Raw genomic sequence first — 57,671 nt, forward strand, 5'->3', positions numbered from 1 at the left:
TAGAAAGTGGCAGTCTTCCACCCTGGTACGATGGGACCTTTGGCTCACCTCCAGTGGCAAGGGATGTAGTCACCGTCGTATTCCGGATCCCTTGGAACTTCAATACGTTTCCGCCAAACATAAAAGTATCACCGGGTAGCAATCCAAGAACAAAGTTTTCCTCGATTTTTCCAAGTATTTTTTGTTTGCCAACCCGAACTTGCAACATTTGTGAATCCACAATTGTTCCAATATTCATTCGCACGCGTCTTGCTACTTTTTGCGAAGCAATTTTATACGTCTGGTTTTCGATGTTTTTCAAGCGCCGCCATTGCTCGTATGTCCGAAGTGCATAACCTCCATGGTCTATGAAAGCTAAGATATCGTTAAAAATATCACGTGATAAGCGAGCGTAAGGTGTGGCGGTAGTGATTTCGCTATACATTTTTTGAGCTTCAAAACTGCGGGAACATGCCATTGCTAGCATATGTTGGGCCAACACATCATAACTGCCTGGCCGAGGAGTCTCGTCGTCTAGCGTCCCCTCAATCGCGGCTTCCAAAGCCGCCGTGCATTCAAGAACTTCAAATCGATTTGTTGGCACTAAAAAAGCGCGACTTGGTGTATTAAGACTGTGGCCTGCTCGACCAATACGCTGGATTAAGCGGCTAACACCCTTTGGTGCACCAATCTGGATCACAAGATCGACAGCTGCCCAATCAACCCCAAGGTCTAGTGACGATGTGGCAACTACTGCTTTTAGACCGCCCAACGCCATTTCCTTTTCTACTCGAAGTCGTAATGTCTTTGCTAAGCTCCCATGATGCAGCGCTATCGGGAGGCACTTTTTATTTGCCCTCCATAATGCTTGAAATGTAATTTCTGCTTGGGCTCTTGTATTGACGAAAATTAGAGTAGTTTGCGCTTTTTCTACTTCTTGGTAAATCTCTTCCATCGTGTGGAGTGCCGAATGACTATACCAAGGTAGCTTTTGTTTGCTCTTAAGGAGATTAATCTTCAATTTCGCGCGAGACGAGCCATCCAAGCGGTTAACCAAGTTGGCCTGCCCTTGTGGCGCTAACCATGCTGATAACGCAATAGGATGAGCGATTGTAGCAGATAGCCCAATTCTCTGACATTTAGGCGCTAGCTGTTGTATCCTAGAAAGGCCAAGCGCTAATTGGTCACCCCTTTTCGTGCCCGCTAATACATGAATTTCATCAATTACTACTCTTTTTAAAGTTTTGAATAATATTGGAGCGTCATGATACGAAAGAAGTAGAGTAAGGCTTTCAGGAGTGGTGAGGAGTATGTTTGGCGGTTTTTTCCGTTGATGTTGGCGAACGATCTGTTTTGTATCTCCTGTCCTTACGGATACCGAGATAGGAAGGCTCATTTCTGATATCGGCACATCCAAGTTCCGTTGGATATCGACTGTCAGAGACTTTAACGGCGATACATAAAGAGTGTGCAAACTATCTTGGGGGTCATTTGATAACTCTATTAATGTAGGTAAAAAACCCGCAAGCGTTTTGCCGCCGCCGGTTGGTGCTGTAATTAATGCATGAGGCGACTGTTGAGCAATTTCGAGTATTTTCAATTGGTGAGGGTAGGGGCTCCAGCCATGGGATGCAAACCAATTCTGAAAAATCGCTGGCAATAGAGCAAGTTTTTGTACACGACAGTATCGTGCCTTCTGGTGGTTGGAAGCAAGGTGGACCATTTAATGATTCTGTGTATAACTGGTCTACTTTTCAAGTCGAGAGCAAAATATAGTTAAAACAGGTATTACAAAGCTTTTGGAAATTGCTGTGTGCATAATGCAAGCCCCCACGGCTGAGACTTCTACTCGAGCCCAAGAAGCAGTTTCCAATTCAGGCGATTAGGGTTAATTACGCTAGGGCGCATATAGCCCAGCTGATAAAGGAAAAATGATTGCTGCATGAAACTTAAGAGGTTATTCGGCAGCCTAAACAAATGTATTTAATGCTGGAGTGTTACTATGCGTGTTATGGCACTTTTGCCTCAACAGAATCTGGGTGCCGCTAAAGCAAGTGCTCTTTATTATGAGGAATTAGGCGTAGATGGACTGAAAACCTCTGAGTTATCACATGATCCCTTTTTGCCGTTAGCAGCTGTAGCAAATGCAACAAACCGCGTAGAGCTAGCAACTGGTATAGCGGTTGCATTTGCGAGAAGCCCGATGGTTACGGCGATGATGGCAAATGATCTGCAATCCAGCTCGAATGGCCGTTTTGTGCTTGGGCTCGGTAGCCAAGTTAAAGGACATAATGAACGCCGATTTAGTGTACCTTGGAGTGCTCCAGCCCCTCGAATGAGAGAATATGTTGCGTCATTACGCGCTATCTGGCGTTGTTGGGAGAAAGGGGAGAAGCTTAATTTTCAGGGCGACCATTACCAGTTTGATTTGATGACACCTGTTTTCTCACCAAACCCTTCTGGCAATTCAATGGTTCCTGTTACATTGGCGGCGGTGGGACCGGCGATGATACGGCTTGCCGCCAGCATTGCTGACGGTGTGCGGCTGCATTCTTTTTGTACAGGTAAATACATGCGAGATGTTTTGTTGCCAGAGCTTGAGGCGGGCTGGAAAGCGAGCGGAATGGCTCGAAAGAACTTCGAAGTAGTGGGAGGGGGTTATGTAATTACTGGCCCGGACGAGAAAACGGTTGCGCAGCAGTTTGAATGGGTGCGTGAACGTTTAGCATTCTATGGGTCGACCAGAACATATCTACCAGTTTGGGCAGCCCATGGTGAACAGGAATTGGGATTGAAGCTGCATAGCATGTCAAAGAAAGGGAGATGGGGGGAAATGGCCCGAGAACTTTCTGATGAGCATGTAAATCTTTTTGTTGCTGCTGCGACACACAAGGATATTGTTGGATCTATTAGAGAGCGCTACGATGGTGTTTCAGATACGATATATATAAATCAAATACCAGGCGTGGACCCCAAAATTCCCCCAGACTTACTCCAAGAAATGAAGAATATTCCTGTCGCGTTTAAAGGATTTAGAAATCGATATAATGATTAATTTTATGACCACCTGCGCCCAGAATATTTTATTCAAACAGCACTTGAATTGCCAAGAATTACAGTGCATTGGCTTGATAAGACACCGCCATTGCCGTGAGCCAGCGCGACATCAACGTCTTTAACCTGACGTTCACCGCACTGGCCGCGTACTTGGCGCGTAGCTTCAATGAGTAGAAATAATCCATACATACCTGGATGACAGTATGAAAGGCCACCGCCAGATGTATTAACGGGCAGATCTCCACCGGGGGCAATTCGTCCATTCTCAACAAATGACCCACCCTCTCCCTTTTTACAAAAGCCCAGATCTTCCAGAAAAAGAAGTGTTGTAATAGTAAATGCATCGTAAAGTGCTAATACATCTATATCCCCTTTAGAGACACCAGCCGCTTCAAAGGCTTTTTTGCCTGACTCAACTGCAGCAGTGGTTGTCATATCATCCATACTGCTGATGTTTGCATGCCCAATTTGTTCGCCCGTTCCCAAAACAAATACTGGGGGCTGTTTTAAGTCTTTAGCGCGGTCAGCAGATGTTAAAACAATTGCTCCGCCACCGTCTGTAACGAGGCAGCAGTCGCGAATGGTGAATGGATAACTTATCATGGGGGCGTTTAAAACATCGTCAATGGTAAGTGGATCACGATTGTAGGCAACAGGGTTCATCATGGCCCACTTCCGCGCAGCGACGGCGATCTCGGCTAGTTGCTCGCGAGTGGTGCCAAATTCATGCATATGGCGTGCTGCCGACATTGCATACGCTGATGGTGGCATCATCGGCTTAAAAGGGTCCTCATACCAAGCTAACTCCCGTTGGCTAGTCGCAGCTCTGCTCATAGAACGTTGGGTAGAGCCGTAAACAATCAGAGCCACCTTACATTTTCCGGTTGTTATGGCGGCAACTGCATGGCTCACATGAGACATGAATGATGAACCGCCGATTTGTGTGGAGTCAATGAAATTAGGTTTGATGCCGAGGTATTCGCAAGTGCCCAAACCAACCATACGTGATTGACTGGTGGCTGCGAAGACACCATCAACATCTTGCAATGTTAGCCCCGCATCATCAAGGGCACGGATTGCTGCTTGTCCAATCAAGTCCAAGTGGCTTGTGTTTTCTGCTACTTTACCCAAGTCGGACTCAGCCGCTCCCACCACACAAACTTTTCCTTTTAAATCCATTTTCTATTACTCCACAGGCTGGAAGACTGGGTAGGGATCGCTATCATTATCATCTTGATGCACCTTAACCTTCACCCGCATGCCAATTTTGACATCCATAGGATCCACGGTTTCAATGCGGCTCATAAGTCGAAATCCTTCATCCATGTCTATCAGCGAAACATCGTAGGGCTCTTTGCCACGAGGACACACCGTTGTTGTTGAATAGACTGTTCCGAGACCTTTACTTACTTTCCATTCCAGATCTGTATTGCCGCTTATCGGCGCGACAACGCGAGGATAAAAAACCACCTGACCGCTCTCACTACAAATCTGATATGCAAGTTCGCCTTTTTTAAGGTAATCCAAGTACTGTTGGCGTGGTGAAATGCCAGTTAAATCAACCATTCACAGACTCCCATTCGTCTATTTATCTTTACTTTAGCCGCGGGTTTGTATTGAAGCAAGGCGATGTGATCGTTTAAAAAATTTAGGTGCACTGACAAAATCACCAAACCCCTATGTTGTCCATTGAAGACCATGGTTCTTGTTTTGGCAAACTTTCACCTTTTTGCAATAATTCTATAGAAATGCCATCTGGTGATCGGATGAAAGCCATTTTTCCATCTCTTGGTGGTCGATTGATTGTGACTCCATTGTCTAGAAGCTTTTGGCAAGTCAAATAAATGTCATCTACCGAATATGCAAGGTGTCCAAAATTGCGACCACCATCATATTCTTCAGGATCCCAATTCCAAGTGAGCTCGAGTACGGGAGAATCATTTAATTTTGCATTTCCAAGATCTTCGGAAGCCGCCAAAAAAACTAATGTAAATCGGCCGGTCTCACTCTCAATACGACGGGTTTCGGTCATGCCCAAGTTCGAGGTAAAAAAATTTATGGAATCCTCAAGGTTCGTAACTCTTATCATGGTGTGAAGATATTTCATTTACCATTCTCCAGAGTTTTGCATTGACGCCCAAGGTTCTTGTTTAGGTAAACTTTCCCCTTTTTGTAGCAATTCTATGGATACTCCGTCAGGAGTTCTCACGAAAGCCATATGACCGTCACGAGGTGGACGATTGATAACCACGCCTATTTCTATGAGTGTTTTACATATGGCATAAATATCTTCAACCTCGAAGGCAAGGTGTCCAAAATTTCGACCACCCCTATATTCCTCGGGGTCCCAATTATACGTGAGTTCCAAAGTGGGGGATCGAACAGCCTCTGCCGATGCAATGTCATCTTTTGCAGCTAAATGCACATTTGTGTATCTACCTTTCTCGCTATCACGTCGCCTTATTTCCTTGAGTCCAAGTGTCTGAAAAAAAATCAGTGACTCCTCAAGGTTTGAAACCCTTATCATTGTGTGCAAATAGCGCAATTTTTTCTCACTGGTGTTAAAGATATTATATTACTTAGGCTGTGAAAAAGTGACTATGGTACGCCGCCAATGCAGCAAAGAACGGTAAAGAATTTGATAGGTAAAATTTTTATATATTAGTATTTTCAGGCTAACAAATTGGGCATGGTGATACAAAGAACTCCTCACTGCTTTCCCCGCAGTAACCTGAGCCATGAATTTGCCTGAATTAATCAGACATGACAAGTTGATTGATCTACGATCGTGGGGCAAATATGGTCGATTCAGCTTACATTAGACGCTGGAATGCATGATCGCAAACAACTATTATGGGGTGGCTGTGTGAAACCAAATAGGTACCCCTAAGCCAATCTTAGAATGAGGTCCATGGAAATGTTTTTCTCATGAAAGTTTGCATTTTTGGAGCTGGCGCTATAGGGAGCCACTTTGCCGCTCGTCTTTCGGCAATTGGTGTCGATGTTTCTTGCATTGCACGTGGCAAACAACTCGATGCAATACGTGATAACGGCATTACGTTGCACAGAGTTAATCAAGAAACGTTGCACGCAAAGGTAAATGCAAGCGATGACCCGGCTTCACTTGGATTGCAAGACCTTATTATTGTCACGGTCAAAAGTTATTCATTAAGTGATATTGTAGACCAAATGAAGGAACTTTTGGGCCCTGAGACACCGATTATTTATGCGCAAAACGGCATTCCGTGGTGGTATTTTTATGGCCTTGATAAACCTTCAAAGGAGCGTAGGGTCGAGAGCTTAGATCCAGGAGGCCGCCTTTGGGACGAACTTGGTGTTCACCGTGCTATTGGCGGCGTAGTATATTCTGCCAATACTTTAGAAAGCCCAGGTGTTGTAAGAAATACAAGCCCGGGCCGCAATTGGCTACAAATTGGTGAGCCAACAGGTTCAAAATCAGTTCGTCTAAAAAAAATTCATGATGTCTTTCATGAAGCCGATATGGGCCCGCTTTCTAACGACATTCGCTATACTGTGTGGGACAAGTTGATGAGTAATATGGCCACTGGTTCTATTAGTTGTTTAACACATAGTACTACTGATGAATTACAGCAAAACGATGAAACGCATGCCCTTGCTATTGGAATAATGAAGGAGGCAATGGCAATCGCGAATAGCCTAGGTACATCAATCGACATAGACCCAGTCGAACGTTTTAAGTTGACCAAGGGGGGATCGCATAAGGTTTCAATGCTGCAGGATCTTGAACGGCTTCATCACATGGAAATAGACTCAATGGTTGGTGTCCCTCTCGAGCTAGCTCAGAAAGCTAATATTAAAGTGCCTATTTTGAGCGTGGTCGTGGCTCTTTTAAAGCACAGGGCACACCTTTTAGGGCTCTATAATACCTAGTGGATTCTATCAGCACTCGTGATTGCCTTTCCTACACGGTACCCAGTTGGCTGCTCGTGATGAGGCCTCGTCAATCTGTTTTTGTGTCATGTGCGACTTCAACTGAGCATCCGTGGCCTGTGCCTCGATATTACCTCTAAAAGCAGATAGTGTATGCCATTTGTAGCTCTCAATGATGTCAAGCGTCACACCTCGGCCCTCAAAGTAAAGTTTTGCTAATCTTAACTGTGCCTCCGCATGGCCAGTTTCTGCCAACGCTTTTATTATTTGAGCGGCCTTTCTATCGTCACCCAATCCCGTCCGATCATCTGCAACTAGGTCAGCGAGTTTTAAGCGAGCCTCGGCAACTTGAGGGGGGGGCATTTGCCACCATACTTTATCACGTTCTATTCCTGCCTTTTTACGTCCATGTAACACAGCCAAGGATAGCCATACGTATGCGCGAATTAGGTCTTTATCAACGCCTTGCCCGTTATAGTAGAGCATTCCAAAAACATGTTGAGCAGGTGCGTAACCATTAATTGCCGCCATTTCGATATAGCGAGCTCCAGAATTGGGATCGGACTCAGTCCCTTGCCCATTAATTTGCATTACTCCTACGTAATATTGTGCTTTTGTCATGCCATGGTTAGCGAGATCGACCCACTGAGTAAACGCAGTTTTGTAATCACCCTTCTTGTAAGCAACAAGAGCCTCCATGGGGCCTGCGGATGCCGGCCCTAAGATGCCTAGGATCAGCATTAAGAACATAAAGTATCGCATTCCGCGCTCCTAGGTACTGTAATTTATAAGTTAACCATTTTTCTGTTGGTCCCAGTCCTCTTGCAACTTCGCCCAAGTTTTTTCAGCTTTCGCAAGATCTTTTTCGATTCGGCCAAGTTGTTTTTGCAATAGAATTGATCGATCTAAGCTATCATCATAAAGAGCAGGGTCAGCCATGCTCATCTGAAGTTTCTTTTTTTCACTGTCTAAAGTTTCAACCATATTTTCTGCATGGGCCAGCGCTTTTTTAAGTGGTGCTAAATTAGCTCTCGTTGAGGCAGCTGCACGGCGTTGTTCTTTGCGGATATGACGTGAGCTATCTGGCCTATTAATAAAAACCTTACCACTTTGTCGGTTCAGTAACAGTTGACGGTAATCTTGTACATCACCATTAAAATTCTTCACAGCGCCGCCTTGTACTATCCAGAAATGGTCTACCGTTAGCTCAATAACATGGGGGTCGTGGCTGACAATAATTACAGCTCCCTCAAAGCAGTTTATTGCTTGGATTAGAGCTTGACGGTAATCCACATCAAGATGGTTAGTCGGCTCGTCAAGTAAGAGTATATGTGGTTTATTGCAGCTCATGAGGGCGAAAAGAAGGCGCGCTTTTTCTCCACCAGACAGAGCTAAAACTTGTGTTTCTGCGCGGTCTTGATCAAAGCCAAATCTTCCAAGATGGCTTCGCAATTGAGTATCGGTATCTCTGGGCCTGTTACGGGCAATTTCAGATATGGGTGTTCCCTTAATATTGAGTTCATCAGTTTGATGTTGCGCAAAGTATCCAATGCGAAGTTTACTAGATATTGTTTTTTTTCCGGTAATGGGTTTGAGGTGTCCGGCTAGCAGTTTGATTAGTGTAGACTTGCCATTTCCATTGGCACCTAAAATCGCGATTCTGTCATCGCTATCCAGTCGAACGTTGATATCACGCAAGACAGGCTCAGTGGTATAGCCAACATCTACTTTTTCCAAGGTTAATAAGGGAGGCGAAAGAGGGGATGGTGTTGGGAATATAAATTTTCGGTTCTGATCAGTTTGTAGATCGGCAATGGGTTGCAATCGCTTTAATTTTTTCAATCGAGATTGTGCCTGTTTTGCCTTGCTTGCCTTGTAACGGAAACGATCGATGAAGTTTTGAATATGGGCGCGCTCTTTTTCCTGTTTTTTGCGTTGTTGAATATTCTGCTCCAAGCGCATGCGGCGTGCATTTTCAAATTTGTCATAGCCACCTGAATAAAGGGTCAATTTACGCTTTTCAAGGTGGAGAATTTCTTGAACCACCAGATTTAATAAATGACGATCATGGCTCACAACTATGAATGTCCCGCGGTATTGCTTCAAAAAATCCTCTAACCATAACGTAGCCTCAAGATCCAAGTGGTTGGTTGGTTCGTCCAAGAGCAGCAAGTCAGGTTTAACAAAGAGAAGAGAAGCGAGAGCAACGCGCATGCGCCAACCACCAGAAAATTCGTGGCATGGGCGATGTTGGGCAGCATCATCAAAGCCAAGCCCTGCTAGAATCCTTGCTGCCCTCGCCTCTGCACTATGGGCCTCTAGATCCCACAGTCGATCATGGACTTGAGCCAGACGTTCAGGATTACTTATATCTTCAGCATCTTTTTTTAGCTTAGTTAGTTCTCTGTTTGCTGCGAGCACAGTATCTAGTAACGAAAGGCAACCTTCTGGTGCGTTTTGGGTTGTCATACCTAATTCCCATTTTTGTGGGAAAACAATGTCACCTCCAGATGGGCTTAATTGACGCATGATTAGCTTTAGCAACGTTGTTTTGCCGGTGCCATTTTGGCCAACAAGACCAACTTTATGACCAGCAGGTATGCTCACATTAACTTCGTCAAGCAATACTCTGTCGCCTACACGATACGTTAGATTTTTTAAATTTAACATGAAGTGTTATTTATCACGGTGAAGAGTGAGCAGGAAAGAATGCATCTTGGCTTTATACTCAAAATCTGTCGTCTTTACTAAATTTCTGACAAAGTGAACGATAATATTTATGAGTTTGGGTTTGCGATTGAAAATGAGCGGGCTGACATTACTGCTCAAAGCAATCAATCCTAAGCAAAATATAAGCGTGCAAGTTTTGACCAACAAAGTGTAGGCAGACTTTCGCGAATGTATACTGTCCAATTACAAGCAATGGCCAAAACCCTCTACATTAAGCGCCAAAAAAGGTGTATGGAATTAAATGTAATGCTCTATCGCATTGAGCGAAGAATGTACGGTATTTGCGATGGATAAGTGGAGAATATCCCGGAAAAAAATACCAGAGCAACCCCGCTACATGAAAATGCATTCAGTGTATCGTGTGAATTTCATTAAGTATGGATTAGAGTTTTCGAGCGGTTACCTAAGCCAACGTATTATCGCAAGGTACAATAAATGATCGGTTTTTTTAGGAGTCCGGGGCCAATGCTTTTATCCAACGATCTTCAGCAATGAATTGAGGAAACTCATCCCAATAACCATGGAAGTGTTCTACTCGTCCTTTTACAAAACGACCGTTCTTGATTTGCACTAAGATGTGGCGCAATTGATATGTTTCATCGTAACGATTGCAAATATACCAGACGCCGATTCCCTCAAAATTAAAATTCACATCTATGTCAAGCGAAGCATGTTTGTCACTGCATTCATACGTTATAAAATCGATGGGCCCCTCGTTTGGCATGCGAGCATCATATATTGCAAAAATACAATTATCCGCGCTTGCGGTTAAGTGCTTAATTTCATCTGCAAGCAATATTTCCAGTGAACACTTTGTTTCCAAACTTTTTATCGATGGATTTTGTTCAGAGACTATTTGATGATTTGCGAGCATATAAAAACACCAATTTAGTAATGAACCTGATATTACATGAATATTGGTTGTAATTCAATAAAAATTTGTACAAAATTCAAACAAAATCAAATAAAAAAAGGTAATTTACATATCTATTATTTCAATAAATATAAAATAAGAAGTTTTTTACATTTATTATATGTTCCATCCGGGTATTGTTTTGCATGTCATATGAAAGATTATGGGTCATGGATATATAAAATCACCCATTTAGACTGTGATGCTAGTTCCTCGGCTATTGGTGAATATTTAATCCCAACAACCTGCTCTCTCTCCATTATTTCTGTTATTGCTGAGGAGCAGATATATCTCTACTTCAGGTGTCGAACTATGCTAGGGCATTCTCGCTAAATAGACTGTTTGGGTCTCAGTGGTGCCGATCAGCGAATTTTCAAAAGTTATTGGTATGGCATCAGCTTTACCAACTGCTAATGCAAGCCGATTGGTAAAGGTTACATCAGGAGCATCATTGGACCAGAGCCCAAATACGCCGCCTGACAGGGGATGTTGGTTGATCGCTGTGAGGCCATTTTTCTGATAAAAAAAATAGTTAGCCGGGGCTAACCATTGTTTAGGTGAGTGATCGATGTCAACTAATATAGCGTGAAAACGCCGGCATGCATTATTAGGATCAAATCCGGTCTTTGATAGAATAAGTTCGAAAAAACTCCCGCCACAAAGCGACATCTTTGATCTAATGTTATGTGATTATTACTCGGAATAATGTGAGCACGGTGCCAATCGATGACTGCAGGTTGTTTCTCTATTACAAGAAGGTCATGTATCTTTTAATTTTTTAGAACGGTAGCTACTGTAAAACCGAGGCCTAACCCTCCAATAACAACATTGAGACTATCTGATTTAAGTTTTTGTCGACTGAGATCCGCAAGCGCTTCTTCTGATTTATGAAAAAGACTAGTCATTAAAAAGTCATCACCGAGTTTAACTTCATAAACATCAGAATTAAGGCGTAATTCATGTCTGCGTTGCAAGATTAAATCGCCCAATAGACTTTTGCTATGACCTAATTCCTCAAAAAGCATAGCCATCATTCTCTCCGAAATACATTCAAATGAAGATTTCACATTACAGAATGCGACTTTCAAGCTTTATTTAAACGGGCTAGTGGCCTTTCATCTATTGGTAAATGAATAATCGCACTTGCGGCAGCCAAAGCAACAGCAGTCCACCATACAATCGCATAGCTACCAGTGCTGTCAAAAATATAGCCGCCAAGCCATATCCCCACAAATGCACCTAACTGATGGCTCAGGAAAACAATCCCGTAGAGCATCCCCATGTATCGTAGTCCAAAAATCTGGCTTACTAGGCCAGATGTGGGCGGAACCGTGCTTAACCAGAGAAGACCAATAAAACAGGAGAAAACGATTACAGTTAAAGGAGTGACAGGGAATAGAAGAAAACAACACATGACCAAAGCCCGGCCACTGTAGATTGCAGATAATAAATATTTTTTTGAGTAGCGTCCGCCCAGCCAACCCGATGTTGCAGCTCCAATCATATTACAAAATGCTATCAGCATTAATGCCGTAGCACCAAGACCTGGCGCTGCGCAACGGTCATGGACAAAAGCTGGCAAATGAATAGCAACGAAAGCTACATGGAAACCACACACAAAAAATCCGGATGTAAGAAAACGATAGCTTCTATGATAGAAAGCTTCCCGAAGTGCCTCGCGTATATTAATATTATTATCTTTGGCAGTATCCTTGGTAATTGCAGATGATGTGGTCAATGCTATCGGCACAATCAGCATTGCTATTATAGACAGCATGAGCAAGCTAGTAGGCCAATCAAGTTCGCTAATGGCTAGTCTACTTGCTGGGACCAATAGGAGCTGTCCCCCCGTGCCACATGTTGTGATGATACCTATCCAGAGGCTGCGTTTTTGTTCGGGGGCCACTTTGCTCACAGTTGCAAGTACTAAGGGCATCCCACATGCGCCAAGCCCGATACCCATCATAACGCCGGCGCTCACAAACATAAGGAAAGGGGTTGATGCAAGGCTCATGAGTAGCAGCCCCAATGAGAATAACAACCCTCCAACTGCTAAAGTTTTTGGCGGACCCCAACGGTCTGCTATTGCACCAAAAAATGGGGCGGCAAAACCGATGAGAAGATTTTGTGTTGCGAGAGCAAGCGAGAGAATCTCTCGCCCCCATCCCAATCCATCAGAGATAGGGCGCAAAAAAAGGCCCATGCTTTGGCGAATACCGAAGGCAGCAAAAATTATGCATGCAGCTGCAACCAGTACGAAAATGGGTCGGCGCACAAACTTTGAGTTGAACACTTGAGGTTCCTTCTCCTAGAACTCTCTCTGACGAGTACACCTGTCGGTTTTTACTGGCAAGTCGTTACATTTCGATGTTGGAAGGTAAGTAATGTACTAATAGATGGCTAGGCTGCTAGGATATGGGTATGACAAGAATACTTCACTGGACAGACATGCATATGCGCCTCCAATTACCTGGTACGGCAAAAGATCCGTCTCGGCTTTCGCGAAAAGTTCCGGCTCTTTTAGAGCGTCTGAAGGACAGGATTTTAACTCACGCGCCCGATGTTTTGGTGCTGTCTGGTGATTTGCTCGATGTCCCGGCATCAGTAATTAATGGCAAAACACCAGATGAACGGTCTCTTAGTGACTGGCTCAACGATGTGAGATCGGACCTGATTTTTATAAAAGAATGGTTGTTGGCAGTTGGGATACCATTCGTTGTGGTGCCTGGAAATAATGATGATGAAAAATCTTTTGCAGAAGTTTTTAACGGTTACGGGTCTCCTAACGATATTGCTGGATTACGTTTCTATTGTTTTTGGGACAGGTTATCTACTGAACAGCAACCAACTCGTGATAAATTCAATGCAGCTCTTTTCCATGAAGCAATTTCAGGTGACGAGCATGAGTGTGCACAAGTGCATGTGCAGCATTACATGATACATCCGCCGGTTTTTGCAAAGAACAAGCACTATCAGTATACGACTGCTGTTGATTTAAAAAAATCAATAGATCAATCGGGTAGGGTGCTTGCCGTTCTATCGGGCCACTATCATCCTGGGACACTGGTCGAGGGAAAAGTTCTACATTCTGGCGCCCCCGCATTTTGCGAGAAGCCTTTTTCATACCGTGTGTATGATCTGGACAAACAATTGCCTGCCAGGGTTGAAACCTGCATCTTAGACAACTGAGGTCAAAATAATTGAGCTGCTATGTCTATGTTATTGGAACTTTAGAGCGCCGCGCTCAAAGTACAAAAAGGGTATGCCGTACTTATGTCGGATGGACAAATGATATTGATGCACGTCTGGCTGCCCACAATGCAGGAGTTGGTGCGCGTGCGACTCGCGGTCGTAAATGGAAGTTACTCTACGCTGAGAGTTACCAAAGTAAGAGCGAAGCAATGAGCCGAGAATGGCATTTGAAACGTAACCGCAAACTTCGCCGAGACATCGCTAGTGTGATGACACAGGGAGAGTAATATATGTGTGAGTGCGATATTATATTCCGTCGGGCCGTTCAGGCTGATCTCTGTGCAATTGTCAAAATGCTCTCAGACGATCCCATAGGCGTAGCGCGTGAGGTTCCAGCAGAGCCTCTCCCAAAGGTTTATTTGGATGCATTCCGAGCAATTTCAGTTGATGATAACCAGCTATTAGTAGTTGCGGTAAATAGCAAGACCATAGTGGGCACTATGCAGCTAAGCTTTATCCCGGGCATAGCTCGCACTGGAATGTGGCGAGGTCAGATAGAGGCAGTGCGGGTTTTGAAGAAATACAGAAACACAGGACTTGGCCGCAGAATGCTCTGTTGGGGTATAGAACGCTTTAAGGAAAAGGGGTGCGGCATAGTACAGTTAACAACTGACAAAAAACGCACAAACGCCCATCGATTTTATAACAGTATGGGTTTTGTTGCGAGCCATGAGGGTTACAAGTTAGTTTTGGGTTAGATGGGATAAATAATAAAACAAGCTCCTTTGCACTAAAATGTGTTTTAGCACTCTTTGTTATGACTGCAATTACGGTCATATTTAGGCACTCTATCAATGGCAAGTTTGATATTTGGGAGTATACACTCAAATGATGTAAGGCTCGTCGCATTGCATCGTGATGACTTCGCCAAAGAAATCATAAGGTTGCCACAAATTTTTCGATTATCGGGTTTACAGTCGAAGGAGCCTCGGTCGTTGGAAAATGCCCAGCATTTTTCAATTCTATGTATTGGGATCCTGGGACTTGCTTGTGAATTTCGGCTTCGTAGTTTGGTGGGTTGCCGTGATCATTGAGACCACGAATAAGTAAAAGCTTTGGCCGTAAGGATTCAATGCGGTCGCGCACGTCAAAACAGTCAATAGCTTTCAGGTCATGATATTGTGAGACTGGTCCTACCTGCTTATGGCGCTGCAGTAGTTTTCTTCTCAACGCCTTTGGCACGGCATGCATAGCTCTAACTTGGAAATCAATCCATTCTTGATAGCTTTTTTTATTCTCCACAGCATTAAGACGCATCTGGTAGGTGTTTTTTTCTCGGACTTTTGGTCTCATAGCAACAGTCATCAATATCAGGCCAGCAACTTCATCTGGATAGTCCAGGCCATATTGCAGCGAAATTGATGCGCCGAGCGTATATCCACATAGGACAAGGTTGGATTTTGCCCCGTGGGCCCAGATCCAACCGCGAACCCAATCAGTATAACGTTCTATATTAAAGCATCGGGTTCCTTCTAAATGTCCAGGCAAGTCGGGTGCCAAAGCATCGGGGAAATAATCTAACTGGTTGACGAATGCATCAGAGCACCCACCCGCACCCGGGCCATGGATAAAAACTAGCTTTGGCATCTTACTATCCTTTCAGACGGGGAATATTATGACGAACCAATGCATCTATAATGGAAAAAGACTCCTAATAACGAGCTTAATATTTATACTCCTTCAAAATTTGAGCATAGGCTGCCTGATCGAAAAGTTTACCGAAATGCCACCTGGTGCTAACGTTATAATCTTTTGGAGAATAATATGGGTGTGAATTTTGCCTGTCATAGGATCGATTGTGTGCCAAGACGTTGGAAGGATGCTGCAGGCTCGATCGTCACTGATGGAGTTGAAAGAATACAAAAAGCAGGTGGATCCTTGTACGGCGTATGGCGCAGCCAGATTGGCTTGCCGCGCGACACAGTAATTGCGATTACAATTTGGCCTGACATCGAATCTGCATCTGAACATGCGAGCTTGCTTGACAGAGGATTGGCTACAGTGCGGGCGTCGGGGTATGAAATTTTACATCCAACCTCTCGTCCAAAAAATGATGAACCGCCAGAACGCCAAGGTAACTACGCATTTCGCTGGTTTGAGACGCCGACAGATAAATATGATGAATTTATGGAGCTGTGCATTGCGGCTTGGCCGGATTTCGAAAGTTCTTATGACTCGCAAGTCATTGGGTTGTGGAAGGTTAATGGAGAAGGACCAACGGTGCGCAGCTTGCTTTTGACGCGCAGGCCCGATCTCGCGATGTGGGAACGTTCTAAGATACCTGCTAACGAGATTGAATTTGAAATGCGCGAAAAGCTTAACCGCCGCTATGACTTATGCGATTGGACAGTTGTAAACACAATGACACTAATCACTGCGACGGATAGTCAGGATAAGGTGCGTTGGGCTTGAACTAGTCATGTCTAAAAAAATAAGGAAAGGCGGCTTAGGCTTTGAATACTCGTTAATCAAAAAGCCAATCCTTTATTTGGGCGGCACTCAGATTGGAGCTTAAGGAAATGCGACAATACTGAGTGCCAAGGTCGTAAAGGTGCGGGCCGGGATCTGGGTATTCAGTTAATTTTGCAAAATGTAATAGTCACGTAGGCTCATCTCATCTCGGCGATAACACAATCGAGCACACAAGTCTTAAGTAGATGGCTTAACTAATTATTCGAGGCCCTTGATATGGTGATTTTAAAAAAAGGAACTTCTTTACGCGTCTCCTCAGATAACCTTCGTGCTTTAGCTGAGACAATATTTCAAAAACGCGGTGTGCCAAAGAAAGACGCGGTTTTAGTAGCAGATATATTGATAGAGGCTAACTTACGTGGGCATGACTCCCATGGCGTTATTCGTATACCAAACTGGATTAAAGGATTGGACTGTGGTGCTCTTAAACCAGCATGTCAGCCCTCAGTTGTTCGAGACAAAGGTGCAACCGCTTTGCTACATGGTGATAGTGGTCTTGGGCCTGTGGTTGCAAAAAAAGCAACAGATCTCGTACTTCAAAAGGCTAAAAACTTTGGTGTTGGGTTAGTAAGTGTGCGTAAAGCATCGCATATTGGCATTTTGCAATATTACTCTCAGTGGCTTGCCGAAAATGGCGTGATAGGAATAGTGCTAACAAACACGGAGCCTGGTGTAGCCCCTTTTGGGAGCCGACAACAAATACTCGGCACCAATCCTTTAACTATTTCTGTACCCTCGGCAGGTACTCCGTACCTGGTAGATATGTCAACAAGTGTTGCGGCTCGTGGCAAGATTGTTAACGCTCTCGAGCGTGGTGAGAGTATTCCAGATGGGTGGGCTATTGATGAAAAGGGTAATCCAACCACAAATCCAACAGACGCATTGAAAGGAGCCTTATTACCCGCGGGTGGGGCAAAAGGGTCGGCCTTAGCGATAATGATCGATTTTTTAGCAGGAGGGTTGGCCGGTGGTTCCGTAGGTACGAAAGTAAGCGGAACTATGAATACTGATCAAGAAATTACAAAAGGAGATATGTTTCTTGCTATCGATCCTGGCTCGATCGGCTCTAAACGTAGGTTTATCGGCTGCGTAGAAGAATTAGCATCCGAAATACATCACAGTCAGCCTTTGCCAGGTGCAGAAATGGTTTTAATGCCCGGCGAGTTCGAACAAATACAAAAAAAGAAGAACTTAAGATGCGGGATCGACATTACAAAAAAACTGCTGGCTGAAATACAAAAGCTTGCAGAGTGACATGTTTATTTTCCCACTTTTAAAAGGATAATAGGCTATGCAGTCTGACTATCGATTTTAGAAATCCCTAAAAGCCGGCGCTGCAGGTTTTCCAAGCAACATATCCGCTGCTTTTTCAGCGATCATGATTGTTGGCGCATTCGTATTTCCACCAATCTGTAGAGGCATAACAGAGGCGTCGACTACACGCAGACCTCTTATTCCATTAACGCGAAGCTGCGTATCGACCACCGCCATTGGATCATCGTCAGGTCCCATAGCGCACGTGCGAACAGGATGGTAAACTGTAGCACAATTATTTCGGACATACTGTTTTAACTCGTTGTCCATTACAATTTCCTTCCCTGGCCGTAATTCAGGGCCGCGCACCGCGTCGAAAGCGTGAGATGCAAGTATGCGACGCGTTACTTTTATACCGGCAACCAAAGCATCTAGATCTCGTTCATCGCTCAGAAAATTTGGATCTATAAGCGGTGATGATTTTGGATCAGTATCGGCTATAGACACAGACCCCAAGCTTTTTGGATGCATTAATGATACATTGCAGCTGTAACCATGCCCGTAGGTTAGTTTGCGCCCACCACGGGCCCTAACGGCGGGCGCAAAACCAATTTGTATATTTGGCCGGTCTAAGTTAGGCTTTGTTTTAATATAGCCTGTTGCTTCATTGATATTACTAGCAATCATCCCAGACCGGTTGAGAAGATAATCAATTCCGTGATAGACTAGTTTAGGTAAAGCTTTAAACGAAATACCATAACCCGCGATGCTCGCTGTTTGTGTAACCACACTTACAGCAATATGGTCTTGCAGGTTCTTACCAACCCCTGGGACCGACGAATTAATTGCTATGCCGTGTTTCTTCAGTTCCTCAGGATCACCAATTCCAGAACGCATAAGCACTGTGGGCGACACTATTGAGCCGCATGAAATCAGCACCTCGCGATTGGCGTAAATGATTTGTTGCTCTCCATGCTGCAAAAATTCAACGCCTGTCGCCTTGCCATCTTGAATTAAAACCTTATTCACGTGTGCCTGAGTGAGGATTTTGAGGTTCTGTCTTCTCCGTACGGGGTCCAGGTAGGCCTTCGCCGCAGACCATCGTTTACCATTTTTTATCGTTACTTGCCTTTCACCGAAGCCCTCCTGATCGCCATCGTTAAAGTCAAGACGGCGAGGAAATTGCATAGAATCAGTTGCTTCGAAGAGCAGATTGAGCATCTTGTTTGGCTTCTTGACCCTACTTACATGTAGGGGCCCTGAGGTTCCATGTAGTGGATCATTTCGGAAAATTTCATTATTTTCTGAACGGATGAAGTAAGGGAGCACTTCACGATATGACCAACCAACGCAGCCCGCCTTATTAGCCCAATCATCATAATCGCGTTTATTGCCACGGGCATACACCATACCATTGATTGAGCTGGACCCGCCGATAACCCGACCTCGTGGGATTGATATTTTTCGGTTCGATGCGTTGGCTTGACCCGCAGTTTTGTAATTCCAATTCCATTTTTTATGATCGATCAGAAACATCACGCCTAAAGGTATATGAATTAGCGGTGAACTATCGCTAGCGCCCGCTTCAATTAGGCAGACGCTAGTCTTTGGGTTCTCGGAGAGCCGATTAGCAAGAACGCAGCCGGCAGAGCCACCCCCTACAATAACGAAGTCGAAGTTTTCAATAGAATCCGCCATCAAAGAGTCCTTTATTTCATTGGTCTATCAATTAAATTGATAGCGTTGTTGACATACCCAAAGTCTGGATTTTGACTAATAACCGGTTACCCAATCTATTTTATTAAGCATGGGTTCTCCTGCTATAAATGCTTTAAGATTTTTGCAAAAGACTTCAGTATGGCGTTTGTGATCTATATCGGACTTCCCAGAACAGTGAGGTGTTATAACAATCTTTGGGTGATTCCATAAAATAGGCGGTGGTGGATTCTCAAATTCACCAACATAGCAATCAAGGGCAGCCCCTCGGAGGTGCTCACAATTAAGTGCTTTAACCATGGCATCCTCATCAATAATTTCCCCACGTGCTATATTGACTATAACACCCCCAGGTTTGATGGCATTAAATGCATCCTCGTTTAACAGGTGATAGGTTTCTTTTGTCAATTGACAACAAACAGCGACGAAGTGACTTTCCGCGAGAAGCTCTAAAAGGCCTGACGGATTTTTTATTTTAGAGAATCCAGTTGGAAGGGCGCCCGACGTTGATCGTTTTGTGCCAACTACTCTCATTCCAAGTCTGTCAGCGAGTCGACCTAGTTGTGAACCTATACCACCAGCGCCGACAACACATAACGTTTTGCCTTCAATTAACAAGGATTGATATTTCGATTTGTTGAAGTTTTGTTGTGCACAATCCTGTTTAGCGATATGAAAATTTTTTGAAAAGTGAAGCAAGCCAGCCAATGCAAACTCAGCAATGGCAAGGGTGTTTCCGTAACCCCGTGACGTGGTAACGATTACGTCACTCTCCCACAGGTCGCTTTTAAGAAGATTGTTTGCGCCAGCTGGTTGCTGATGGAACCATTTCAGCTTAGGCGACCGGCGGCGCATATCCAACGGGTATGGCCATCCGCCGAAAATTACATCAGCATCTGCCAAAAGAGCATCCCGTTCTGACCGTGTGGCGCAGCCTGATGCTTGAGGTGCAAGGTAGTTATCACAGCAGAACGCTGGCCACGTATCCCGGATTTCTCCATCAAAGTAACCAGGTGCCATAATAAGTTCAACAGCTGGATGAGTGGAGAGGATATTTTGTTGTTCTGCCTCCGACAGATTCAGTAATGCGAGGATCTTCATAAATTTAACAGGGCAAACTGGTTGTGTTTCTAATTGCGTGCCTTGACTTCAGTCATAAAACGATCGCGAATGGAAACGGGGTGAGTCAGGATATTAGGAACAGGAACATTTCCACTCTCACATTTACAAACAATTATGGTCATTTGCTTTCCCTTAAGAGCCTTGCCAACCTCTTCCGCAGCCTCCTCTCCTTGGCATTCTACAACGTTTGCGCAGCCGCAAGCTTTCGCGACCTTGGATAAAGATGTCTTCTTTCCTGCATAGGTTGGTTGATCACCCGTCGACCCATAGGAACCATTGTCTATGATTAATAGAGTGAAGTTGTCTGCTGGATTATTTGCTATAGTGGCTAGTGTGCCAAAATTTGTAAGTACAGAGCCATCACCATCAATTGCTAGCACGGGTGCACTTTGGTTGAGAGCTAGGCCAAGGCCTATGGATGAACAAAGGCCCATCGTTCCAAGCATATAGAAGTTGGACGGCTGATCATCGTGCATAAATAATTCCTGAGAAGGTAGGCCAATGTTGCATATAACAAGTTCGTCGGTAATAACCGGTATTAGGGATTTGGTAACTTCGCTCCGTATCATTATGCTGCACTCCAAAAGCTTGCGTCGGCCAAAATGGCAGTGGGCTTGCTTGCCATAAATGTGTGATTTAGAATTGCACTTAATTCTTCAATGTCACTAGCCTTATGAAAATGATATGACGGAATATTCATTTGTTGAAGAATTGGTTTAGTGTGCATCGCCATTTCCACTTGACATGCCACCTTTTCACCGACCTCTCCACGGTAGCTAATCAGCATAGGCAGAGGCATCTGGTAATATTGTATTAAGGCAGCAAGTGAATTAACTGTAACTCCTAGGGCTGTGTTTTGCATAATTATGCATGGCCTGGTGCCTCCTAGAAAAGCTCCTGCACAAAGTCCCATCCCTTCTGCCTCATGATTGCATGGAACGTGATGAATTTGATCATGCTTCTCAACTGCCTCGATCACGCCGGACAGTTGTTTGCATGGCACAGTCGTTACAAATCCAATCTCGTTATCAATAAAATCATTAACGATACGTTCGCTTATATCCATTTCTGCCCCAGCCAGTTTTTCTATTTTTAGTAATAAGTTCTCCTCTACAACCTTTTGTATACACGGGCAATAACAAGCTCGCAAATATCGTTTCAACGAACTGTTGGATGCTTAACAATCTTAAATGCTACTAAGTATGTAAAAGTTTAGTTGGTGGTCGCAGATTCAGTGTTTAGGCTCTGTCATGTAGATGTGCGACATTCTATTAAACAGCCGTTGATATGAATGGTAAAAATGGGCTGCCATTTTTTATAGAAAGCAAAGCGCCTAATGCTCTAGTCCAAATGCGCTAGAACCCGATAATGTAAAAAACCCGCGAAGTGCAAGCTTCGCGGGTTTTCAATGCTTTTTACTATTTTGTATTGTACAAAAGGTTTTCAAACACTGTAGTACATTTCAAATTCGATTGGATGCGGCGCTTGCTCGAACGCCAATGTCTCTTCTTCCCTTAGGCTTATGTACGCATCAATTTGGTCGTTGGTCATTACATCACCAGAGGTAAGGAAGTCACGATCGTTGTCCAACGCTGCTAACGCCTCTCTAAGTGAAGCGCACACAGTTGGAACACCCTCCAGTTCTTCGGGAGGCAGATCGTAAAGATCTTTATCCATGGGATCACCTGGGTCGATCTTATTCTGAATGCCATCAATCCCAGCCATGAGCATTGCGGAGAAAGCTAAATATGGATTAGCGGAGGGGTCGGGAAAGCGCACTTCTATGCGTTTACCCTTTGGACTTTCAACGTATGGAATACGGCAAGATGCAGATCTATTTCTTGATGAGTATGCCAGCAGTACAGGCGCCTCAAAACCTGGAATTAACCTTTTGTAACTGTTAGTTGTGGGGTTAGTAAAGGCGTTGATAGCACGGGCATGTTTTATAATGCCGCCTATGTAGTGCAGCGCTGTTTCGGATAGATCTGCATACCCTGTGCCGGCGAAGGTAGTATCCCCATCTTTCCAAATCGACTGATGGCAGTGCATGCCAGAACCATTATCGTTGTATACCGGCTTTGGCATAAAGGTAGCAGTCTTACCGGACTCATGCGCTACCATGTGGACGCACCACTTGTATAATTGCATGTTATCGGCAGTCCGTAAAAGTGTACCAAACAACATACCAAGCTCATGCTGTGAGGGGGCAACTTCATGATGATGTTTCTCCATTGGCACGCCCATCTCATGGAGGGTTGATACCATTCGTGCCCTTAGATCAGTGTTATTGTCGACTGGTGGTACAGGAAAATATCCACCCTTCGCCTTTGGACGGTGACCAATATTCCCTTCAAACATTTCTGTGCCGTTATTATAGGGTCCTTCATTCTCATCTATCATGTAGAATGAATGGTTTTGATCAGTTTGAAAGCGAACGTCATCAAAGCAAAAAAATTCTGCCTCTGGTCCAAAATAGGTCGTATCGCCAATTCCAGTAGATTTAAGATAAGCTTCCGCTTTTTCGGCAGTGGAGCGAGGGCAACGATCATATGCTTGACCGGTTGTAGGTTCCTTAACAGAGCAAAAGAGTATCAGCTGTGGTTGTTCTGTAAACGGATCCATGACTGCAGTCGATAGATCCGGCTTTAAATTCATGTCTGATTCATTTATCGCTTTCCAACCCGCAATTGATGATCCGTCGAACATGATGCCCTCGGATAAAAGGTCCCCATCAACTGTTGAAACATGCTGTGCGGTATGCTGCCATTTTCCACGCGGATCAGTAAATCGAAAATCAACATATTGAACATCGTTTTCTTTAATTAATTTAAGTACATTTTCTATTTCGGACATGGTGTTTTAAACTCTCTCTTAGGTTTTGTTTTGCTGAAGACCATTTTAAATTTAGGTATAGATCATACTAGAAGGTTAAACACACAGGGCGCACTTTGGCTTTGACAAAAAATCAGATCGCATCTGCCCCTATCTCGCCTGTTCTTATTCTAATAACATCGTTTACCGTTGAAATAAAAATCTTTCCATCGCCAATACGACCTGTTTCAGCGGCAGCCTTGATTGCTTCAACCGCCCTTTCAACGTCATTATCTTCCAGCACCACTTCTAATTTTACCTTGGGTAAAAAATCTACAACATACTCAGCTCCTCGGTATAATTCGGTATGCCCCTTCTGACGGCCAAATCCTTTTGCTTCTAAAACGGTAATACCTTGAATGCCGACATCTTGAAGAGCTTCCTTAACTTCATCCAACTTAAAAGGCTTTATGATTGCTTCAATCTTTTTCATAAAAACTTCTATCTTTCATTCCTGTTTACGCACCATAAATTTATGGCGCTTGGTAGCTGGACACTAGCTATATGAAGCATCTTGCGTGCCAACTCATAAGAGATTGTTTCTAAACAAAAAAAATTGGCCTATGCGAGATGGTGAAAAAAAAGTGACTAAATAATTATCAATTGTCTAAATTTTATTCAATAGGAGGTCTTTTGAAGATAGTTACGCCCGGCGCTGTACCGACAAACTTTTCTACCTGTACTAGCGTTGAATGAGCCGTTGGTCCTTGAGCGAGTTTCGATGTTCCGCGGTCAGGCGTAAGCACATTGGGGTTTCCATGAACCTCGAGACTGCCCGGCTGACCCGGTATTAGTGGATCATACCATGCTCCAGTAGATAGTTCTACAACGCTCGGACGTATGGAGGTACAGATCAGTGCGCCAGCAAGTATCGCGCCACGATTGTTGAATACTTTCACTACATCTCCGGTTTGGATAGATCGAAATGCTGCATCTTGGGGGTTGATACGTAACGGCTCGCGGCCCGCAATTTTTGTTTCTTGACTGATTTTCGAATAATCTAATTGTGCATGTAGCCTATCACGAGGTTGATTAGAAACCATATGGAGTGGAAATTCTTCAGCTAGTTTACTACCAAGCCACTCCGTTGGCTCTAGCCACGTAGGGTGCCCTGGGCAATCATCATATCCAAAGCTATCTATGGTTTCAGAAAAGATTTCAATTTTGCCAGATGGTGTTTTGCGTTTGAATTTTGAGGGGTTTAAACGAAAATCTTCCATGGCCACAAACGGCTTATTCGGGGCCGGTATTTCCACAAAACCTCGAGACCAAAACTCATCAAAGGTAGGCAAAATTATATCTTTTTTAACAGCATTATGGCAAGCAATGTCATATATTTTTTTGATCCAATCTTGCTCGCTTCTCCCTTCAGTAAAATTATCTCTCAGTCCCAAGCCCTCAGCAATATCAGAAAATATATCAAAATCATTCCGAGCTTGATGCAAAGGTTCAACTAGTTTTTGCATCGCTATCCAAAATCGATCACGGCCGCTAGCGCCGATATCATTGCGCTCCATTGTGGAGGTCGCAGGAAGTACGATATCAGCGTGCCGCGCAGTCGAAGTCCACCAGGGTTCGTGAACGATTATCGTCTCAGGCTTGCGCCATGCTTGTAGTAAACGGTTAAGGTCTTGGTGATGATGGAAGGGATTACCACCGCACCAATACACTAACCGTATGTGGGGATATTTGCGTTGAGTTCCATTAAAATTATAGCGTGTGCCAGGATTGAGTAACATATCGGCGATCCTCGCGACCGGGATATAGCTTTTGGTGGGATTATCTCCCATACTCATGGTGGGTGCTGACAAGGTTAAATGAGGGTTACCATAACCGTTCATGCTCCCGTATCCGCATCCAAATCCATTCCCTGGAAGTCCGATGCGGCCCAACATTGCGGCCAAAGTGATTGTCATCCAATAGGCTTGTTCGCCGTGATCTGTCCTTTGTAAAGCATAGGCACATCCGAGCATGGTATTTTTTTTCGCCATCTCAATGGCTAATGCACGAATTTTTTGAGCGGGAATCTCTGAGATTTTAGCTGCCCATTCAGCGGTTTTAGGTACGTTATCTGTATATCCCATAAGATAGGAACTGAATTTATCAAAGCCGACACAATATTTGTTAAGGAACGCTCTGTTGTGAAGACGATTTTCAACTAATGTGTGCGCGAGTCCTAACATAATTGCCACGTCAGAGTTTGGGCGTGCCGGCCACCACTCGGCATTTAAGTAATCTGCGGTGTCATCTTGACAAGGCGCAACACTTACAAAACGCACCCCATTTTTCCGGAGCATCGGCAACCATTTATGTGTAGCGTGTTCACCTGCCCCTCCGGGCTCAACCTGTGTGTTCTTAAGTCCAACGCCCCCAAATGCAACAAAAAGTTCGCAATGCTGAGCGATGCCATCCCAAGAACTGAAAGGGCCGTAACCCCCCTGACCAATAACGCGAGGAAGGATTGCATGACCCGCGGCATTCGAGTAACTGTATACTTGGTCAGTGAAACCACCAAAGATATTGAGGAACCGTTTCAGTTGCGTTTTTGCATGATGAAAACGGCCAGCGCTCGACCAGCCATATGATCCACCAAAAATAGCTTCGTTCCCAAAGCATTTCTGCACACGACTTAATTCTGCCACAACTAAATCGATTGCTTGGTCCCACCCAATGGCAATAAATGAATCAGCACCACGATTTTCAGTGTTAGCGCCAAAACCGTTATCAAGCCAACTTTTACGAACCATGGGCTGGTGTATTCGGCATTCAGAATATAGTGCATCCTTTATTGATCCGATAATAGGCGATGGGTACGCATCTTTACAGAACGGTTGGACGTCGACTAATTTACCGTCACGCGTAGTTCCTTGAAAAGCCCCCCAATGGGAAGAATGCATCCTTGTACCATTTTTCAAGACGATAAACTCCTCAAAGCTAGTTTCATGTCCTTAGAAAATCAAAAACCGTTTTTTCCCTCCGCCGCAATATGGGGCTACCGTAGACAATTAAACGAGTTCTCGATTCCTCGTGCTACGAAAAAACTCCTACCATTATTCTTCTTTGGAGCGGTATATTTGCGAAAGTTTTCTATATTGTTGGAATGTTAAACGCACTGGAGCCTACACATAAGGCGGCATGGACCAGCCCTTTGGACTTTCAGTAAAAATCTCGAATCCTTCTGACGTGACAGCAACCGTATGTTCGAATTGTGCTGAGAGCTGGCGATCTTTGGTGACTGCAGTCCAACCATCTTGCAATATTTTTATATTAAATTTACCGGCATTTACCATTGGCTCGATAGTGAAAAACATACCCTCCTTAAGGATTACGCCCGTGCCGGACTGGCCGTAGTGTAAAATGCTGGGCGGTGCGTGAAATGTTTTTCCAATACCGTGACCGCAGAAGTCACGGACCAACGAAAATCGATGATCTTCCCCATGCTTTTGTATCGCTTGACCAACATCTCCTAATGTGGCTCCTGGTCTCACAACGTGAATGCCTTTCATCATTGCTTCATAGGTCACTTGGATTAGCTTCTTTGCGCGAACACCAACTCTCTCGCCGACGCAAAACATGCGGCTGGTATCCCCATGCCATCCATCGAGAATTACAGTTACGTCTATGTTAAGGGTATCACCATCTTTGAGGATTTTCTGAGGGTCCGGAATTCCATGACAGACAACATGGTTGACGGATGTGCAAATTGATTTTGGAAAACCTTTGTAATTAAGAGGGGCAGGAATTGCACCGTGGTCGATAATGAAATTATGGCACATGGTATCGAGTTTTTCCGTAGACACGCCCGGTAGAACATGCGGAGTAATAAAATCAAGAACTTCTGCGGCCAGTCTGCCAGCCTTACGCATGGCTTCATAATCTTCTGAAGTATGGATTAGTACTCCAATGGACTCTGGCTCTATTTTTAAATCCGTTTTGGTCATCTGATCTTATGCAACCTTATTACTGATCCCTCACGAATTTCCATGATGCACTTACAAAAACTCAACAATCAATGGGTATTTGACGCACAATTCTTATACTGGTAGGTGAGATATCACAGGCATAGCACACGGCCTCGACGCCAGCGTCTCGTGCTTCAAAAAAAGCCCTTGTGTAGGCGGGGTCGAGATCAGCAGCGAGCCTGAAAGAATTACAATCACCCCGTTGTACCAAGTAAAACATCAATGCTCGATTCCCATCCGCCCTCATGCATGCCAATTCACGAAGATGCTTCTCTCCACGTTTTGTTACTGCATCAGGAAATTCTGCATGATCTTTGCGTTTTAATGTAACATTTTTTACCTCGACGAAGCATGGTTTTTTGTCTGGTGCTTCAAGAAGAAGATCTATTCGACTATTAACGCCATACCTGACCTCACGGCGGATGTTTTTGTAGCCTCTTAATTGAGCTATTTCGTCCCCCTCAATCGCGGCTTCTACTATGCGGTTAGGATGAGAGGTATTTATACCAACAAGGTGTCCATCAGCTCGGACAAGTTCCCAGCGCCAATCGAGTTTAGCTTTTGGATTGGTGTTAGGTGACAACCATACTTCACTGCCTGGCTGCGTGAGGCCCAACATAGACCCCGAATTTGCACAATGTGCTACTACGTTTGTCCCATTCGGCAACAACATATCGCTTAGGAAACGTTTGTAACGTCTTACGAGCGTAGCTTTTTGTAGTGGTACTTTGAATTCCATAAAATCAAAACTTTTATATTAAAAGTTGGCCCTGTTTTGTTAAACGTGTTTCATTAGTTGGGAGTCTTATTCCTCAAATTAATACAGTATTTGAGACCGATGTACGTAACCACGGCCTTTTTAAAAAATCATAAGATCATTTGCTATTCATCCTCTCTAAGCCAAGAAAGTGCCGGGTAAAACTGGGATTTTCGCAAATATGTTTATATTAAATCACCTTTTTTTGCCGGAGTAGTTCTAAATCAGCCTCTTTTAAACCTAATATTTCTCCGTAAACCTCAGCATTATGCTGACCAAGAGCAGGCCCTAGCCATCTTATTGAACCGGGTGTCTCAGACAGTCGAGGCACGATATTTGGAACCGCCAATTTGTCTGCTCTTTCATCTTTCGGACGAGCGATATTTCCGCGGGCGGCATAGTGCTCATTTTCAAAGATTTCGTCGATCGATGCTACTATACCGCAGGGAACTTCGGCCGAATCGCAAAGTTTGATCAATTCTTTCTGACTATGTTGCAGAGTCCATTCGGTGACAATTTTATCAACATTTTCACGGTCATTCTCTCGTTGATTTATCGAGCCATATTTCCCTTGGTTTGCCAGTTCGCTGCTGCCCATTGCCTTTGCAAGGCGGGCAAAAATTTTGTCATTTGTGCATGCGATGGCAATCCATCGCCTATCTTTAGTCGGATAATGACTATGCGGACACACGTTCACCGTGGCTGCTCCCATGCGTTGACGGATATAACCATGTTTATCATATGCAGGCGCTATTTCATCAAGGATACGAAAGATTGGTTCATAGAGGCCGATATCAATAAATTGTCCGATGCCCGTTGCATCAGCGTGTTTTAACGCTGCCATAACTCCGAAGCCACCGAATATACCAGCAAGGTAATCAGCGAGGGTTGCAGATCCCGGGGTTGCTGGCGCCCCATTTGGCTCGCCAGCGAGAAAAGAAATTCCACCGAATGCATTCCCAATCCGACCAAATCCTGGCTTGCTGCTATAGGGGCCGGTTTGGCCGTAACCCGAGACACGCAGCATTACCATTTTAGGATTTATTTTATGCAAGGTTTTCCAACCCAATCCCCATTTTTCGAGTGTGCCGGGTTGAAAATTTTCTGTGATAACATCACACGTGCTAGCTAGCCGCTTGAATAAATTCGCACCCTCTTTTTTCTTTAAGTCGAGCGTAATTGATTTCTTATTTCTAGCCTCCGATAACCAAACCAAGGTATCCCCACAGTCATCGACGGTGCCTAATTTACGACAGGGGTCCCCCACGTCTGGCAACTCCACCTTTATTACCTCGGCTCCAAACTCAGCCATTAATGTCGCGCAAAAGGGTGAAGCAACGTATGTGGCTATATCCAATACGCGAAGACCTTGCAGAGGCCCATTTAGCGAGTAAGTGTTTGTCTTTGGCATAATACCCTCCAGCCTCTATATGTAGCGTATAGAATGGATCATGCCGAGGGTTTAAGCTATTTAGAAACAAATTCGAGTTCGCTAAGAAAATTAAAGTTGCTTTATCAAAAATGGGAAGCAGAGATATTTTCCATTTGCCCACACAATGAATATTGCTGTCGATATATTCTGTAGGTGTTTATGTATTGCAATTAATAGGCGATTTAAGTTCTAGGGGGAAACATGGGTGATATCGATACCGACATTAACGGCTATTTCGAATATGAGCGCTTGAAGGCGCCCACGCGTCAGGGCAAACCGAGGAAAACTGGGCTAACAGCAATGATTGATGTTGGGCCTAGTGATTTTGGTTGGACAGGCCCGAGAGGACTTCGGGACCTACTCGATTATGGGGCTGAGTTCGTCGATTACGCAAAAATATTTGCCATAAACGCTTTGGATTACCCCCCATCCTTAGTAAAGAAAATTGTGTACACTTACAGAGATTATGGTGTCATTCCCTTTGCTGGCGGGATTCTATTTGAAACAGCCTATCATCAGAATGCAGTTGATGAATTGATTACTCATCTTCGACGATTGGACATCGATATGCTTGAGTTGTCAGAAAATTATATAGAGTTAGAGAACGATGTTAGAAAGCAGCAAATTAATTTGTTGCAGGGTGCGGGTCTTACCGTAGTCTATGAGTTTGGCAGAAAAATACCTACGTCACCTCTCAGTATCGATTTTCTAGGATCAATGGTAGAGAGTATGATGGATTTGGGTGTAGATCATATCATTATAGAGCAAAGTGAGATTGACATGTTGGCATCCGAGAACCCCAAGGCTCTGCAGACACTTCCCAAACAATCTTGGTTTAAACACTGCGTGCTTGAGCCTGACCCATATTCTTTTCCGCAGCAACACATACAAATGATTAATGATTTTGGCCCAGATGTTAGCTTATGTAATGTGACTCCGGAACAGGTATTGAAATTGGAGGGCTTTCGTCGCGGGATCGGACGCCCCGTCCAATATTCTTTTCTCTCAGACAACCTAAAGTAATGATATGGTTGAAATGATTAGAGTGCCGGTTGAGGAATGTCGGACTATCTGCATTGAAGCTTACGAACGTAACGGCGTTGCACCCGAAATAGCCTCACTAGCAACGGACCAATTTATTTTATGTGATTTGCTTGGCATTCAGACACATGGAATACTGAGGTTGAGCCACTATATTGGACGGCTTCAGGCAGGAGGGATTGAACCAGCAACGGGTATAACTGTTGATCGAAAAACACCAGCAATGGCCATAGTAGATGGTGGAAATACCCTAGGAACGGCAGTTGCAGGTCGAGCTACTGAAGTTGCGATTGAAATTGCACAAGAAGTCGGTATTGCGTTTATAAGCGTCAAAAATAGTAACCACTTTGGAGCTAACGCCAGCTTTGGTTGGGGTGCTTGCGAAGCCGGAACGATCTTGTTGTCTGGCACTAATGGTTCACTAACGATGCCGGCAACTGGGGGAATGGCACAGGTCGTCGGCAACAATCCGATTGGTTATGCTGCCCCTCGAAAAGGTGGTAAACACTTTATCCTCGATTTTGCGCTAAGTGTCCAATCACGCGGCAAAATAAGACGTGCTGCAGAATTGGGCGAGCCTATTCCCGAAGGCTGGGGGCTTGACTCAAATGGCATGGATACGAAGGATGCGGCGAAGGTGTTGCAAGGATTTGTCCTGCCCGTTGGTGGACATAAAGGATATGGGCTTGCTTTGGCAGTAGATATGTTGACTGGTGTTTTGAGCGGAGGGAATTATGCACCATTAATCAAATCCCAGTTTTATGAACCGGATAAACCTTCGGGCATCTGCCACTATTTTATTTGTATTGATCCGGATAAACTAATCGGTCGTGACACGTTTCAAGCTCGTCTAGAGGACTACTGTTCGTGGATAAAGGAACAACCCTCAATCGATCCAAAAGTGCCCGTCCGAGTTCCTGGAGAAAGGGCTGCTGAGGCATATGCAGAGAATCTTCGCAAGGGTATATTGGTTGACTCTGATCACCATAAGCGCAATCAAGGCCTTGCCAAAGGCACTGTGAAAGGGGTTATTCCGGAGGGTTAATCGTCACACGGCAACAGTGGCTGAGGTGGGGGTCATGGGGTGTGTGAATCCTGCAAACTCCCCTGAAGGCTCAATTAATGCGATGTTAGGGCAGGCATATAATGTTGGGAAAACTGAATTTTCGCCAACTACGACAGGCATTCGTTTTTCTATCGCATCACGTATTTCTATCCCTAATTCTGGATCTACAGTGCATCGACCCTCTCCACTTACGTCAATGCGCGGTTGGTGGGCAGCGGCATCCAATTCCATTTCCAAAATTCCTATCATTGATATTAGCTGAAATACAGCCGGCATAATTCGCCGTCCACCAGATGCACCTATTGCGAAATAAGGTTTCCCATTCTTTTCTACGATTGCTGGGCACATATTGCAAAGTGCCCCTTTGTTTGGTGCAAGTGAATTTGGTTTGTTGGGGAGTGGGTTAAACCAGTATATGCCGTTATTCATGAGTATTCCGGTTTCTGGCAAGGTCACACGACTTCCGAAAACAGAGAGCAAAGTTTGCGTTAGGCTTACCAAATTCCCGTGTTTGTCCGCTATGCTGATATGAGTAGTGCATCCATTTGAGTCAATCGTATCACCCATGGTTGCTAGTCGCTCATTATATGCCTGCTCCAAAGAGCTAGCCCAACATGCGTAAGTTGATGCCTCTGGGGTGCCTTTTCTTTGCACCAAATCTGCGGCTAAATCCACTACACGCGCCATTGTAGGCCCTGCAGTCAGGTGCGGCGTTGCATGAACAGTTATGTCGCGGTAAGGAATTGCGAGACTATCGGTTTCTTGAGCATTATACTCGGACAGATCGGTCGCGGTTATGGTATTTCCACCATCCCTAAGGTCTGCAATTATCGTTTGAGCTATGTCACCACGGTAAAAATCATCCGCACCCGCTTCGGCAAGGCGTTCAAGTGTCATCGGCAACTTTCCTAGCGGCGATAGCGGAAGGTCCTGGCCCTGAATTGGTTGTAGTGGAAGGTCGTGAGCATCAAGATAAATTTCTCGTGATGTATTAAACTGCTTTAATTCCTTTGCCGCACCTAGACATCGAAGCGACATGCTCCAGGTGATTGGTAACCCGCGTTTTGCTAAATCAATTGCCGGCTGTAGAAGCTCTCTCCACGGCATTGTTGCGTAGCGAGCATGAGCTTTGGCAACACCTGCAATCTGTCCCGGTACCGCTATTGAGTGAAAACCAACGATATTTCGGTCTTCCAAAACACTTGGCCATGAAAAGAGGTCCCCGCTAGATAAATTCCCTTCTGCAAGAGGATAATAATCAGTATCAATTTCACTTGGCGAACGCATCCCAAAATGAAAAGTTCTGTAGTTTGTTGCTTCGTCGGCGAGGGCTACTTGCATATAGCCACCGCCACCAAGGCCGCTCATCCATGGCTCAACGACTGATACCGCAAAGGAGGTTGCGATCGCAGCATCAACGGCATTGCCGCCAGCGCGAAGAATTTCAGCGCCAACTTCTGAGGCCAGATAGTGCTGGCTGGATACGACGCCATTAGCCCCCCTAACAGTCTTTTTTTTTAATTCCCATTTTTGGTGATAAAGCAAAATCAGCATCCTTAAAAAATTCAAAGTATCTCGATTTTCGAATTTAAAGCCTATACTGTAGCGATAAAAAGGAGAAGCGATATGAATACAGCATCCGATGAACAGTCAGTCGCATTGTCGCCTACTTCGATTTTGGCAAAGTTTGCGAGCGGGCTTAGCTATGAGGACATAGACGATGCAAGCATAAACACGGCTCGGCGTCATACTTTAGACACAATAGGCGCAATTTTTGCCGGGAGTACACAACACGCAACTATTGCAGCTGCTAGAGCTTTTGATACTCTTTGTTTATCTGGATCGGTCCCGGTGCCAGGATTTGAAAAATGTTACGATCCCATGTCAGCCGCTTATGTCTCTGGCACTGCGGCGCATGGATTGGAACTTGATGATGGTTATCGCGCTGGATCGGTTCATCCGGGCTGTGTCGTAATTCCAGCCCTCATTAGCGCTGCCTCAATTGGGAAGTACGATGGCAAGCAGTTCATTAGTGCAGTGGTTGTAGGTTACGAAATTGTTTGTCGCCTTGCAGCTGCTATGCACCCTCATTCTCGGTATCGCGGATTTCACAATACACCGGTTATGGGGGTGATGGGAGCAGCGGCGGCTGTAGGAGCATTGCGCAACTTTAATGAACGTCAAATGGCTGATGCTCTTGGTATTGCTGCCAGCAGTGCTAGCGGAATCTTTGCATTTCTTCGTGGTGGAGGGGAGGTAAAGCGAACTCACCCAGGCCAAGCAGCGCGCGAGGGTTTGCAAGCGGCACTTAACGCCGAGCACGGTATGGTTGGTCCGAAAAATGTTCTGGAAATTGAGGAAGGCTACTTTGATACCTTTGCGGGGGATGTAAATTTAAGTGCTGTCCTAGATGGGCTTGAAGATGGACCGCGATCAGCAAAGCTTGTAATGGCGGGTTGCTACATCAAACCCTACGCCGCTTGTCGACACATACACCCAGGTATTGACGCAGTTGTCGATATTCGTACAGCTGAAAACATCGACCCAACAAAAGTGGCCAATGTAGATGTTGGCACCTACGAGATTGCTGTTGGGCATGCCAATGCCACTTACGAAGATATGCTTTCTGCACAAATGAGTTATCAGTTCTGCATTGCGACTGCTTTGGAGCGAGGTGCGGTAGACCTTGAACATTTCGATGAAAACGCAAGGTTTGAAAATAATGTTATCCGGCATGTCCCCAAAATACACGTATCTGTCGATAAAGAGTGCCATGATGCATATCCACGGTTAAGGGCAGCTAAGGTTACAATTGAAATGCAAGACGGGACCCGATTTAATCGGTCCGTCGAGGATCCTTATGGAAGCGCGGGTAATCCGCTTCCAGACGATGCGTTGCAAATTAAATTTAATGGTCTTGTTCGGCCTTTGACTGATGATATTAAGGCCCAAGAGATCGAAAGATTAATTTGGGGCATCAACGAACTCGACGATGTAGGTGATTTGCTGACTAAATTAAGCCCTTAAACAGAGAAAGAGATGGGTCGGTTTTTGCAGCCTCAGCGAAGCCTTTTGCGCGTAACTGGCAGCTGTCGCACTCACCACATGGTATTTTGCCGTCGTTATAACAGCTCCAACTTAGTTCGATGGGGGCATTATTTTTGAATGCTGTGCGAACGATATCTGCTTTGCTCATAGTAATCAGCGGTGTTTCAATGCGAAAAGGAATACTGTACTGAGCCCACAGTTTGCTGCCTTTTTGCAGGGTTTGAGCTGCTAATCTGTAAAACTCAGGCCGGCAGTCCGGATACCCGCTATAATCGATGGCGTTTGCAGCTATAAATATTGTTGCTCGCACATCTTGAGGTTGTGCGGCGCGTGTTTCGATCGCCGTTAGCGCCATACTCTCAAGGCGGGCTGCAGCAAGTGTTAAGAAAAATGTATTACGTAATGGCACATAGCTGATGGGGATGTCTGTCTCTATTTCCTCCTTGCTGCGTCCTTTTGGTAACTGATGCGCCGTTGAATTGGTCAGTGCAGAATGGTTTGCAAGCTCCTTATAAAAAGAAACATCTACGGTCACCTGAGTGATACCTAACTTCGAAGCTATTGCTTTTGCGGAGTTGATTTCATGCCTATGGTTTTGGCCATAGTCAAAAGTTAACGCTAAAAGTTCAATATCCTCTTTCACCGCCATAGAAGCGAGCGTTGTTGAGTCTAACCCGCCAGACAAGAGTATTATACCGAAATGATGTGTCATTTTCTCTTACTGGCTTTGCCTGCTTGGGCGACAATGTTAGCAAGAGCGGCAGAAGCAACTCGTGCCTCTGGCGGGTCAGCGCGACTTGTCAAAATTATTGGCACCTTGGCTCCTAGAACAATTCCGGCCGCACAGGCGCTCATGAAATAAACCATCATTTTGAAAAGTGCATTTCCAGTTTCGATATTTGGGACTAAAAGAATATCGGCATTTCCAGCGACCGGGTGGTCTATTTTTTTTAGGTTGGCAGCTTTGGTTGAAATTGCATTATCAAAAGCCAATGGCCCGAAAACTTGGCCGCCAGAAATTTCATTTACGGCTCTCTTAGTAATTTCTACTGCCTCAATACTGCTGGGCATACTTTTGATTGGCGACTCAGTTCCGGAGAGGACCGCGACTTTAGGGTTATCATTCCCCAATATATGGGAAAGGTCGATTGCATGCTGGGCTGCTTGAAGTCGGGTATCAATTGAGGGGGCTACATTAACTGCACCATCTGTGATCATGAGAGAATTATTATGCTCGGGTAGCGTCATGTGAAAGATGTGGGTTAAGCGGCGATCTGTTCGCAAGCCGGCCTCTCTTCTGAGGATGCCATGCATAAATTCGTCAGTGTGTACCTGGCCTTTCATCAGAGCTGCAACCTCTCCATTGCCGGCTAACACAGCGGCAACATCGGCGGTATCTTTATCCGTTTCGGTATGTATGATACGCTCCACGTTTATATCCCAATCTAAATCTTCAGCTATCTTTAGAATTTCAATTCTATGTCCAACAAATACGGGTGAAATAAGTTTCTGCTCTTGAGCAAGCTTTGCACTTTTCATTGGCAGCACGCTATGAGCCCCAACTATAGCTGTCGGTGTTGGGCTTAGTGAACCCGCTTGTTTCATCAAAGATACGGGACATTGATATGCATCTGTCTTAAGCATGATTGACTTTAGACGCCGAGATAAATTATTGCACCAAATTTTACCCCGTTATGATAAAAGACACTTTTATTACCTATCGGTTTTCTATCCTGTTACAAAAGATCACAGCGCCGTAAAACGGAGAAAAAGTTAGATGACTAACCTTGCGAATGATTTCCGTAATCATTGGATGCCATATACTGCTAACCGAGATTTTTCTGAAGCACCGCGGTTGGTTTCGGATGGGCAGGGTATACAATTAAGGAAAACGGATGGAGAGATTGTTCTTGATGCTGTTTCGGGTCTTTTTTGTACTCCTGCAGGATTGGGAAGAACTGAGATTGCAAACGCTGTCGCAAAGCAACTAGAGACGCTTTCGTATGTAACCAGTTTTCAACATGGGCATGGAAAATCATTCGATTTGGCAAGGCGTATAGCCAGCCTTACTCCCGGTGATTTAGATCATATTTTTTTCAGCAATTCTGGGTCAGAAGCAGTAGAAACGGCTTTAAAAATTGCACTTGCTTATCACGCTGCCAGGGGCGAATCCGGAAGAACACGACTTGTTGGGCGTGAAAGGGCGTACCACGGTGTCAACTTTGGTGGCCTATCTGTGGGCGGTATTGCGCGAAATAAGCATGGCTTCAGTTTGTCTCTGCCGGGGGTGCTTCATTTACGTCACACTTGGCTTGATGAAAATCGCTTTACCCGAGGCCAGCCAAAATCAGGGGTGGAGCTAGCAGATGATTTGCAAAGGTTTTGTGATACCCACGGCTCAAATTCCATAGCGGCATGTATTGTTGAGCCAGTAGCGGGGTCGACGGGCTGCTTGCCCCCACCGCTCGGATATCTTGAGCGGCTACGCAATATCTGCGACACAAATGGTATTCTGCTCATTTTTGACGAAGTTATTTGTGGCTTTGGTCGCATGGGCACAAATTTTGGATCGGATCGTTTCAAGGTTGTGCCAGATATGATTACCATGGCTAAGGCACTTACGAACGGAGCGATTCCAATGGGGGCCGTGGCCGTGGCCAGCAAAATTTACAATACGGTAATTGGTGAGGCTCCTGACAAATCAATAGAATTGTTCCATGGTTACACGTATACAGCTCACCCCGTTGCGTGTGCTGCGGCGCTGGCATCTCTTGATATATATGAAAGTGAAGGTCTTTTTGAAAGATCCGCCGCCCTCGAAAAGCCCTTCTTGGAGGAGTTATTTGCATTAGCAGATCTGCACTTAGTAAAAGACATTAGAGGAATAGGGATGCTTGGGGCGGTTGACTTGGATTGTGATGAAACCGTGGGTAAGCGTGGTCATCGTGCTTTGAAGGCGTTTTTTGATGCCGGAGTTTTAGTTAAAATGACCGGTGATACCATAATCATAGCGCCGCCATTTATTTCTAGTGAAGCCGATCTTGGCTCAATGTTTGGCAGAGTACGCAGCGTGCTTGAGAACATTTAGAGTTCATTCCGGCAAATTTATTGATACGAGCTCTCCAGGCTTTACTTGTGCCAAGTCAAAGACCTCAGTGCCTGCTTTCCCCCAAATGTTACATGGACTAGCAAGGCGTATTTCATTGCCGACTGAAATTGGTGTGGGTCCGAAGCCTATAGCAATCGCATTTCCGGCAGGCCAATAGGCTATCTCGCCGGGTACAACTATAGATTTTGCATTTGGTTCGAGGGTGGTTTCAACTGGCGTTGAAAAATAGACCTCTTCTCCCCACGTCATAGCTGAAGACGTGAATGGGAGACAAGCGAGAATTGATTTTGCCGTTTGGGTATCAAACGTTTCCACCTCAATAAAAATTTTGCTGAAAGATATCCGCAATCTCGTCATTTTGATTTGCTATTTTGAGCTTTAATGACAATGGTTTTTTCTTTTATGCGCTCTATTAAACCATTCAGGCCACTCTTTTTTGCAATTGCATTATATTCAGACCGTTTTGTTGCTAATTCACTGATACTACCTTTTAAAAAAATATCAATTATTTGCCAACCGCGCTCATTTTTGCGCAGAAGGTAATTTAGTTTTATTACAGATCCATCTTGCTTGACTAATTCAGTTTTTACTAGCTTTGTGCCACGAGGCCCATCTTGTTCATTTTTGCTCTCAATTTTTTCACCTGAATATCCATTGAAACGGTCTGCATAGGTGGCTATCGTGAAATCAGTAAACGCTTCTATTAAATTTTGTTTTGGGTTTTTTGTTAATTCTTTCCAAGGTTGCCCCACGGCATATTTTATCATGAAGGAGAAATCAAAAGCTTTTAAAAGCACGGGTTTGAGTGTTTCATAACGCCCACTATAATCTAAGCTCTTTGCATTTTTCATCACGTGTAACAGCGTCGAGTTAAAGTCCTTAATGACTTGTATTGCCGAGGGTTTTGTTGTGGTCTCTTTTGAAATGCACATGTTTGGAGCGATTAATAAAAAACTTAAAACCGCTGGTGCCCACAACTTTGTAATTTGTTTCATTAAATATATCCCAATCCCAATCTTGTTATACTCATAATTGTATGCGGCGTATCGGATCAATCAAAAAAATAAGGACTAAGACTTGATTAAGGACATTTTGAGGCGACGTAGTGACATTTTAGTGAGTGTTGCGAACTTTTGCGCAAAGCGAGCCCTTTTCGTTATCTTCATTTTGGGAATCTCATCAGCGGTAGTTTGTCATTATGTAATCCAGAATGCTCAAGTGAATTCTGATACGAGTGAAATGTTGTCACCATCGTTGGATTTTAGGCAGAAGTTCAAGGCTTTTAAAGCCGCCATGCCGGCCGTCGGCCCTTCCTTGGTTGTCGTGATAGAGGCGCCAAATCCTGACCAAGCAGAAGATGCCGCGCGACTTTTGTCCCAAAGGCTGAGAAATACCGAGGGTATAAAGGGACCGGTCAAATATCTCGCTGCCGACCCTTTCTTCGCAAATAATGGACTTTTATATCTTAAGCGTTCGGAACTTGATGAGTTAGCAAATCGTCTATCCGATGCGCAACCCTTATTAGCTAGTCTAAGTGCAGACCCGAGTCTGCGTGGCTTGTTTGAAATATTGAGCCTTGCTCTTCAAGAAGTATCCAAAGGAGGGAGGCCCCCTGAAGGGCTAAATCTGATCTTAGATAGTATTGCCTCCGTTGCCGAAGCCAGAGCACAGGGGAAATCAGACGAACTCTCGTGGCGGCGTCTTATATCGGGAGGACTGCAAGATGTTGGCGTTGCTAGAGAGTTCATTCGAGTTGGTATTGATCTTGACTTCTCGGGTCTTGGGCCTGCGCAGAAATCTATGGATTTGGTGCGCAAAGTTGCCGAAGTAGCTGCCCTTACTCCAGAACATGGGGTTAGTGTGCGGATCACGGGTGGAGATGCAATGTCAACGGAGGAGCTTGCGAGTGTTTCTGCAGGAGCTGCAAAAGCGGGATGGATTTCACTAATTGTGGTCACGATTCTATTGTTCCTTGCTCTAGGGTCATTGCGTCTTGTAGTAGCAACCTTATTAACCTTGGTGACTGGCCTCGTATTCACTGCTGGCTTCGCCATCGCGTTCGTCGGGTACTTGAACCTCATTTCAGTGGCATTTGCTGTTCTTTTTATTGGCCTTGGAGTGGATTTTGGAATTCATTTTGCCCTACGATTTCGAGAAGAAATTGTAGCAGGCAAGTCTCAGTCTGAGGCATTAACTACCGCAACGCAAGATTTAGGTGGGGCGCTCACACTCTGTGCCGTTGCTGCGGCAATCGGGTTCTTTTCGTTTTTGCCAACAAACTATAGTGGATTATCTGAACTAGGTTTGATCTCGGGCATCGGTATGTTTATAGCGCTGGTTGCCAATTTTACTTTATTGCCAGCATTGTTGAGCTTGTTGCCATTCAAATCTCCTTTGCGCCCATCGATAATACCAATTGTTATACCCGATTGGATTATTTATCGTTTCGGAGGTAAAGTAGCGGCTGTCGCGGTTTTTGCCGGTGTTGCCGCCGCAGCGTTTCTGCCGCAGGCACGTTTTGATTTCAATCCACTTCATTTAAAAGACCCAACAACGGAGTCTGTTCGTACTGCAATTGACCTAATGGCCGATCCAACTGTCTCGCCTGAAACTATTTCAGTTCTGATTGATCGAAATGAGAATATCTCCAAAATTATAAAAAATTTAACCGACATACCTGAGGTGGACCGTGTTGTTTGGCTCGATAATTTCGTGCCGTCGCATCAAGATGAAAAGGTGTCAGTTATTCAGAATATTGCTTTTACTATGTATTCCGTATTTGATCCCGCAAACAGAAAGGATCCCCCTGGTAAAGAGGAACTTCAACGAGCTACGGGGCAGTTTCGCCAGCATTTATTAGCAACTGCAAGCCATCGTTATGCAGATCCCTTGATCGCAGTTAGTGCCGAACGTTTGGCCAAAGCACTTACACCCTACATGAGTTTATCCCGTGATCTAAAGCGTTCAGTCAATGACCTTCAAGATGGTTTACTCGCGCGCTTTCAAGGTCGTTTGGAGAGGTTAAAAAAGTCGTTTAATGCCGCACCGTTCTCCGAAGCGGATATTCCAAGTGTTCTTAGAGGCAGATATGTCGCTCGTGATGGTCGCCTGCGACTCGAGATTTACCCAAAAGATAATGTGACTGACAATTCTGCAATGGAGCGTTTCGTATATGCAGTTAGTGACCAGTTACCGACAGCTACAGATACGCCAGTAGTTTTGGTCAGATCTGGCAGTGTAGTCATGGGAGCTATAATACAAGCGACGGTAACGGCAATATTTTTCATTTGTGCATTGTTGGCTTTTGTCTTGCGAAAATTTTGGGATGCGGTGCTGGTATTATTGCCATTAGGTTTGGCTGCACTTTGGACTGTAGCTGCCTCTGTTATCCTAGATTTGCCTTTCAATTATGCAAATGTCATCGTTGTTCCGTTATTGCTTGGTTTGGGCGTTGCCAGCGGAATACATTTAGTTATGCGTTCGCGGCTTGGATTGAGCGAGCGCGAGATGTTAAAAACTAGCACGCCACGAGCCATTGTATTTAGTGCCTTAACAACCATCGGTTCGTTTGGCAGCCTCGCAATTTCGGATCACCGCGGAACGGCAAGCATGGGCGAACTATTGATGGTTGCAATCGGCTTCACTCTAATTTCCACTTTGGTTATTCTGCCCTCTTTGATGGGATGGTTGAACAGCCGAGGACTTCGTCAGACGGGATTGGTCCAGAAATGACTACATTTTTGACAGGCGCCACCGGATTTGTCGGATCAGCTGTCTTACGCCAACTGCTGGAGAGGAGACTGGATGTAAGAGTACTCGCAAGGCCAGGAGGAGATAGGCGTAATATTGAGGGTTTAGTCTGTGAAGTTGTGGAAGGCGATCTAACAGATACATCAACGTACAAAGATAGACTCGTGGGTTGTACAGCGGTATTTCATGTTGCTGCTGATTATAGGCTCTGGGCACCAGATAGAGCGGCGATGGATCGGGTTAATATAGATGCGACTCGCGATCTTTTCCGACTTGCGGCTGATAACGGGGCTGAGAGAATCGTATATACGAGCAGCGTTGCGACCCTCGGTATAAATCGCGATAACACTCCGGCTGATGAGGAGACGCCCAGTACCTATAATCAAATGATCGGTACCTACAAAAGGTCAAAATATCTCGCTGAAGAGGAGGTTCGCCGATTGGTATTAAATGAAGGAATACCTGCTGTTATCGTCAATCCGTCAGCACCGATTGGACCCCGTGACCTTAAGCCCACTCCAACTGGTCGTATTATTGTCGATGCCGCTAATGGTAAAATACCTGCCTACGTAGATACTGGTCTCAATTTTGTGCATGTAGAGGATGTGGCCCGAGGGCACCTTAACGCTTTTGAGAAGGGTAAAGTTGGGGAACGCTACATCTTAGGCGGCCAAAATATGACGTTAGTTGATATGCTTACGATTATCTGTGATCAGGTAGGACGGAAACCTCCAACAATCAAGATTCCTCATCAGCTTTTGCTTCCGGTCGCACACATTGCTGAGACAATCTCTGTATTTACGGGGAAATGGGAGCCTTTTGTAACGGTTGATAGTGTGAAAATGGCTGCAAAAAAAATGTATTTTTCCTCTAAAAAAGCAGAAACGGTTCTTGGTTACAAAACACGCCCAGCTGAAACTGCGGTCATTGATGCAGTTGAGTGGTACAGGAAAAATGGTTATTTAAAGAATTTTTAAGTTTTTGTTGAATAGAGATGTTTTTAGTAACATTCAATATTGCTGTATTTTAGATTAAGTTTAGCATAGGTATAGAAGGCTAGCTTGTTTACTTGTTGTGGGGTCGCTGGTATGAATTATGGATGTATCTAATAGGCTTTGTTTAACAAAGCCTGTAGTGATTTGATTGGGGACTGCAGCCTATGCGTGTAATTTTATCAAAGCCTCGAGGATTTTGTGCTGGTGTAACTCGAGCCATTGATATTGTTGAATTGGCACTGAAGAAATATGGTCCGCCAGTTTATGTGCGGCACGAAATTGTTCACAATAAACGAGTGGTTGAAGATTTAAAGGCAAAGGGGGCCGTTTTTGTTGAGGAGCTTGACGAAGTGCCCGATGGCGCGCACACGGTGTTTAGCGCCCACGGCGTTTCTAAGAAGGTAGCCGATGAAGCGGGAACCCGAGATCTTCCTGTCATCGATGCTACGTGCCCTCTGGTTGCCAAAGTGCATAAGGAAGGGCAAAGATATTCGGCCAAAGATTATGACATCATTTTAATAGGGCATGAAGGTCATCCGGAAGTTATTGGAACAATGGGCCGCATTCCTGGAAAAGTCTATTTAGTCTCGACAGCCGAAGACGTTGGCAAGCTAGAAGTGCGAGACCCTAATAAATTAGCCTATGTTACTCAGACGACATTGAGTGTAGATGACACCAGAGATGTTATTGAGGCATTAAAGGCCCGGTTTCCGACGGTTGTAGGGCCTGATGTGAAGGATATTTGTTATGCGACACAAAATCGGCAAAGTGCTGTGCGGGAGCTTGCGGGGCAAGTGGACTTATTGCTTGTGGTTGGGGCGCAGAATAGTTCAAATTCAAAGAGATTGAGCGAAATAGGCAAAGAATTGAATGTGCCAAGCTACTTGATTGACGACGCTTCTGGTTTAAATGAAGTGTGGTTGGAGAATATTAAAACAATTGGTATAACTGCAGGGGCATCTGCTCCAGAGAAACTCGTTCAGGATCTAATTAAACGGTTAGGTGAGCTTGTTGATATCGAGGTAGAGGAAGTTGATGGCATCAATGAAAACGTGCAGTTTAGGTTGCCAAAAGAACTCCGCGAGGCTGCAGCTTAGTCGGTAGAAAAAACATACTAATGGTCTAAAATACACATATTAAGCTTAAAAATTTGATCATCGTTTAAAGAGGGTGGCATGTCCGTTCCATTAATACAGCAATATAGAGTGGCTACTTACCTGATCAAACAGCGTTTGTTTGGTCGGAAAAAGTACCCTCTGGTACTAATGCTTGAGCCACTTTTTAGGTGTAATCTCGCTTGCCCAGGTTGCGGTAAGATCGACTACCCAAAATCTATCCTTAATCAAAGACTTTCATACGAAGATTGTATGACGGCGGTGGATGAGTGTGGGGCACCGATGGTGTCGATACCAGGTGGCGAACCACTTCTTCACCGAGAAATAAAAGAAATAGTGGAAGGCATAGTTTCCCGGAAAAAATTTGTATATTTGTGTACGAATGCCTTGTTACTCGAGAAACGGTTGGATAAATTTACTCCGAGCCAGTACTTGACCTTTTCCGTTCATCTTGATGGACTGGAGGAACATCATGACCATGCGGTTAACCAAGATGGTACATTTCAAAGAGCTATTAACGCTATAAAAGAAGCTAAGCGTAGAGGGTTCAGAGTTAACGTGAACTGTACCCTCTTTGATCAAATGACAGCGGACGAAGCAGCAGAATTTTTTGATTTTGCGTCTGATGAATTGGGTGTTGATGCGATCACCGTATCACCCGGATACGAATATGAACGTGCGCCAGATCAGGAGCATTTTCTTTCTCGAAAGAAAACCAAAAATTTATTCCGAGATATTTTTCGGATCGGCAAAGAAAAAGGCCGGACGTGGCCATTTAGTGCTTCGCCTCTGTTCTTAAACTTTCTGGCTGGAAATGAAGAGTACCATTGTACGCCGTGGGGCATGGCTACCCGAAATGTGTTTGGATGGCAGCGACCATGTTACCTTCTTGGAGAGGGGTATGCTGATTCCTTCAAAGAGTTGATGGAAGAGACAGAGTGGGAAAAATATGGTACTGGAAACTACGAAAAATGTGCTAACTGCATGGTGCACAGCGGTTACGAGGCGACGGCAGTTGATGACACCTTCTCTAACCCATTAAAAGCTTTAATGGTGGCTGTACGCGGTATTAGAACTGAGGGTGAAATGGCCCCTGAAATAGATCTTTCAAGCCAACGGGCGGCTGATTATGTTCATGATGAATTGGTTAGTGATTTTATGACTAGGCTCGAAGAAGAGGATTCAAAGCACGGAGGCGATTTGAAAAAAACACGTCTACGCGCAGCGCTAACACCGAACAATAATCGCGACGGTGGCTCCGGGTCGGAGTCTAATATTAGAGCTGCTTAAAGACGGCTTAGTAATTTCCTGTCTTACACAGAGCATTTAATGAGCTTGCAGGCATCTTTTTCAGGGCTCGCATCGCGGTGTTGCTTGTATAAGCCAGCTTGGCAACCTGTGTTAACGAACTGGGACGTTGGATAAGCTTTCTTAAAAGAGAAAGTGCGGTAGCCCTTCCATTTTTGTTCATGCCAGCGAGTGCGATTTCTGGCACGGTATCTTTGGCACTGTCGGCAATTGATCTTAATATAAGAAACGGAATGCCGCGTTTTTTAGCATAAGCAGCAATCACATGACTTTCCATGTCTAGTGCGTGAGCTCCGGTCGCTTGAAATAGTTGCATTTTTTCATCTATACTCTTAATCACTTTGTTAACCCCAAGCTGTCGCGATTGCTCTCTAGCGACGGGCCAGTTTTTTGCAACCGAGCGACGCAAAGTATCATCCGTTTGAAAAACGGCTCCATCATCGGTAACAACAGCTTTGGGCAATAGCACGGAACCAGATTTGAGTTTTGGGTCCATTCCGCCTGCAATACCAAAACTTACAATACCCATAATTTTGTCGTTATTAAGATCATTGCACGCAACAGACACGCGATCCGGGCCGGGGCCACTGCATTTTATTAAGGGCCGAGAATCCATTCCAATGATGCTACTCATGGAAGCAATACACCTTGCCTCCAACTGCATACCAGTGATGATTGCAATCTGGCTCAAATTCCGTAAGAAGGGAATTTAGTGTTTGAGTTACTAAGATTACGAAACCTACTTAGGGCCCATAGAGGAAAAAAAACACTGTAGCCGTGATAACGCAGATAAAATACCCGAGGGAAACCGACAGCGTTATAATATTCTTCTTCCCATTTGGCGCCATCTCGCGGAGCCTGAAGCAAATACTCAACTCCGCTCTTAACAGCTTTGCTGTCGACTTCTCCGGCCGCCATTAAACCAAGAAGAGCCCATGATGTTTGGGATGGCGTGCTGGCTTTGCAGGTATCTTTGTGATCATGCCAATAACTCGCACCATCTTCACCCCAACCACCATCGGGGCGCTGTCTGGATGTTAGCCATCCAACTGCCTTTCTTATGTACGGAGCATTCATATCTTCGCCAGCCGCTTGAAGAGCACACAGGGCAGACCACGTCCCGTATACGTAGTTGGTGCCCCAACGACCAAACCACGATCCATCATCTTCCTGCTCTTGTCGAAGATATTCTACCCCACGCTTTATTGGGTCACTTTTGGGAGTATAGCCAAGCTGGATAAGCATGCCGATGCAACGTGCAGAGACATCAACAGTTGGTGGGTCAAGAAGTGCACCGTGATCTGCAAATGGTATATGATTAAGCCAATAATGGGTATTATCTGCATCAAAAGACCCCCAGCCACCATTTTTGCTCTGCATCCCAATAATCCACTCGGCTGCTCGCTCAAGGCATTCTTTATGCTTCGGGTCTTTTGCTCGTTCTATAGACATTGCTGCGACAGAAGTGTCATCAACATCCGGGTAGTGACTATTCCAATATTGGAATGCCCAACCCCCTGGCCTCAAGTCAGGGCGAGTGTCCGCCCAGTCACCAATAACCTCAAGTTCTTGTCGCTCCTGAAGCCATGATAATGATACGTGAGCGGCCTTTGTATTAATGTTATCTCCAGTTTCTAGAAGGGCTTGCGCAGATAATGCTGTATCCCATATCGGGGATAAACACGGCTGGCAGTAGGCTATTTCATCCTTGATCACCAGTAATTTATCAATCGCCTTTTTAGCCACCAAATACTGTTCACTATTTTTATCTATGCCTAAAGTGTGAAAAACCATCACAGTATTTGCCATAGCGGGAAAGATACCCCCTAAACCGTCTTCTCCATTGAGTCGTTCATTTATAAAATCGAGAGCCTTCTCTATTCCTTTTGCCCGAATGTTACGCGGCATCAAGGGATCAATCAGACGCAGTATTTTATCCACCCAAAGAAATAACCTGCCGGCCAAAGTTCCGGTAGAATTAGCAAGGTAGTTTTTTTCCTGTTCAGGCGGAATAAGAAAAAGCTCTCGAATATCGACACAAAGGGGATTATCTGCTCGGTGTTTGTTAGTCATTAAAATTAGGAGCGGTACAATAACCGTACGGGACCAATAGGAAATCTTTGAGAAGTGAAAGAAGAACCACTTTGGAAGATGCATAATCTCTACCGGCATAACTGGAACTGCTCGCCACGGCACTTGGCCAAATAATGCTAGAGTAATTCTTGTGAATACGTTGCATTTCGCTGCACCGCCTGCATTGAGAATCGCTGCACGAGCCTTAACCATGTGCGGCGCATCAATGTCTTCTCCTGCTAGCTTTAATGCGAAATATGCTTTCACACTAGCGCTTATATCAAAGTTACCATCGTGGTAAAGAGGCCAGCCACCATGATCAGCCTGACGCTCCCGCAGGTATACCGCAATCTTTTTTTCAATAATTGGATCAATTTCACTAGTGAAATGATTTAGTAAAATATATTCCGCAGGAATTGTTGCGTCTGCCTCAAGTTCGAAAACCCAATGGCCATCATCGGCTTGCATTTGCCGGAGTCCTTTAGCCGCCTGTTCTATAACTGTGCTTAACCGGTTCTCAAAGTCTTTAGGGATAGGGTTGGGTTTATTTTCTGCCGAATTTTTTTCCGCGTCCGACGTGTGGGCACCTACGGACAAATTGTCTGTAAAAGTATTCATGGGATTTATCGATAGACTTGTTACACGTACTAATTTGATCTTGCATTTTTGGATTGTGATTGAAAGCTAATTAACATCCACGAATCCAATGTGATACCTATATCTTTATTATCTTCTAACATCGAGAGAAAATTCTAGCAATTTTATAGAGTATCCGAAAATCAATTATTTAATATTGAATCTGCAGCTGAATAACCGGACCGTATTGCTCCCTCTATTGTTGCTGGAATGCCTGTGTCAGTCCAATCGCCAGCCAATTTAAGGTTAAGGGTTTTGGTATTAGTTTTGGCACGTAACGTCAACGATTCTGGCGTCTGTGCAAATGTAGCCCTTTTTTCTTTTACAACACGAGCTTGCTTTGGTGTGTTGACATCTAAACCTAACGCACTCACCACGTCACCCCATGTTAAGTCAATAATTTCTTCGGCCGACTTGCTGACGTGTTTATCAGCAGCACTAATTGTTATAGATACAATATCTCCTCGTAAGAAAAGCCATTCAGCGGTGCCTCCTATTATACCAATAAAATTTATAGGTAAATCAGAAGGTTGACGCGAATTTAATTTGAAATGCACGTTAACGATTGGATTATGCTCCGTGGGAAACTTTACCTCCGTTAGCAGGGAGCCTGTTATAGATGCGGGTAGGGCTAAAATGACTGCTTCATCTTTGGGTATCTTAACATTTTGGTCAGCAAACACTAAATTTTTTACGTACTTCATATCCGCACTTCTTTCAATTCTCCTTAGACGAGACCCAAATTTTATTTTTGCCTTATGCTTGGTGAGTAATGTGACCGCAGGGTCAACAAAGCTGTCTGATAGGCCTTTTCTGGCGATCATTGGCCTAGATGCACATCCGCCTCGTCCGAATGTTTCAGCAAAAACAGGCCATAAAAGAGATGCCGCTGCTTTATCAACCGGAGTATTCAAGACTGATACTGCGAGAGGTTCCCAATATCTCTCAAAGAGCCGACCACTTGGGGATAATATCTCCGTGAGTGTTTTATTTGGCGAAGCATAAAATAATTTTAGTGCTGAGAAGTAATCAACCCATGAGCTACGAGGGACCCTTCGGTCTGCGCAAAATATCCACCAAGGTATGCGGCCCATATTCGGGCGCACGCTCCACCGCATGCCGTCGCGGACATCGATGAACTTAAAAATAGGCTCTTTTGGTCCAATCAATGTATGTTCAGCTCCGATTGTGTTAAGGAACTTAAATACCGCGATGTTTCCGCTCAAAAGCAGGTGATTTCCGTTATCGATAACACAGTCCAGGGCAGTATCGTGGAATGAACGGCAACGCCCCCCTGCATGACTGGCGGCCTCGTAAAGCGTCACTAAGTGTCCAGCTTCGCAGAGCTTTACCGCTGCGGCTAGGCCTGCCATTCCTGCCCCAACTATATGCGTTTTAGGCATGTACTTAAAATACCCCATATCTTAAGACGATCCAAAGCTTGTGAATCTTGGATAGCACTACTGGTTGTGTAGTTTTACTCCAGCCGCGTGCACGAAGTTTCTTTAAAATTGCCAAATAGCCATGCATCATTACTACTGCGGGTCGCATGGTTTTTCTCGAACAGCGTGCCATCGCTAATATTGCATCAGTGAAACTATTTTCCGCGATATCGGCTAAATCATTACATATGAGGTCTATCGTAGGGTGCGACAGCACTGATTTGGGATTTTCATTGCATACACCATGCTTTTTGAGTAGCTCAAGTGGCAAATAAAGCCGACCCCGGCCTGCATCTTCATGGACATCTCGAAGAATATTTGTGAGTTGCAACGCTAAACCAAGAGACCGTGCAACATCATCGCGCGCAGGATTTTTTTCGCCAAAAACTCTTACTGATAAAAGGCCAACGGCACCTGCCACTCTTGCACAATAGAGTTTTAGGTTTTCCATTGTTGGGGCACGAAAGTCGTCTTGCGCATCCATCTCCATTCCATCAATGAGGGCAATAAAATCTTCTTTTCGCAACTGGTATTCTTTGATTGGAATCAGTAGAGCTTTCGCAGTTGGTTTCGTGGGCCTGCCCTGATATAGGGCCTCTATCTCTTCTCTCCAGGCATTAAGCTGATTTTTTTTCTCCAAATATGGTAGCGGGTCATCTGCGATGTCATCAATCTCACGACAAAATGAGTAAATTGCAAATATAGCGTCGCGTCTGTCCTGAGTCAGAACCTTCATTCCGCTGATAAATGACGAGCCGGAGGCTTCTACCACTTTGTAAACGTGAGCCCAAGCTTCGCTTAATTCATCAGACTGTTTACAATTTTCCACTGCGTGCTCTAATACCCGTCAGTAAAAGCAGAACTATGCGCGTTTAGACTGTTCTGTCAAAATCTCTTCGCCTAATGCAGCTAGAGCTGTCGCCTCAATGTGTTTTGCATTAAGTTGAGCTTCCTCATACATGTCATAAGGACTGGCTTGATCCTGAAATTTATCCGGTAATGTCATTGGACGGACTTTAAGGCTCGGACGAATAAGATCGTTACGAACAAGATGATCTAGAACCCGAGATGCAAAACCGCCTATTGAACCCTCTTCTATGGTAATTAATACTTCGTGTTCCCGCGCCAATCTTTCTAGGAGTTCGGTGTCCAAAGGCTTCGCGAACCGCGCATCCGCAATGGTCGTGGATAATCCTTTTGCCTCTAAATTATCCGCCGCCCTCTGAACCTCAACCATACGGCCACCATAAGAAAGAATCGCAAGTTTAGAGCCTTCACGCACTATGCGTCCTTTCCCGATTTCGAGAACTTCACCAATTTCTGGCATTTCCACACCAACAGACTCTCCGCGTGGAAAACGGAATGCGCAGGGACCCTCATCATATGCAACTGCTGTCGCAACCATATGGCAAAGCTCAGCTTCGTCAGCGCATGCCATGAGAACAAAGTTAGGCAAACAGCCTAGATATGCAATATCGAATGATCCTGCGTGGGTTTGCCCATCGGAACCCACTAGTCCAGCGCGGTCTATTGCAAACCGAACTGGTAATTTTTGAATTGCAACATCGTGTACGACTTGATCAAAAGCGCGCTGCAGGAATGTAGAATATATTGCGGCAAATGGCTTATAACCTTCAGCTGCCAGTCCTGCAGCAAAGGTAACCGCGTGTTGCTCAGCAATACCTACATCGAACATACGTTCTGGATGCACTTTCTCAAAAAGATCCATGCCGGTGCCATCAGGCATAGCTCCTGTAAGCCCCACAATCTTATCATCCATATTGGCGTGTTTTATGAGGTTTTCCGCAAAAACTTTTGTGTAAGCTGGTGCATTTGATATTCCTTTATTTTGCTCCCCACTCGACACATCAAAGCTTGCAACCCCATGATAGCGATGGGTGCTATTTTCGGCGGGTTCGTAACCTTTGCCTTTCACCGTAACTGCATGAAGTAACACCGGCCCCGGCAATTCGGATTCCTTTAAATTTTTAAGAACCGGTATTAGATGGGACAGGTTATGTCCATCTATCGGGCCGACATAATAAAAACCTAACTCCTCGAACAGTGTGCCGCCCGTAAACATTCCACGGGCGTATTCTTCGGCACGTTTAGCAGCCATTTCTATTGGGTGAGGTAACTTTTCTGCAATTTCATGACCTAGTTCACGTAACCCTCGATATTGTTTTGATGATAGGAGCCGTGTAAGATAACTGTTAAGAGCACCTACCGGCGGCGCTATGGACATCTCATTATCATTTAGAATTACGATCATACGATTACCATTGGCGCCAGCGTTATTCATCGCTTCGTATGCCATGCCGGCAGTCATGGACCCGTCTCCAATTACCGCTACAACGTCGTTATCTTTCCCGGAAAAGTCCCGTCCTTGAGCAAAGCCTAAACCGGCAGAGATGGATGTCGAAGAGTGCGCCGCACCAAATGGATCATATTCGCTTTCTGACCGCTTAGTAAAACCGGACAGCCCATCCTTTTGCCGGATCGTGCGGATGCGATCGCGACGGCCAGTCAATATTTTATGTGGGTAGCATTGATGGCCAACATCCCAAATTAGAATATCGTCCGGGGTATTAAAGACATAGTGTATGGCTGTGGTAAGCTCCACGACACCAAGACTGGCCCCAAGGTGACCGCCGGTTTGTGAGACTGCATCGATAAGTTCAGCACGAAGCTCATCAGCAATTTGACGTAAATCCTCTACTTTAAATTTACGTAAATCGGCAGGAAATTTAATTTGATCGAGTAATGGAGTTTCAATACCCACGGCTAATGCTCCCGCTTTTAGCATTTTTGTCAGCAATGCTGACGTTCAGATGTTAGTGTCTTTTGGTATATCGATAACCAAAACAGTTACCTTGCGATCATTCGAAAGTCATCTCTTTTTTAGATCCTAGCAGATATTCAACGAAAATTACTAGCAGAGATCACTCTTAATGTTGGCCTCAAAATGAAGTATTTTTTTCTAGAAAAGGTTGGATGGTAGGGAGCGCAATGTGTTATCACGGAAAGCCTGTTCTCGCAATAATGGTCAACGATTTCTTAGCCCGGAAAAGAAACCAGAAAGGCAACAACTAAAAAATTGTATTTTATTTAACTCAACTCGGGATGCGATAGGATCATTTGCGCGCAATTTTTCAGATAATTTGCATGCAATTTTAATAATAGTCGCCGATTCCATGGCTAATCGTTTACTTTTCAACTTATTTGGTAAAGTTTTCGCTTCAATAAGAAGATCATCTGTAGCATCGAGGCATTTATCTAGCACGATCCGTAAGTTCGCAGATGTGTATTTATTATTAAGGGCATCGGGTGTTACTTTTTCTTGTGTTAGCCATTCTGTGGGAAGGTAAACACGATCCATAAATTTGTAATCATCCGAACAATCCTGAAGATGGTTGATAACCTGTAGTGCATTACAAAGAGCGTCGCTAGCAGGATACCCGGACGGTTCTTCTCCGTGGATGTCAAGCAGATACCGTCCAACGGGTGCTGCTGAATGATTGCAATAATCGATCAATTCACTCCAGTCTTCGTAGCGATTCTTTGTTGCGTCTTGCTTGAAGGCAATAATTAGATCGCAACAATGTTGATCAGTAACCCCACATTCAATGAGGCTTTTGCGAATTGCATGCCCCTTTTGAAAAGCTGGGTCATCGTTTTTCCCACGGACAGCATCCTCAAACCCCTCTAGTCTTTGGACTTTTTCGCTAGGCGTCAGTAGTGGGTTATCCGCAACATCATCAATAGCGCGAGCATATGCGTAGAATATTGCTACATGTGGACGCAGTGAGGCCGGAAGGAATATAGATCCGACCGGAAAATTTTCATCATTCGGTCCTTTACCTGACGGTGTTTCGGCTGTTGTCAAAGATGTATCTGTCATGGCACTTTTACTTAACATAAATTGTAATATGAGTATGATATCACCATTCTCAGAGCAAGACGTCAGTTTTAAAAAATGGATAGGGCAGGCACGATGTCGCCAAATACAGGATTAGCGCCCCGGCGCAAAAGCGCAGGAGTTAAGGTAGGCAATGTGATGGTTGGCGGTGACGCACCCGTCGTGGTGCAATCGATGACCAACACGGACACTGCAGATGCGGACAGTACGGCTCAGCAGGTAGCTGATTTGCATCGGGCCGGATCTGAGGTTGTAAGGATAACCGTAGATCGCGAGGATGCCGCAAAAGCGGTCCCTTACATTCGGGAGAAGCTCGATAATTGGGGCTTTGATGTCCCGCTTGTAGGAGATTTTCACTATATTGGGCATCAATTACTGACTAAATATCCGGATTGTGCAGAAGCTTTGGCAAAGTACCGTATTAACCCGGGCAATGTTGGCCGTCGTGCTAAGAAGGACAGTCAGTTTTCGACTATGATCGACGTGGCTTTGAAGTATGACCGTCCGGTTAGAATTGGAGTTAATCTGGGTAGCCTGGACGAAGAACTCCTTGTCAAGTTAATGGATGAGAACGCCAAGGCAGAACATCCCAAAGACGCTGCAGTTGTCACGCATGAGGCATTAGTTGAGTCCGCTTTGTCAAATGCGAAGCGAGCAGAAGAACTAGGTATGTCAAAGAACAAAATCATCCTCTCATGCAAGGTTAGTGAAGTTCAGGGAATGGTGGCTGCATATCAGAGCTTAGCGGCTCAATCTAACTACGCTCTTCATTTAGGGCTTACAGAGGCCGGGATGGGTTCCAAGGGGATCGTCAGCTCAACCGCAGCTTTGGCGGTGCTTCTCCAGCAAGGAATTGGTGATACCATACGCATTTCCCTTACACCTGAGCCGGGTGGTGATAGAACCGAAGAAGTAATAGTGGCACAAGAAGTGCTGCAAACAATGGGTTTAAGGTCTTTCATGCCATTGGTTACAGCATGTCCGGGTTGTGGTCGAACTACCAGTACAGTATTTCAGACTTTAGCCGCCAAAATTCAGGCATATATCAGAGAAAGAATGCCTGATTGGCGAAATACATATCCTGGCGTTGAGGAGTTAAACCTAGCTGTGATGGGCTGTATCGTTAACGGTCCTGGTGAAAGCAAAATGGCTGATATTGGTATCAGCTTGCCTGGCACGGGCGAACAGCCAGCAGCGCCTGTTTTTATTGATGGCAAAAAGGCGATGACACTACGTGGTCCTAACATTGCTGAAGAGTTTCAAGATTTGGTAGAAGAGTACATCCAAAATCGTTTCGGAAACAAAAATCATGACAATGCTAGAATAGCTAGTCGTCCAGCAGCGGAATAGGTGTTTTATTCTGCCAGGCTGATATTATTCGCTACTGTTATCTTTCCATCATTTAGTATTTCACATCTAACACCACCTTTGTCCCATAAAGCGGCTTTTAGCCCTGGCTTCCGGAGCTTGCCCTCGAGGTAGCCGCATGGCTGGCAGAGCCTATGCACTTTGAGTTCTACTGTGCCAATTGAGATAAATTTTCCGACAAGAGAATTTAGGCGTATTCCTTGAGAAATAACATTTCTGCGACATTGCTCCGGTAAGCAGCTGATGTCTGGAAAATGTTTTAGCGCCTCTAATTCTTCAATTTCGATAATAGTTAATTGCCTTCCCGGCTCAGATTTTTTTGAATACGTGCCTGTTCCTAATGCATAACGGTCTCCCTCTATTCCTTCACCGGCGAGACAGGATAGATGATCTGCTGAGATCATTTTGTCCCCTCCATTAGGGGTCGTGAAGAGGGAGATGACTTTTCCATTGATCATTTTAAAAAGTATCCTTTCTATCAATCACTAGGATTTGGCGCCTTTTAGTAGATCGCGAAGTGGAATGTCATCATCTTTTAAGTCAGACTCTGAAAACGGCAGTTGTGCGCTAATCATTCTACGTGCTACTCGCATATCCCGTTGACGATTGATTGAGAATGCCGATTTAATTACGCCACCTTCAACTTGGAATGCGGTGCAATCCCGTCCGTTGATGTCCCCCCGAATTATGAGATTATTCCATTTTTCCGTAAAACCAGCAATCTGCAGGTTTACATCAAACTGATCTGTCCACATCCATGGTACTTTATTGTAAGCCTTGAGCTCATTACACATCGTGCGAGCTGCTGCTAATGCTTGGTCCTGGGCGTTGAGCCATGCTTCAAGTCGAATGTGACGCCCAAGCATTGGATTAAAATGGTTTGTATTGTCTCCGGCTGCGAAGATATATGGGTTTGAAGTACGCGCGTACTCGTCCACCACGATGCCGTTATCTATCTTTAACTCGGCGCTTTCTGCAAGATTAGTTTCCGGTAAAATACCAATGCCAACTATTACAGCATCAGCAGTAATTTTTTCTCCAGAATTTGTGATCACTTCATTTACTTCATTTTTGCCAAAGAACTCTTTAATGCTTTGGTTCAATCTCACTGAGACATTATTGTCCGCATGAAGTTTTAAAAAAACATCTGATGCCTCGGCTGGGAGGGACCGCCCCATTAATCTTGAGCTGGCTTCAAATACAATAACCTCTGCTCCTCTCATGCGGGCACTGGCGGCAACCTCAAGTCCAATGAATCCTCCACCTACGACCAATATCCGTGCGCCTTCGTTGAGATTGCCCTCTACGGCGCGGCTATCTTCAATAGTCCTTAACGTTAGTATATTGTCTAATTCTGAGCCGGGGAGATCAAGCGTTTGTGGACGACCACCAGTGGTGAGTAACAGTTTGTCATAATGGATTGATTCACCATTATTTAACAGGACAAGTTTTGTCTCAGCATCAATGGACACAGCGGTCCTTTCAAGCAAGATATCAATATTTAGGTCATTGTAATAATCGGCATCACGAATTAATTGAAATTTACTGTCGTTTGGTGAATGCAGCAAATCTTTTGAAAGGGGGGGGCGTTCGTAAGGAAATGTTGCCTCCTCTCCGATTAATGTTACACGTCCTTCATGACCAAAGTTTCGAAATGATTGCACTGCCACGCCCCCAGCATGACCAGCACCTATGACTACAAAATGCTCCTCTTTTGACATATTAATTTAATCCTCTAAACGCCGAGATTATGTCTGGTGAATGAATAATCGGAAGGTGTAACGTCTTGCCGCAGGCAAACATAACGAAAAAAAAACACTAAACAACAAGATCTTAAAACACCACTCTGAATACCTTATATCAGTTTAACGCTGTACGAATATCAACCAAAACTACGCTACCATCAATAACTTCGAGCACTGCTTTTTTGAGTGTAGGCGCTATTTCTGTTGGTTTTTTAATCGGGCCGTGCGCTTTAGCTCCGTAGGCGCGTGCGATCATGGCGAAGTCAACATCTGGGTTGATCATTTTTTGACCTATCCATGCATTCTCTTCCGGACGTTTTCGTTCGTCCGCAAGTTTACGTTGATGTTCCTCGTCATTTCCAAAGGAAGTATTGTTATGAAGTATTATTAAGGCCGGAATGTTGTAGTGGGCAGCTGTCCACAGTGCTGCGGGATTCATAGTAAAATCCCCATCCCCCATGATCGCCACGGTAAATTTTCCCATGTCGCGAGCGGCGAGAGCTGAACCTATAACTCCACCAGGACCATAACCAACCCCACCACCGGCATTATTGCCGAGATAACGAGCACAACCATCGAACTGCCAAATTCCCTCATACCAGCTACGATAGTTACGGTTTGCAAGAATATAGTCTTTATCTTGAACGGCGTTATACACTTCATAGATTAACCGTGGAACCGAAATAGGATCGTTGTCAAAGTTATCTTCTAAGATTTTCCTTTGACGAGAACGAAGTGCTCTATGGCGTTTTGCGAGAGCTTTGGCACGCATTGCGGCTGTATCGATCCAATGTTCATTCTGGTTTGCTCGGGATTTAAGCTCGCCAAGTAATTGCTTTAAACCGTAGATAGGATCAGCGCATAAGTGCACATCAACTGGAGGCAAGGCGCCTCCAATAGCAGCCCACTTGTCTATTGAAAAATCATTAAGCGATAGGTCTATAATCTTTTTATTGTGCCCTTCAGCTTCAGTAACCATTACTCCGTAACCGCCCCCGCGAGCAGCACCGTAATTCCCAAGCATGTCGGCAATATCTTGGTTGTCTACGACCAGTATTAAATCCGCCTCACTTCGAACTTTAGTCTCCTTACTAGCACCAAATCCGCCAGTCATATTTTGTGGATGATCAGTGGCTAAATTGACTACATCTTTGCCTTCTTGGAACGCGGAACCTGTGAGCTCTACCAATTCTTTCAAAACATCAGTAGTGCCGGGTAAACGTCCGCAGCGTCCGCCCAATACCAAGGGTTTGTTTGCTCGAATGAATAAGTCGGCTGCTGTTTGTATACTTCCTTCCGGTGCTGCAATAGGAGGAATATCAGAGTAGCGGGGTAATGCCATATTAGGCATTTCCAGATCCTCATCGATCGTCGCCTCTTGCAATCCGGTATCTAGCGACAAATAACTTAGCCCCATTGGGGCTGTGCAAGCTAATCGATAGGCTTTTGCAAGTGAATTGAGGACTGCTTGTTGTGTGGGAGGCTCGTCGGTCCATTTGGTATATGGTTGCATAATTTGTGATTGATTATTCGCGCTATGGAGCCAGTCAATAAAGCGTCTTTCAGCCGGATCCATTGGCCCAGAGCCGCCAATAACGATCATCGGGATTCGATCGGCAAAGGCATT

52 protein-coding genes (2 of these 52 running past the window's edge) are annotated in these 57,671 nt (G+C 44.8%); 16 read left to right on the forward strand and 36 right to left on the reverse strand.

Annotated features, from left to right (window positions below):
* Positions 1 to 1,702, reverse strand: the 5' portion of a protein-coding gene (locus tag VX941_07105) for a ligase-associated DNA damage response DEXH box helicase (GenBank protein MEE2933177.1). 773 nt of this gene lie to the left of the window's left edge; 1,702 of the gene's 2,475 nt are visible here — the first part of the coding sequence; it begins with the start codon at positions 1,700 to 1,702; its stop codon lies off the left edge, out of view.
* Between the two features lie 279 nt (positions 1,703 to 1,981).
* On the opposite strand from VX941_07105, the gene VX941_07110 reads away from it, so the two are divergent.
* Entirely contained in the window at positions 1,982 to 3,034 is a 1,053-nt protein-coding gene (locus tag VX941_07110) for a TIGR03617 family F420-dependent LLM class oxidoreductase (protein ID MEE2933178.1), read from the forward strand.
* 32 nt (positions 3,035 to 3,066) lie between these two features.
* Here the strand turns inward: VX941_07110 and VX941_07115 are convergent, their stop codons facing one another.
* The 4 genes from VX941_07115 to VX941_07130 all read right to left on the reverse strand — a co-directional run bounded on the left by VX941_07115 (position 3,067) and on the right by VX941_07130 (position 5,581).
* Entirely contained in the window at positions 3,067 to 4,215 is a 1,149-nt protein-coding gene (locus VX941_07115; GenBank protein MEE2933179.1) for a thiolase, read from the reverse strand.
* Positions 4,216 to 4,221: 6 nt separating this feature from the next.
* Complete coding sequence (locus VX941_07120) at positions 4,222 to 4,602, reverse strand: OB-fold domain-containing protein (GenBank protein ID MEE2933180.1); 381 nt, start codon at positions 4,600 to 4,602, stop codon at positions 4,222 to 4,224.
* Between the two features lie 100 nt (positions 4,603 to 4,702).
* Positions 4,703 to 5,143: a VOC family protein gene (locus tag VX941_07125; protein MEE2933181.1), complete on the reverse strand. Its 441-nt coding sequence runs from the start codon at positions 5,141 to 5,143 to the stop codon at positions 4,703 to 4,705.
* Positions 5,144 to 5,581, reverse strand: coding sequence for a VOC family protein (locus VX941_07130; GenBank protein MEE2933182.1), 438 nt, complete (start codon positions 5,579 to 5,581; stop codon positions 5,144 to 5,146). It lies immediately after the preceding gene.
* A gap of 383 nt (positions 5,582 to 5,964) precedes the next feature.
* On the opposite strand from VX941_07130, the gene VX941_07135 reads away from it, so the two are divergent.
* Positions 5,965 to 6,948, forward strand: a complete 984-nt coding sequence (locus VX941_07135) for a 2-dehydropantoate 2-reductase (protein MEE2933183.1) — start codon at positions 5,965 to 5,967, stop codon at positions 6,946 to 6,948.
* A 9-nt stretch (positions 6,949 to 6,957) separates the two neighbouring features.
* Here VX941_07135 and VX941_07140 read toward each other — a convergent pair whose 3' ends face one another.
* The 6 genes from VX941_07140 to VX941_07165 all read right to left on the reverse strand — a co-directional run bounded on the left by VX941_07140 (position 6,958) and on the right by VX941_07165 (position 12,884).
* Complete coding sequence (locus VX941_07140) at positions 6,958 to 7,710, reverse strand: tetratricopeptide repeat protein (protein ID MEE2933184.1); 753 nt, start codon at positions 7,708 to 7,710, stop codon at positions 6,958 to 6,960.
* Between the two features lie 30 nt (positions 7,711 to 7,740).
* Positions 7,741 to 9,573 carry an ABC-F family ATP-binding cassette domain-containing protein gene (locus tag VX941_07145; protein MEE2933185.1) on the reverse strand — a complete coding sequence of 611 codons (1,833 nt, stop codon included), beginning with the start codon at positions 9,571 to 9,573 and terminating at the stop codon, positions 7,741 to 7,743.
* A 553-nt stretch (positions 9,574 to 10,126) separates the two neighbouring features.
* Positions 10,127 to 10,552, reverse strand: coding sequence for a hypothetical protein (locus VX941_07150; GenBank protein MEE2933186.1), 426 nt, complete (start codon positions 10,550 to 10,552; stop codon positions 10,127 to 10,129).
* 354 nt (positions 10,553 to 10,906) lie between these two features.
* Positions 10,907 to 11,260, reverse strand: coding sequence for a hypothetical protein (locus tag VX941_07155; protein ID MEE2933187.1), 354 nt, complete (start codon positions 11,258 to 11,260; stop codon positions 10,907 to 10,909).
* 101 nt (positions 11,261 to 11,361) lie between these two features.
* The gene (locus VX941_07160) at positions 11,362 to 11,622 is read right to left on the reverse strand and encodes a hypothetical protein (protein ID MEE2933188.1); all 261 of its coding nucleotides are present in this window, start codon (positions 11,620 to 11,622) and stop codon (positions 11,362 to 11,364) included.
* 53 nt (positions 11,623 to 11,675) lie between these two features.
* Entirely contained in the window at positions 11,676 to 12,884 is a 1,209-nt protein-coding gene (locus VX941_07165) for an MFS transporter (protein ID MEE2933189.1), read from the reverse strand.
* 128 nt (positions 12,885 to 13,012) lie between these two features.
* Here VX941_07165 and VX941_07170 point away from each other — a divergent pair, with 128 nt between their 5' ends.
* Genes VX941_07170 through VX941_07180 form a run of 3 tightly spaced genes read left to right on the forward strand, consistent with a single transcriptional unit; the run spans position 13,013 to position 14,541 of the window.
* Positions 13,013 to 13,780, forward strand: a complete 768-nt coding sequence (locus VX941_07170) for a metallophosphoesterase (GenBank protein ID MEE2933190.1) — start codon at positions 13,013 to 13,015, stop codon at positions 13,778 to 13,780.
* Between the two features lie 32 nt (positions 13,781 to 13,812).
* Positions 13,813 to 14,070 (forward strand): GIY-YIG nuclease family protein, encoded by a 258-nt coding sequence (locus tag VX941_07175; GenBank protein MEE2933191.1) that lies wholly within the window; start codon positions 13,813 to 13,815, stop codon positions 14,068 to 14,070.
* Positions 14,071 to 14,073: 3 nt separating this feature from the next.
* Entirely contained in the window at positions 14,074 to 14,541 is a 468-nt protein-coding gene (locus VX941_07180; GenBank protein MEE2933192.1) for a GNAT family N-acetyltransferase, read from the forward strand.
* A gap of 178 nt (positions 14,542 to 14,719) precedes the next feature.
* Here the strand turns inward: VX941_07180 and VX941_07185 are convergent, their stop codons facing one another.
* A complete protein-coding gene (locus VX941_07185) occupies positions 14,720 to 15,430 on the reverse strand; it encodes an alpha/beta hydrolase (GenBank protein ID MEE2933193.1) in 711 nt (236 codons plus the stop codon).
* Between the two features lie 177 nt (positions 15,431 to 15,607).
* On the opposite strand from VX941_07185, the gene VX941_07190 reads away from it, so the two are divergent.
* Together VX941_07190 and VX941_07195 are read left to right on the forward strand one after the other, a co-directional pair.
* Entirely contained in the window at positions 15,608 to 16,255 is a 648-nt protein-coding gene (locus VX941_07190; protein ID MEE2933194.1) for a hypothetical protein, read from the forward strand.
* Positions 16,256 to 16,531: 276 nt separating this feature from the next.
* Complete coding sequence (locus tag VX941_07195) at positions 16,532 to 17,569, forward strand: Ldh family oxidoreductase (protein MEE2933195.1); 1,038 nt, start codon at positions 16,532 to 16,534, stop codon at positions 17,567 to 17,569.
* A 57-nt stretch (positions 17,570 to 17,626) separates the two neighbouring features.
* On the opposite strand, the gene VX941_07200 is transcribed toward VX941_07195, so the two are convergent.
* From VX941_07200 to VX941_07245, 10 genes are all read right to left on the reverse strand, one after another.
* Positions 17,627 to 19,267, reverse strand: a complete 1,641-nt coding sequence (locus VX941_07200; protein ID MEE2933196.1) for a choline dehydrogenase — start codon at positions 19,265 to 19,267, stop codon at positions 17,627 to 17,629.
* A 75-nt stretch (positions 19,268 to 19,342) separates the two neighbouring features.
* Entirely contained in the window at positions 19,343 to 20,386 is a 1,044-nt protein-coding gene (locus VX941_07205; protein ID MEE2933197.1) for a D-2-hydroxyacid dehydrogenase, read from the reverse strand.
* 29 nt (positions 20,387 to 20,415) lie between these two features.
* Positions 20,416 to 20,976 carry a sulfopyruvate decarboxylase subunit beta gene (comE, locus tag VX941_07210; GenBank protein ID MEE2933198.1) on the reverse strand — a complete coding sequence of 187 codons (561 nt, stop codon included), beginning with the start codon at positions 20,974 to 20,976 and terminating at the stop codon, positions 20,416 to 20,418.
* On the reverse strand, positions 20,976 to 21,473 hold the full coding sequence (gene comD, locus VX941_07215; protein ID MEE2933199.1) for a sulfopyruvate decarboxylase subunit alpha: 498 nt from the start codon (positions 21,471 to 21,473) through the stop codon (positions 20,976 to 20,978). Before comD ends, comE begins: the two co-directional genes overlap by 1 nt.
* A gap of 377 nt (positions 21,474 to 21,850) precedes the next feature.
* Complete coding sequence (glnA, locus tag VX941_07220) at positions 21,851 to 23,260, reverse strand: type I glutamate--ammonia ligase (protein ID MEE2933200.1); 1,410 nt, start codon at positions 23,258 to 23,260, stop codon at positions 21,851 to 21,853.
* Positions 23,261 to 23,372: 112 nt separating this feature from the next.
* On the reverse strand, positions 23,373 to 23,711 hold the full coding sequence (locus VX941_07225) for a P-II family nitrogen regulator (protein ID MEE2933201.1): 339 nt from the start codon (positions 23,709 to 23,711) through the stop codon (positions 23,373 to 23,375).
* A gap of 181 nt (positions 23,712 to 23,892) precedes the next feature.
* The gene (locus VX941_07230; GenBank protein ID MEE2933202.1) at positions 23,893 to 26,193 is read right to left on the reverse strand and encodes a molybdopterin-dependent oxidoreductase; all 2,301 of its coding nucleotides are present in this window, start codon (positions 26,191 to 26,193) and stop codon (positions 23,893 to 23,895) included.
* 204 nt (positions 26,194 to 26,397) lie between these two features.
* Positions 26,398 to 27,219, reverse strand: coding sequence for a type I methionyl aminopeptidase (gene map, locus VX941_07235; protein ID MEE2933203.1), 822 nt, complete (start codon positions 27,217 to 27,219; stop codon positions 26,398 to 26,400).
* Between the two features lie 61 nt (positions 27,220 to 27,280).
* Complete coding sequence (gene sfsA, locus VX941_07240) at positions 27,281 to 27,979, reverse strand: DNA/RNA nuclease SfsA (protein MEE2933204.1); 699 nt, start codon at positions 27,977 to 27,979, stop codon at positions 27,281 to 27,283.
* A 208-nt stretch (positions 27,980 to 28,187) separates the two neighbouring features.
* On the reverse strand, positions 28,188 to 29,408 hold the full coding sequence (locus tag VX941_07245) for a CoA transferase (protein ID MEE2933205.1): 1,221 nt from the start codon (positions 29,406 to 29,408) through the stop codon (positions 28,188 to 28,190).
* Positions 29,409 to 29,630: 222 nt separating this feature from the next.
* Here VX941_07245 and VX941_07250 point away from each other — a divergent pair, with 222 nt between their 5' ends.
* Entirely contained in the window at positions 29,631 to 30,452 is an 822-nt protein-coding gene (locus VX941_07250; protein ID MEE2933206.1) for a phosphosulfolactate synthase, read from the forward strand.
* A gap of 4 nt (positions 30,453 to 30,456) precedes the next feature.
* On the forward strand, positions 30,457 to 31,515 hold the full coding sequence (locus tag VX941_07255) for an Ldh family oxidoreductase (GenBank protein ID MEE2933207.1): 1,059 nt from the start codon (positions 30,457 to 30,459) through the stop codon (positions 31,513 to 31,515).
* Between the two features lie 3 nt (positions 31,516 to 31,518).
* Here the strand turns inward: VX941_07255 and VX941_07260 are convergent, their stop codons facing one another.
* Positions 31,519 to 33,081: a gamma-glutamyltransferase gene (locus VX941_07260; protein MEE2933208.1), complete on the reverse strand. Its 1,563-nt coding sequence runs from the start codon at positions 33,079 to 33,081 to the stop codon at positions 31,519 to 31,521.
* Positions 33,082 to 33,162: 81 nt separating this feature from the next.
* On the opposite strand from VX941_07260, the gene VX941_07265 reads away from it, so the two are divergent.
* Positions 33,163 to 34,563: an MmgE/PrpD family protein gene (locus tag VX941_07265; protein MEE2933209.1), complete on the forward strand. Its 1,401-nt coding sequence runs from the start codon at positions 33,163 to 33,165 to the stop codon at positions 34,561 to 34,563.
* Here the strand turns inward: VX941_07265 and queC are convergent.
* Positions 34,547 to 35,296: a 7-cyano-7-deazaguanine synthase QueC gene (gene queC / locus VX941_07270; GenBank protein ID MEE2933210.1), complete on the reverse strand. Its 750-nt coding sequence runs from the start codon at positions 35,294 to 35,296 to the stop codon at positions 34,547 to 34,549. The genes VX941_07265 and queC overlap by 17 nt on opposite strands.
* Positions 35,293 to 36,228: a bifunctional enoyl-CoA hydratase/phosphate acetyltransferase gene (locus VX941_07275; protein MEE2933211.1), complete on the reverse strand. Its 936-nt coding sequence runs from the start codon at positions 36,226 to 36,228 to the stop codon at positions 35,293 to 35,295. Before VX941_07275 ends, queC begins: the two co-directional genes overlap by 4 nt.
* Before the next feature lie 133 nt (positions 36,229 to 36,361).
* Between VX941_07275 and VX941_07280 the strand changes: the two genes are divergently transcribed.
* Entirely contained in the window at positions 36,362 to 37,672 is a 1,311-nt protein-coding gene (locus VX941_07280) for an aminotransferase class III-fold pyridoxal phosphate-dependent enzyme (protein ID MEE2933212.1), read from the forward strand.
* Between the two features lie 3 nt (positions 37,673 to 37,675).
* On the opposite strand, the gene VX941_07285 is transcribed toward VX941_07280, so the two are convergent.
* Positions 37,676 to 38,050 (reverse strand): cyclophilin-like fold protein, encoded by a 375-nt coding sequence (locus VX941_07285; GenBank protein MEE2933213.1) that lies wholly within the window; start codon positions 38,048 to 38,050, stop codon positions 37,676 to 37,678.
* On the reverse strand, positions 38,047 to 38,688 hold the full coding sequence (locus VX941_07290; protein MEE2933214.1) for an ABC transporter substrate-binding protein: 642 nt from the start codon (positions 38,686 to 38,688) through the stop codon (positions 38,047 to 38,049). Before VX941_07290 ends, VX941_07285 begins: the two co-directional genes overlap by 4 nt.
* A gap of 121 nt (positions 38,689 to 38,809) precedes the next feature.
* Between VX941_07290 and VX941_07295 the strand changes: the two genes are divergently transcribed.
* The 4 genes from VX941_07295 to hpnH all read left to right on the forward strand — a co-directional run bounded on the left by VX941_07295 (position 38,810) and on the right by hpnH (position 44,843).
* Positions 38,810 to 41,425 carry an MMPL family transporter gene (locus tag VX941_07295; protein ID MEE2933215.1) on the forward strand — a complete coding sequence of 872 codons (2,616 nt, stop codon included), beginning with the start codon at positions 38,810 to 38,812 and terminating at the stop codon, positions 41,423 to 41,425.
* Entirely contained in the window at positions 41,422 to 42,420 is a 999-nt protein-coding gene (gene hpnA, locus VX941_07300) for a hopanoid-associated sugar epimerase (GenBank protein ID MEE2933216.1), read from the forward strand. The genes VX941_07295 and hpnA overlap by 4 nt, the downstream gene beginning before the upstream one ends.
* A 182-nt stretch (positions 42,421 to 42,602) precedes the next feature.
* Entirely contained in the window at positions 42,603 to 43,535 is a 933-nt protein-coding gene (ispH, locus tag VX941_07305) for a 4-hydroxy-3-methylbut-2-enyl diphosphate reductase (GenBank protein MEE2933217.1), read from the forward strand.
* A 78-nt stretch (positions 43,536 to 43,613) separates the two neighbouring features.
* The gene (gene hpnH, locus VX941_07310) at positions 43,614 to 44,843 is read left to right on the forward strand and encodes an adenosyl-hopene transferase HpnH (protein ID MEE2933218.1); all 1,230 of its coding nucleotides are present in this window, start codon (positions 43,614 to 43,616) and stop codon (positions 44,841 to 44,843) included.
* 7 nt (positions 44,844 to 44,850) lie between these two features.
* On the opposite strand, the gene VX941_07315 is transcribed toward hpnH, so the two are convergent.
* From VX941_07315 to hpnC, 6 genes are all read right to left on the reverse strand, one after another.
* Positions 44,851 to 45,495 carry a hypothetical protein gene (locus tag VX941_07315; GenBank protein ID MEE2933219.1) on the reverse strand — a complete coding sequence of 215 codons (645 nt, stop codon included), beginning with the start codon at positions 45,493 to 45,495 and terminating at the stop codon, positions 44,851 to 44,853.
* A gap of 53 nt (positions 45,496 to 45,548) precedes the next feature.
* Complete coding sequence (shc, locus tag VX941_07320) at positions 45,549 to 47,552, reverse strand: squalene--hopene cyclase (protein MEE2933220.1); 2,004 nt, start codon at positions 47,550 to 47,552, stop codon at positions 45,549 to 45,551.
* 161 nt (positions 47,553 to 47,713) lie between these two features.
* Entirely contained in the window at positions 47,714 to 48,973 is a 1,260-nt protein-coding gene (gene hpnE / locus VX941_07325) for a hydroxysqualene dehydroxylase HpnE (protein ID MEE2933221.1), read from the reverse strand.
* 4 nt (positions 48,974 to 48,977) lie between these two features.
* Positions 48,978 to 49,841, reverse strand: a complete 864-nt coding sequence (gene hpnD / locus VX941_07330) for a presqualene diphosphate synthase HpnD (GenBank protein MEE2933222.1) — start codon at positions 49,839 to 49,841, stop codon at positions 48,978 to 48,980.
* A 33-nt stretch (positions 49,842 to 49,874) separates the two neighbouring features.
* The gene (gene dxs, locus VX941_07335; protein ID MEE2933223.1) at positions 49,875 to 51,818 is read right to left on the reverse strand and encodes a 1-deoxy-D-xylulose-5-phosphate synthase; all 1,944 of its coding nucleotides are present in this window, start codon (positions 51,816 to 51,818) and stop codon (positions 49,875 to 49,877) included.
* A gap of 240 nt (positions 51,819 to 52,058) precedes the next feature.
* Positions 52,059 to 52,913 carry a squalene synthase HpnC gene (hpnC, locus tag VX941_07340; protein MEE2933224.1) on the reverse strand — a complete coding sequence of 285 codons (855 nt, stop codon included), beginning with the start codon at positions 52,911 to 52,913 and terminating at the stop codon, positions 52,059 to 52,061.
* 75 nt (positions 52,914 to 52,988) lie between these two features.
* On the opposite strand from hpnC, the gene ispG reads away from it, so the two are divergent.
* Positions 52,989 to 54,281 (forward strand): flavodoxin-dependent (E)-4-hydroxy-3-methylbut-2-enyl-diphosphate synthase, encoded by a 1,293-nt coding sequence (ispG, locus tag VX941_07345; GenBank protein ID MEE2933225.1) that lies wholly within the window; start codon positions 52,989 to 52,991, stop codon positions 54,279 to 54,281.
* A gap of 5 nt (positions 54,282 to 54,286) precedes the next feature.
* Here ispG and VX941_07350 read toward each other — a convergent pair whose 3' ends face one another.
* The 3 genes from VX941_07350 to VX941_07360 form a co-directional block, all read right to left on the reverse strand.
* A complete protein-coding gene (locus VX941_07350) occupies positions 54,287 to 54,757 on the reverse strand; it encodes an MOSC domain-containing protein (GenBank protein ID MEE2933226.1) in 471 nt (156 codons plus the stop codon).
* 27 nt (positions 54,758 to 54,784) lie between these two features.
* Complete coding sequence (locus tag VX941_07355) at positions 54,785 to 56,020, reverse strand: FAD-dependent oxidoreductase (GenBank protein ID MEE2933227.1); 1,236 nt, start codon at positions 56,018 to 56,020, stop codon at positions 54,785 to 54,787.
* A gap of 139 nt (positions 56,021 to 56,159) precedes the next feature.
* Positions 56,160 to 57,671 carry the 3' portion of a thiamine pyrophosphate-dependent enzyme gene (locus tag VX941_07360; GenBank protein ID MEE2933228.1) on the reverse strand. 318 nt of this gene lie beyond the right edge of the window, so 1,512 of the gene's 1,830 nt are visible here — the last part of the coding sequence; the start codon falls outside the window, past its right edge — the gene reads right to left on this strand; its stop codon occupies positions 56,160 to 56,162.

It is taken from the genome of Pseudomonadota bacterium (genome assembly GCA_036339585.1).
Lineage (GTDB): Bacteria > Pseudomonadota > Alphaproteobacteria > UBA8366 > UBA8366 > UBA8366.

What these genes read in the sequence shown, in the direction of transcription:
- VX941_07155 (MEE2933187.1), bottom strand. Translation starts at nt 11,260, where the DNA reads ATGTCGCTTTGTGGCGGGAGTTTTTTCGAACTTATTCTATCAAAGACC.
- VX941_07265 (MEE2933209.1), top strand. Translation starts at nt 33,163, where the DNA reads ATGAATACAGCATCCGATGAACAGTCAGTCGCATTGTCGCCTACTTCG.
- map (MEE2933203.1), bottom strand. Translation starts at nt 27,219, where the DNA reads ATGACCAAAACGGATTTAAAAATAGAGCCAGAGTCCATTGGAGTACTA.
- VX941_07280 (MEE2933212.1), top strand. Translation starts at nt 36,362, where the DNA reads ATGACTAACCTTGCGAATGATTTCCGTAATCATTGGATGCCATATACT.
- VX941_07290 (MEE2933214.1), bottom strand. Translation starts at nt 38,688, where the DNA reads ATGAAACAAATTACAAAGTTGTGGGCACCAGCGGTTTTAAGTTTTTTA.
- VX941_07275 (MEE2933211.1), bottom strand. Translation starts at nt 36,228, where the DNA reads ATGCTTAAGACAGATGCATATCAATGTCCCGTATCTTTGATGAAACAA.
- VX941_07255 (MEE2933207.1), top strand. Translation starts at nt 30,457, where the DNA reads ATGGTTGAAATGATTAGAGTGCCGGTTGAGGAATGTCGGACTATCTGC.
- queC (MEE2933210.1), bottom strand. Translation starts at nt 35,296, where the DNA reads ATGACACATCATTTCGGTATAATACTCTTGTCTGGCGGGTTAGACTCA.
- glnA (MEE2933200.1), bottom strand. Translation starts at nt 23,260, where the DNA reads ATGTCCGAAATAGAAAATGTACTTAAATTAATTAAAGAAAACGATGTT.
- VX941_07180 (MEE2933192.1), top strand. Translation starts at nt 14,074, where the DNA reads ATGTGTGAGTGCGATATTATATTCCGTCGGGCCGTTCAGGCTGATCTC.
- shc (MEE2933220.1), bottom strand. Translation starts at nt 47,552, where the DNA reads ATGAATACTTTTACAGACAATTTGTCCGTAGGTGCCCACACGTCGGAC.
- hpnA (MEE2933216.1), top strand. Translation starts at nt 41,422, where the DNA reads ATGACTACATTTTTGACAGGCGCCACCGGATTTGTCGGATCAGCTGTC.
- VX941_07125 (MEE2933181.1), bottom strand. Translation starts at nt 5,143, where the DNA reads ATGAAATATCTTCACACCATGATAAGAGTTACGAACCTTGAGGATTCC.
- hpnH (MEE2933218.1), top strand. Translation starts at nt 43,614, where the DNA reads ATGTCCGTTCCATTAATACAGCAATATAGAGTGGCTACTTACCTGATC.
- ispG (MEE2933225.1), top strand. Translation starts at nt 52,989, where the DNA reads ATGGATAGGGCAGGCACGATGTCGCCAAATACAGGATTAGCGCCCCGG.
- VX941_07140 (MEE2933184.1), bottom strand. Translation starts at nt 7,710, where the DNA reads ATGCGATACTTTATGTTCTTAATGCTGATCCTAGGCATCTTAGGGCCG.
- comD (MEE2933199.1), bottom strand. Translation starts at nt 21,473, where the DNA reads ATGGATATAAGCGAACGTATCGTTAATGATTTTATTGATAACGAGATT.
- VX941_07200 (MEE2933196.1), bottom strand. Translation starts at nt 19,267, where the DNA reads ATGGCGGATTCTATTGAAAACTTCGACTTCGTTATTGTAGGGGGTGGC.
- ispH (MEE2933217.1), top strand. Translation starts at nt 42,603, where the DNA reads ATGCGTGTAATTTTATCAAAGCCTCGAGGATTTTGTGCTGGTGTAACT.
- VX941_07160 (MEE2933188.1), bottom strand. Translation starts at nt 11,622, where the DNA reads ATGGCTATGCTTTTTGAGGAATTAGGTCATAGCAAAAGTCTATTGGGC.
- VX941_07110 (MEE2933178.1), top strand. Translation starts at nt 1,982, where the DNA reads ATGCGTGTTATGGCACTTTTGCCTCAACAGAATCTGGGTGCCGCTAAA.
- VX941_07285 (MEE2933213.1), bottom strand. Translation starts at nt 38,050, where the DNA reads ATGACGAGATTGCGGATATCTTTCAGCAAAATTTTTATTGAGGTGGAA.
- comE (MEE2933198.1), bottom strand. Translation starts at nt 20,976, where the DNA reads ATGATACGGAGCGAAGTTACCAAATCCCTAATACCGGTTATTACCGAC.
- VX941_07135 (MEE2933183.1), top strand. Translation starts at nt 5,965, where the DNA reads ATGAAAGTTTGCATTTTTGGAGCTGGCGCTATAGGGAGCCACTTTGCC.
- VX941_07115 (MEE2933179.1), bottom strand. Translation starts at nt 4,215, where the DNA reads ATGGATTTAAAAGGAAAAGTTTGTGTGGTGGGAGCGGCTGAGTCCGAC.
- hpnC (MEE2933224.1), bottom strand. Translation starts at nt 52,913, where the DNA reads ATGACAGATACATCTTTGACAACAGCCGAAACACCGTCAGGTAAAGGA.
- VX941_07250 (MEE2933206.1), top strand. Translation starts at nt 29,631, where the DNA reads ATGGGTGATATCGATACCGACATTAACGGCTATTTCGAATATGAGCGC.
- VX941_07120 (MEE2933180.1), bottom strand. Translation starts at nt 4,602, where the DNA reads ATGGTTGATTTAACTGGCATTTCACCACGCCAACAGTACTTGGATTAC.
- sfsA (MEE2933204.1), bottom strand. Translation starts at nt 27,979, where the DNA reads ATGGAATTCAAAGTACCACTACAAAAAGCTACGCTCGTAAGACGTTAC.
- VX941_07355 (MEE2933227.1), bottom strand. Translation starts at nt 56,020, where the DNA reads ATGTCAAAAGAGGAGCATTTTGTAGTCATAGGTGCTGGTCATGCTGGG.
- VX941_07170 (MEE2933190.1), top strand. Translation starts at nt 13,013, where the DNA reads ATGACAAGAATACTTCACTGGACAGACATGCATATGCGCCTCCAATTA.
- VX941_07205 (MEE2933197.1), bottom strand. Translation starts at nt 20,386, where the DNA reads ATGAAGATCCTCGCATTACTGAATCTGTCGGAGGCAGAACAACAAAAT.
- hpnE (MEE2933221.1), bottom strand. Translation starts at nt 48,973, where the DNA reads ATGCCTAAAACGCATATAGTTGGGGCAGGAATGGCAGGCCTAGCCGCA.
- VX941_07185 (MEE2933193.1), bottom strand. Translation starts at nt 15,430, where the DNA reads ATGCCAAAGCTAGTTTTTATCCATGGCCCGGGTGCGGGTGGGTGCTCT.
- VX941_07245 (MEE2933205.1), bottom strand. Translation starts at nt 29,408, where the DNA reads ATGCCAAAGACAAACACTTACTCGCTAAATGGGCCTCTGCAAGGTCTT.
- VX941_07350 (MEE2933226.1), bottom strand. Translation starts at nt 54,757, where the DNA reads ATGATCAATGGAAAAGTCATCTCCCTCTTCACGACCCCTAATGGAGGG.
- VX941_07150 (MEE2933186.1), bottom strand. Translation starts at nt 10,552, where the DNA reads ATGCTCGCAAATCATCAAATAGTCTCTGAACAAAATCCATCGATAAAA.
- VX941_07225 (MEE2933201.1), bottom strand. Translation starts at nt 23,711, where the DNA reads ATGAAAAAGATTGAAGCAATCATAAAGCCTTTTAAGTTGGATGAAGTT.
- VX941_07195 (MEE2933195.1), top strand. Translation starts at nt 16,532, where the DNA reads ATGGTGATTTTAAAAAAAGGAACTTCTTTACGCGTCTCCTCAGATAAC.
- dxs (MEE2933223.1), bottom strand. Translation starts at nt 51,818, where the DNA reads ATGCTAAAAGCGGGAGCATTAGCCGTGGGTATTGAAACTCCATTACTC.
- VX941_07190 (MEE2933194.1), top strand. Translation starts at nt 15,608, where the DNA reads ATGGGTGTGAATTTTGCCTGTCATAGGATCGATTGTGTGCCAAGACGT.
- VX941_07315 (MEE2933219.1), bottom strand. Translation starts at nt 45,495, where the DNA reads ATGAGTAGCATCATTGGAATGGATTCTCGGCCCTTAATAAAATGCAGT.